This is a genomic window from Streptomyces sp. NPDC019937 (assembly GCF_040631655.1).
In the GTDB taxonomy this organism is placed as follows: domain Bacteria; phylum Actinomycetota; class Actinomycetes; order Streptomycetales; family Streptomycetaceae; genus Streptomyces.
Genome location: NZ_JBEYAL010000057.1, coordinates 1 through 42,869, shown reverse-complemented (window position 1 = coordinate 42,869; position 42,869 = coordinate 1). Strand labels below are relative to the sequence as shown.

The 42,869-nt window shown below is 72.6% G+C and carries 38 protein-coding genes, 1 tRNA gene and 1 pseudogene; 23 read left to right on the top strand and 17 right to left on the bottom strand.

Annotated features, from left to right (window positions below):
* Positions 1–165: 165 nt before the first annotated feature.
* Both ABZ562_RS37290 and ABZ562_RS37285 read left to right on the top strand, forming a co-directional pair.
* Positions 166–1,029, top strand: a pseudogene (locus ABZ562_RS37290) (class E sortase); the annotation flags it as partial.
* Between the two features lie 33 nt (positions 1,030–1,062).
* Positions 1,063–1,806 carry a class E sortase gene (locus ABZ562_RS37285; RefSeq protein ID WP_361488766.1) on the top strand — a complete coding sequence of 248 codons (744 nt, stop codon included), beginning with the start codon at positions 1,063–1,065 and terminating at the stop codon, positions 1,804–1,806.
* A gap of 100 nt (positions 1,807–1,906) precedes the next feature.
* Here the strand turns inward: ABZ562_RS37285 and pknB are convergent, their stop codons facing one another.
* The 6 genes from pknB to ABZ562_RS37255 all read right to left on the bottom strand — a co-directional run bounded on the left by pknB (position 1,907) and on the right by ABZ562_RS37255 (position 9,998).
* Positions 1,907–3,892 (bottom strand): Stk1 family PASTA domain-containing Ser/Thr kinase, encoded by a 1,986-nt coding sequence (gene pknB, locus ABZ562_RS37280; protein WP_361488763.1) that lies wholly within the window; start codon positions 3,890–3,892, stop codon positions 1,907–1,909.
* A gap of 171 nt (positions 3,893–4,063) precedes the next feature.
* Positions 4,064–5,536, bottom strand: a complete 1,473-nt coding sequence (locus ABZ562_RS37275) for a penicillin-binding protein 2 (RefSeq protein ID WP_361488760.1) — start codon at positions 5,534–5,536, stop codon at positions 4,064–4,066.
* Complete coding sequence (locus tag ABZ562_RS37270) at positions 5,533–6,960, bottom strand: FtsW/RodA/SpoVE family cell cycle protein (protein WP_361488757.1); 1,428 nt, start codon at positions 6,958–6,960, stop codon at positions 5,533–5,535. Before ABZ562_RS37270 ends, ABZ562_RS37275 begins: the two co-directional genes overlap by 4 nt.
* A 22-nt stretch (positions 6,961–6,982) precedes the next feature.
* Positions 6,983–8,560: a protein phosphatase 2C domain-containing protein gene (locus ABZ562_RS37265; protein WP_361488754.1), complete on the bottom strand. Its 1,578-nt coding sequence runs from the start codon at positions 8,558–8,560 to the stop codon at positions 6,983–6,985.
* A gap of 75 nt (positions 8,561–8,635) precedes the next feature.
* Positions 8,636–9,157, bottom strand: coding sequence for an FHA domain-containing protein (locus ABZ562_RS37260; protein WP_055545898.1), 522 nt, complete (start codon positions 9,155–9,157; stop codon positions 8,636–8,638).
* Between the two features lie 10 nt (positions 9,158–9,167).
* Positions 9,168–9,998 (bottom strand): DUF3662 and FHA domain-containing protein, encoded by an 831-nt coding sequence (locus tag ABZ562_RS37255; RefSeq protein WP_361488751.1) that lies wholly within the window; start codon positions 9,996–9,998, stop codon positions 9,168–9,170.
* A gap of 307 nt (positions 9,999–10,305) precedes the next feature.
* On the opposite strand from ABZ562_RS37255, the gene ABZ562_RS37250 reads away from it, so the two are divergent.
* Positions 10,306–10,392: transfer RNA gene (locus ABZ562_RS37250), tRNA-Leu, on the top strand.
* Positions 10,393–10,652: 260 nt separating this feature from the next.
* Here the strand turns inward: ABZ562_RS37250 and ABZ562_RS37245 are convergent.
* Positions 10,653–11,306 (bottom strand): NAD(P)H-dependent oxidoreductase, encoded by a 654-nt coding sequence (locus ABZ562_RS37245; protein WP_361488749.1) that lies wholly within the window; start codon positions 11,304–11,306, stop codon positions 10,653–10,655.
* Positions 11,307–11,425: 119 nt separating this feature from the next.
* On the opposite strand from ABZ562_RS37245, the gene ABZ562_RS37240 reads away from it, so the two are divergent.
* The 4 genes from ABZ562_RS37240 to ABZ562_RS37225 all read left to right on the top strand — a co-directional run bounded on the left by ABZ562_RS37240 (position 11,426) and on the right by ABZ562_RS37225 (position 14,841).
* On the top strand, positions 11,426–11,806 hold the full coding sequence (locus tag ABZ562_RS37240) for a helix-turn-helix domain-containing protein (RefSeq protein ID WP_361488747.1): 381 nt from the start codon (positions 11,426–11,428) through the stop codon (positions 11,804–11,806).
* Between the two features lie 172 nt (positions 11,807–11,978).
* Complete coding sequence (locus tag ABZ562_RS37235; RefSeq protein ID WP_361488745.1) at positions 11,979–13,424, top strand: DUF2252 domain-containing protein; 1,446 nt, start codon at positions 11,979–11,981, stop codon at positions 13,422–13,424.
* Positions 13,425–13,478: 54 nt separating this feature from the next.
* Complete coding sequence (locus tag ABZ562_RS37230) at positions 13,479–14,444, top strand: hypothetical protein (RefSeq protein ID WP_361488743.1); 966 nt, start codon at positions 13,479–13,481, stop codon at positions 14,442–14,444.
* 43 nt (positions 14,445–14,487) lie between these two features.
* Positions 14,488–14,841 (top strand): rhodanese-like domain-containing protein, encoded by a 354-nt coding sequence (locus ABZ562_RS37225; RefSeq protein WP_361488741.1) that lies wholly within the window; start codon positions 14,488–14,490, stop codon positions 14,839–14,841.
* A gap of 29 nt (positions 14,842–14,870) precedes the next feature.
* Here the strand turns inward: ABZ562_RS37225 and ABZ562_RS37220 are convergent, their stop codons facing one another.
* The 6 genes from ABZ562_RS37220 to paaA all read right to left on the bottom strand — a co-directional run bounded on the left by ABZ562_RS37220 (position 14,871) and on the right by paaA (position 19,774).
* The gene (locus tag ABZ562_RS37220; RefSeq protein WP_361488739.1) at positions 14,871–16,025 is read right to left on the bottom strand and encodes an acyl-CoA dehydrogenase family protein; all 1,155 of its coding nucleotides are present in this window, start codon (positions 16,023–16,025) and stop codon (positions 14,871–14,873) included.
* A gap of 183 nt (positions 16,026–16,208) precedes the next feature.
* A complete protein-coding gene (locus ABZ562_RS37215) occupies positions 16,209–17,318 on the bottom strand; it encodes a 2Fe-2S iron-sulfur cluster-binding protein (RefSeq protein WP_361488737.1) in 1,110 nt (369 codons plus the stop codon).
* Positions 17,318–17,833 carry a 1,2-phenylacetyl-CoA epoxidase subunit PaaD gene (gene paaD / locus ABZ562_RS37210; protein WP_361488734.1) on the bottom strand — a complete coding sequence of 172 codons (516 nt, stop codon included), beginning with the start codon at positions 17,831–17,833 and terminating at the stop codon, positions 17,318–17,320. Before paaD ends, ABZ562_RS37215 begins: the two co-directional genes overlap by 1 nt.
* Positions 17,827–18,528, bottom strand: a complete 702-nt coding sequence (paaC, locus tag ABZ562_RS37205) for a 1,2-phenylacetyl-CoA epoxidase subunit PaaC (protein ID WP_361488732.1) — start codon at positions 18,526–18,528, stop codon at positions 17,827–17,829. Before paaC ends, paaD begins: the two co-directional genes overlap by 7 nt.
* Positions 18,525–18,821 (bottom strand): 1,2-phenylacetyl-CoA epoxidase subunit PaaB, encoded by a 297-nt coding sequence (paaB, locus tag ABZ562_RS37200; protein WP_361488729.1) that lies wholly within the window; start codon positions 18,819–18,821, stop codon positions 18,525–18,527. Before paaB ends, paaC begins: the two co-directional genes overlap by 4 nt.
* The gene (gene paaA / locus ABZ562_RS37195) at positions 18,818–19,774 is read right to left on the bottom strand and encodes a 1,2-phenylacetyl-CoA epoxidase subunit PaaA (protein ID WP_361488726.1); all 957 of its coding nucleotides are present in this window, start codon (positions 19,772–19,774) and stop codon (positions 18,818–18,820) included. Before paaA ends, paaB begins: the two co-directional genes overlap by 4 nt.
* 277 nt (positions 19,775–20,051) lie before the next feature.
* Between paaA and ABZ562_RS37190 the strand changes: the two genes are divergently transcribed.
* From ABZ562_RS37190 to ABZ562_RS37180, 3 genes are read left to right on the top strand one after another with little or no spacing between them, the layout of a single operon-like run.
* Positions 20,052–20,723, top strand: coding sequence for a DUF5819 family protein (locus tag ABZ562_RS37190; RefSeq protein WP_361488723.1), 672 nt, complete (start codon positions 20,052–20,054; stop codon positions 20,721–20,723).
* A 2-nt stretch (positions 20,724–20,725) separates the two neighbouring features.
* Positions 20,726–22,051 carry an HTTM domain-containing protein gene (locus ABZ562_RS37185; protein ID WP_361488769.1) on the top strand — a complete coding sequence of 442 codons (1,326 nt, stop codon included), beginning with the start codon at positions 20,726–20,728 and terminating at the stop codon, positions 22,049–22,051.
* Positions 22,048–22,821: a TrmH family RNA methyltransferase gene (locus ABZ562_RS37180; protein ID WP_361488720.1), complete on the top strand. Its 774-nt coding sequence runs from the start codon at positions 22,048–22,050 to the stop codon at positions 22,819–22,821. Before ABZ562_RS37185 ends, ABZ562_RS37180 begins: the two co-directional genes overlap by 4 nt.
* A gap of 16 nt (positions 22,822–22,837) precedes the next feature.
* Here ABZ562_RS37180 and paaN read toward each other — a convergent pair whose 3' ends face one another.
* Positions 22,838–24,559 carry a phenylacetic acid degradation protein PaaN gene (gene paaN, locus ABZ562_RS37175; RefSeq protein WP_361488718.1) on the bottom strand — a complete coding sequence of 574 codons (1,722 nt, stop codon included), beginning with the start codon at positions 24,557–24,559 and terminating at the stop codon, positions 22,838–22,840.
* Between the two features lie 134 nt (positions 24,560–24,693).
* Here paaN and ABZ562_RS37170 point away from each other — a divergent pair, with 134 nt between their 5' ends.
* Positions 24,694–26,229: a 3-hydroxyacyl-CoA dehydrogenase gene (locus ABZ562_RS37170; protein ID WP_361488715.1), complete on the top strand. Its 1,536-nt coding sequence runs from the start codon at positions 24,694–24,696 to the stop codon at positions 26,227–26,229.
* A gap of 2 nt (positions 26,230–26,231) precedes the next feature.
* On the top strand, positions 26,232–26,831 hold the full coding sequence (locus ABZ562_RS37165; protein WP_361488713.1) for a TetR/AcrR family transcriptional regulator: 600 nt from the start codon (positions 26,232–26,234) through the stop codon (positions 26,829–26,831).
* 10 nt (positions 26,832–26,841) lie between these two features.
* Here ABZ562_RS37165 and ABZ562_RS37160 read toward each other — a convergent pair whose 3' ends face one another.
* Complete coding sequence (locus ABZ562_RS37160) at positions 26,842–27,330, bottom strand: Lrp/AsnC family transcriptional regulator (protein WP_361488711.1); 489 nt, start codon at positions 27,328–27,330, stop codon at positions 26,842–26,844.
* Positions 27,331–27,510: 180 nt separating this feature from the next.
* On the opposite strand from ABZ562_RS37160, the gene pdhA reads away from it, so the two are divergent.
* The 10 genes from pdhA (at position 27,511) to ABZ562_RS37110 (ending at position 37,957) form a co-directional block, all read left to right on the top strand.
* Entirely contained in the window at positions 27,511–28,638 is a 1,128-nt protein-coding gene (gene pdhA / locus ABZ562_RS37155) for a pyruvate dehydrogenase (acetyl-transferring) E1 component subunit alpha (protein WP_361488708.1), read from the top strand.
* Positions 28,635–29,675: an alpha-ketoacid dehydrogenase subunit beta gene (locus ABZ562_RS37150; protein WP_361488706.1), complete on the top strand. Its 1,041-nt coding sequence runs from the start codon at positions 28,635–28,637 to the stop codon at positions 29,673–29,675. Before pdhA ends, ABZ562_RS37150 begins: the two co-directional genes overlap by 4 nt.
* Complete coding sequence (locus ABZ562_RS37145; RefSeq protein WP_361488704.1) at positions 29,675–30,955, top strand: dihydrolipoamide acetyltransferase family protein; 1,281 nt, start codon at positions 29,675–29,677, stop codon at positions 30,953–30,955. The genes ABZ562_RS37150 and ABZ562_RS37145 overlap by 1 nt, the downstream gene beginning before the upstream one ends.
* Positions 30,956–31,023: 68 nt before the next feature.
* Positions 31,024–31,842 carry an NTP transferase domain-containing protein gene (locus ABZ562_RS37140; protein ID WP_361488702.1) on the top strand — a complete coding sequence of 273 codons (819 nt, stop codon included), beginning with the start codon at positions 31,024–31,026 and terminating at the stop codon, positions 31,840–31,842.
* Complete coding sequence (locus ABZ562_RS37135; protein ID WP_361488699.1) at positions 31,839–33,647, top strand: molybdopterin-binding protein; 1,809 nt, start codon at positions 31,839–31,841, stop codon at positions 33,645–33,647. Before ABZ562_RS37140 ends, ABZ562_RS37135 begins: the two co-directional genes overlap by 4 nt.
* Complete coding sequence (locus ABZ562_RS37130) at positions 33,644–34,702, top strand: potassium channel family protein (protein WP_361488696.1); 1,059 nt, start codon at positions 33,644–33,646, stop codon at positions 34,700–34,702. Before ABZ562_RS37135 ends, ABZ562_RS37130 begins: the two co-directional genes overlap by 4 nt.
* A 10-nt stretch (positions 34,703–34,712) precedes the next feature.
* Positions 34,713–35,690, top strand: coding sequence for an NAD(P)H-quinone oxidoreductase (locus ABZ562_RS37125; protein ID WP_361488694.1), 978 nt, complete (start codon positions 34,713–34,715; stop codon positions 35,688–35,690).
* A 109-nt stretch (positions 35,691–35,799) separates the two neighbouring features.
* Entirely contained in the window at positions 35,800–36,249 is a 450-nt protein-coding gene (locus ABZ562_RS37120) for a hypothetical protein (protein WP_361488692.1), read from the top strand.
* Between the two features lie 91 nt (positions 36,250–36,340).
* On the top strand, positions 36,341–36,904 hold the full coding sequence (locus ABZ562_RS37115; RefSeq protein WP_361488689.1) for a bacterial proteasome activator family protein: 564 nt from the start codon (positions 36,341–36,343) through the stop codon (positions 36,902–36,904).
* Positions 36,905–37,054: 150 nt separating this feature from the next.
* Entirely contained in the window at positions 37,055–37,957 is a 903-nt protein-coding gene (locus ABZ562_RS37110; protein ID WP_361488686.1) for an NAD(P)-dependent oxidoreductase, read from the top strand.
* A 15-nt stretch (positions 37,958–37,972) separates the two neighbouring features.
* Here the strand turns inward: ABZ562_RS37110 and ABZ562_RS37105 are convergent, their stop codons facing one another.
* Entirely contained in the window at positions 37,973–39,658 is a 1,686-nt protein-coding gene (locus tag ABZ562_RS37105; protein WP_361488683.1) for a protein kinase, read from the bottom strand.
* A gap of 312 nt (positions 39,659–39,970) precedes the next feature.
* Here ABZ562_RS37105 and ABZ562_RS37100 point away from each other — a divergent pair, with 312 nt between their 5' ends.
* Positions 39,971–41,569 carry a protein kinase gene (locus ABZ562_RS37100; RefSeq protein ID WP_361488680.1) on the top strand — a complete coding sequence of 533 codons (1,599 nt, stop codon included), beginning with the start codon at positions 39,971–39,973 and terminating at the stop codon, positions 41,567–41,569.
* A gap of 80 nt (positions 41,570–41,649) precedes the next feature.
* On the opposite strand, the gene ABZ562_RS37095 is transcribed toward ABZ562_RS37100, so the two are convergent.
* Positions 41,650–42,687, bottom strand: a complete 1,038-nt coding sequence (locus ABZ562_RS37095; RefSeq protein WP_361488677.1) for a phosphotransferase — start codon at positions 42,685–42,687, stop codon at positions 41,650–41,652.
* Positions 42,688–42,869 lie beyond the last annotated feature (182 nt).

Here is a 42,869-nt window from a genome sequence, read left to right as displayed (position 1 = left end):
GGCCCGGCGGCGGCCGCGGCGGCGGGGGGGCGCGGCCGGGGGGCCCGGGCGCCCGCCGCGGGGGATACCTGCGCCCCGGGGGGGGGGGGGGCCCCCCCCCCCGGCCCCCCCCCCCCCCACGACCGGACGATGCCGCTGCGTACGGTCGAGCCGGACCGTACGCCCGGCGGCCGTGCGGCCCGCCGCAGGGCGGCTCAGGAGGCCGCGAAGCGCGGCGGACGGCACGGAGCCCGGACGCGGGGCGGTACGGCCGTCACAGGGGCCACAGACGCCTCCGGAGAGGCGCGGCCGGACGCGGAGGCGCGGCCCCGAACCCGTATGGAGGCCAAGCGCGCCGCCCGTGCCCGCAAGGACAGCCCGGGCGTGGTGGCGAGCCGGGTGATCGGCGAGCTGTTCATCACCCTGGGGGTGGTGATGCTGCTCTTCGTGACGTACCAGCTGTGGTGGACCAACATCCTGGCCCACCAGCAGGCGGACGGCGCGGCAGGTGATCTGCAGAAGAAGTGGGACACCAAGGGCGCCGACCGCGATCCGGGCGTGTTCTCCCCCGGTCAGGGATTCGCGATCATCTACATCCCCAAGCTGGATGTGAAGGCCCCGATCGCCGAGGGGATCGACAAGCACAAGGTCCTCGACCGGGGCATGGTCGGCCACTACGGCAAGGGCAGGCTGAAGACCGCGATGCCGTGGGACAAGAAGGGCAACTTCGCGCTCGCCGGGCACCGCAACACCCATGGCGAGCCGTTCCGCTACATCAACCGCCTCAAGCCCGGCGACAAGATCGTCGTCGAGACGCAGAGCCGGTTCTACACGTACGACATGGCCACCATCCTGCCGCAGACGTCCCCTTCCAACACGGGCGTCATCGGCCCGGTGCCGCCCGGCTCCGGCTTCGGCAAGCCGGGCCGCTACATCACGCTGACGACCTGCACCCCCGAGTTCACCAGCACGTACCGGATGATCGTCTGGGGCAAGATGGTCGACGAGCGGCCGCGCAGCGAGGGGAAGCCGGACGCACTGGTCTCGTAGGACCGGGAAGATCCAGAAAAGGGGTACCACGCGGTGGCACGGACCGACCACGACCAGCGGCAGGGCCGGGACCCCGCCCCGTCCGAGACGCGAGCGGCCGGCCACCCCGGCCGCGGCCGGATCGCGGCGGCCATCGGAGTGCTGGGCGAGCTGCTGATCACCGCGGGGCTGATCCTGGCCCTCTTCGTGGCCTACTCGCTGTGGTGGACGAACGTCCTCGCCGACCGGGAGGCGAAGAAGCAGGGCGACCAGGTGCGCAAGCACTGGGCCGCCCAGGGGCCGGGCGAGCTCGACACCAAGGACGGCATCGGCTTCCTGCACGTGCCGGCCATGGGCGACGGCGAGGTGCTGGTCAAGAAGGGCACCTCGACCGAGATCCTCAACGACGGCGTCGCCGGGTACTACACGGAGCCCGTCAAGGCCGCGATGCCCTGGGCGAAGTCGGGTAACTTCGCGCTGGCCGCCCACCGGGACGGGCACGGCGCCAAGTTCCACGACATCGACAAGATCCACGACGGCGATCCCGTGGTCTTCGAGACCCGGGACACCTGGTACGTCTACAAGGTCTACGCGACGCTGCCCGAGACCTCGAAGTTCAACGTGGACGTGCTGAACGCGGTCCCGAAGGAGTCGGGCAAGAAGAAGGCGGGCCGCTACATCACCCTCTCGACCTGCACCCCGGTCTTCACCTCGCGGCACCGCTACATCGTCTGGGGCGAGCTGGAGCGTACCGAGAAGGTCGACGCGGACCGTACGCCCCCCAAGGAGCTGCGCTGAGGCAGCACCTGTTGACGCTTTACGCCAACGGGGAAGCCCCCGGCGCCCTCTCCCGGGCGCCGGGGGCTTCCCCGTGCGGTGGTGCCGTGTGCGAGGCGGGCTAGCCGCCGAGGCCGCCGAAGAAGCCTCCGCCGTTGTCGCCTCCGCCGTCGTTGCCCTTGACCGTGATGAGGTTCACGGACTGCCCCTTGGGCACCTGGGTGCCGGCGCCGGGGTTGCTGGCGACCACGGTCGCGTTGTCGTCCTGCGGGCCCTGGATGTTGCCCACGTTGAGCCCGAGGTCCTGGAGGGCCTTCTTGGCGTCCTTGAGCTTCTGGCCGCCCAGGTTGGGCACCGGGACCTGCTCCTGCTGGGCCGGAGCCTTGGCGATGGTCAGGTTGATGGTGGATCCGGGCGCGGCCGTACCGCCGCCCGCCGGGTCCTGCCTGATGACCGTGCCGGCCTCGGCGTCGCCGCTCTCCTCCTCCGTCGACTGGACCTTGAAGCCCTGCGCCTTGAGGGTGGCCTCGGCGTCCGCCTGCTTCTTGGTGGTCACGTCGGGGACGGGGACCTGCTGCTGCGGCGCGGCGACGGTCAGGGTGATCGTGGTGCCCCGCGCGACCTTCTTGCCCGCCTCCACGCTCTGGCGGATCACCTTGCCCGCGGTCTGGTCGGACTCCTCGGTCGTCTTGTCGACCTCGAAGCCCTTGTCCTTGAGCGACTGCTCGGCCGAGTCGAACTGGACGTTGAGGACGTCGGGGACCTCGATCTTCTCCGCCGGCTTCTTGCCCTTCGACATGGTCAGCTCGACCGTGCCGTACCGCTTGATCTCGCCGCCGCCCTTGGGATTCTGGTCACAGACCGTGTTCTTGGCCTGGTCGCAGAAGTCGGAGCCGACCTGCTTCACCTTGAAGTCGCCGTTCTCCCCCTGGGCGGCGGCCTCCTTGAACGTCTTCCCGGCCAGCGACGGCACCGGGACCTGCTCGTCGTTCTTACCGTTGCCGGTGAGCGCCTTCCCGATGAAGATCGCACCGACCAGCACCAGGATGCCGGCCACCACCAGCAGGATCGTCGAGAGGTTGCGCTTCTTCTCCGGGCCGCCCCGCCGCCGCTCCGGCCGCTCGTCGTAGCCGAAGCCGCCGTCGTCGTCCCGCATCGGGGGCAGCATCGAGGTCGCCGGACCGGTGTCCTGCGGCCGCAGCATCGTCGTCGGCTGGTCGTTCGAGCCGTAGCCGACCGCGCCCAGCGCGGCGGTCGCGGCGACCGGCTGGCCTTCGAGGGCCGCCTCGATGTCGGCCCGCATCTCGTCGGCCGACTGATAGCGGTAGTCGGGGTCCTTGACCAGGGCCCGCAGGACGATCGCGTCCATCTCCGGGGTGATCTCGGGGTCGTACGTGCTCGGCGGCTGCGGCTCTTCCCGTACGTGCTGGTAGGCCACGGCCACCGGGGAGTCCCCGACGAACGGCGGCCGCACCGTCAGCAGCTCGTAGAGCAGACAGCCGGTGGAGTAGAGGTCGCTGCGCGCGTCGACGGTCTCGCCCTTGGCCTGCTCGGGGGAGAGGTACTGCGCGGTGCCGATGACGGCCGCCGTCTGCGTCATGGTCATACCGGCGTCGCCCATGGCGCGAGCGATGCCGAAGTCCATCACCTTGACCTGGCCGCTGCGCGTGAGCATCACGTTCGCCGGCTTGATGTCCCGGTGGACGATGTTGTTCCGGTGGGAGTACTCCAGGGCTTGGAGGATCCCGACCGTCATCTCCATCGAGCGCTCGGGGAGCAGCTTTCTCCCGGAGTGGAGAAGCTCACGCAGGGTGGAGCCGTCGACGTACTCCATCACGATGTACGGGATCGAGACACCGTCGACGTAGTCCTCGCCGGTGTCGTAGACCGCGACGATCGCGGGATGGTTGAGCGAGGCGGCCGACTGGGCCTCTCGGCGGAACCGGGCCTGGAAGGACGGGTCGCGGGCGAGGTCCACCCGGAGCGTCTTCACGGCGACAGTGCGGCCGAGGCGGGTGTCGTGCGCGAGGTAGACCTCCGCCATGCCACCGCGGCCGAGCACCGAGCCCAGCTCGTACCGGCCGCCGAGGCGACGCGGCTCTTCCATAGCTACTCCAGCCCTCTTCCGTCATTCCCGGCCGCACCCTGTGTGGGGGACCGGCGAAGTGCTGCTCGCGCATACGGTACCCGGCACGTCTTACGGGACCCGGCCTCGGCCGATACTTGATACCGGACCGGTACGACGACGTGCGGGATTGGTATCAGGGCGTGACCGGCGTCACTTGTCGCGCTCGCTGTCGAGTACCGCCTTCATCACATTCTTGGCGATCGGCGCCGCCAGCTTGCCGCCCGCGATGTCGCTGCGCAGGGTGTCGGAACCCTCCACCACGACGGCCACCGCGACCGGGGAACCCTCGTCGGTCTTGGCGTACGAGATGAACCAGGCGTACGGGTTCTCGCTGTTCGCGACGCCGTGCTGAGCCGTACCGGTCTTGCCGCCGACCGTGGCGCCCGGGATCTGGGCGTTGGTGCCGGTGCCCTCCTTGACCACGGTCTCCATCATGTCCTGGAGCTTGCCCGCGTTCTCCGAGCTGAGCGGCTGGCTCATCTCCTCCGGGCTGGTCTGGTCGACCGTGTTCAGGTTGGGGGCGCGCAGCGAGTCGATCATGTACGGCTTCATCAGCTTGCCGTCGTTGGCGACCGCGGAGGCGACCATGGCCATCTGCAGCGGGGTGGCGCGGGTGTCGAACTGGCCGATGGAGGACAGGGCGTTGCCCGGCCGGTCCATCTTCTCGGGGTAGATGCTGGCGGCGGAGCGGACGGGCATGAAGACCTCTTCGTTGAACCCGAACTTCTTCGCCTCCTCCAGCATCTTGTCCTTGCCGAGGTCGTCACCGAGCTTGCCGAAGACGGTGTTGCAGGAGTAGCGCAGGGCCTGCCGCAGGGTCGCGTTCTCGCAGGGGATGTTCCCCTCGTTCGGCAGGTCCTGGGTGGACAGCGGCAGCCGCCACGGCACCGGCGAGTTGGTGGCCCCGTCGATGTCGGTGTACTTGCCGTTCTCCAGCGCCGCCGCGGCGGTGACGACCTTGAACGTGGAGCCGGGCGGGTACGTCTGCCGCAGCGCCCGGTTCAGCATCGGGTCGTCCTTGTCGTTCTTCGGCTGCAGCGCGTTCCAGGTCTCCTCGTCGCTCTTGCCGCTGCCCGCGAACTTCGACGGGTCGTAGCTCGGGGTGGAGGCGAGGGCGAGGATCTTGCCGGTGCGCGGGTCGAGCGCGGCGACGGCGCCCTTGTTCTTGCCGAGGCCCTTGTACGCGGCCTCCTGGGCCTTGGCGTTCAGGGTGGTGATGACGTCACCGCCCTTCTGGTTCTTGCCGGTGAACATGTCGACGGTCCGGTTGAAGAACAGCCGGTCGTCGTTGCCGGTGAGGATGCCGTCCTCGAGGTTCTCGATCTGGGTGGCGCCGAACGCCTGGGAGGCGTACCCGGTCACCGGTGCCCACATCGGACCGTTCTTGTACGTGCGCTTGTACTTGAAGTCCGTCCCGTCGGTCTCCACCGACCCGGTGATCGGGCGGCCGTCGACGATGATGTTGCCGCGCGGCTGGCTGTAACGGGCGATCAGGACCCGGCGGTTGTTCTTGTTGTTCTTCAGCCCGTCGGCCTGGACGTACTGGATCCAGTTGTCCCGCACCAGCAGGGCGAGGACCAGAAGGCCGCAGAAGATCGCGATTCGGCGCAGGGGCTTGTTCACGGTCGGACCACCTGAGTCATCTCGGCGTCAGTGGTGGGGGCGGGCGCGGGTGCCGGCCGGCGGGCGGTGTCGCTGATCCTGATGAGGATCGCGATCAGCGCCCAGTTGGCGAGCACCGACGAACCGCCGTACGCCACGAACGGCATCGTCATACCGGTCAGCGGGATGAGGCCCATCACGCCGCCCGCGACGACGAAGACCTGGATGCCGAACGCGGCGGACAGGCCGACCGCCAGCAGCTTGCCGAAGGGGTCCCGGGCGGCGAGGGCGGTGCGCATGCCGCGCTCCACGATGAGGCCGTACAGCAGCAGGAAGGCCATGGTGCCGGCCAGCCCCAGCTCCTCGCCGACGGTGGCGAGGATGAAGTCGGAGTTGGCCGCGAAGCCGATCAGGTCGGAGGCGCCCTGGCCCCAGCCGGTTCCCGAGACGCCGCCGGAGCCGAAGGACATCAGGGCCAGGGCGATCTGGTCGGTGGTGGCCCAGCTGGGCCGGGGGGTCTCGTAGACCGCGAAGGGGTGCAGCCACGCCATCACACGGACCTTGACGTGCGATTCGAACGAGGCGACTCCGACCGCGCCGACTGCGGACATCAGCAGACCGAAGACGATCCAGCTGGTGCGCTCGGTCGCCACGTACAGCATGACCACGAACAGGCCGAAGAACAGCAGCGAGGTACCGAGGTCGGTCTCGAAGACCAGGATCAGGATGCTCATCGCCCAGACGACGATGATCGGACCGAGGTCACGGCCGCGCGGCAGGTACAGCCCCATGAAGCGGCGGCTGGCCAGCGCGAGCGCGTCCCTCTTCACCATGAGGTAGCCGGAGAAGAAGACCGCGATGATGATCTTCGCGAACTCACCGGGCTGGATGGAGAAGGAGCCGATGGTGATCCAGATGCGCGCGCCGAACCGGGCCGGGAAGAACATCGGCAGGATCAGCAGGATCAGCGCACCGATCATGGAGATGTAGGTGTACCGCTGCAGGATCCGGTGATCCTTGAGGAAGATCAGGACGGCCACGAACAGGGCCACGCCCATCGCCGAGTACATCAGCTGGTTGGGCGCCGAGGGGGCGAAGGTCTGGCCGATCGCCTCCGCCCGGCCGGCCAGCCGCCTCGACTGGTCCAGCCGCCAGATGATGACGAGGCCGAGGCCGTTGAGGAGCGTGGCGATCGGCAGCAGCAGCGGATCGGCGTACGGCGCGAACTTGCGCACCACCAGGTGGCCGACGCCCGCGAGCAGGCCGAGCCCGATGCCGTAGCTGAGCATGCCGGAGGGCAGCTCGTCGCTGAGCGCCAGGCCCGCGTTGGCGTACGCGAAGACCGGAATGATCACCGCGAACACCAGCATGGCCAGCTCGGTGTTGCGGCGGCTCGGCGGACCGGCCGTACTGATCGTGGTCGTGTTGGTCGTACTACTGCTCATGGGTGGGCGGCCCTCTCACGGCTCACTGCTGGGTGCTGCTGCACTGCGGGACCAACTCCTTCTCCTGCTCCGACAGGGTGGGACCCGGCTTCGGAGTGGGAGAGGGCGACGCCGGGCTCTTCGGCGTCGGTGTGGCCTTGGCGGCGCGCAACCCCGTCGTCGCGCTCTGACTCCGCTGCGGCGTGCTGCTGCCGCTACCTGCCTTGCCTCCGGATCCGCCGCCGGCCTGCCCCTTGCCGCCGGTGAGGTCCTTCTGGCTCTCCTCGGCCCTGCGCTGTGCGTCAGCCTTTCTGCAGGCGCTGGCGAGAGTGGCGAGATCCTTCGTCTTGTCCTCGGCCTGGCCGAGCCCGCTGACCGCGATGGTGTCCTCCACGCGGCTGCGCTGGTCGGTCGGGAGGTACTTGAGTTCGATCTCGCGGTGGTCCTCATGGACCTTGTTGAGCTTGATCCACGCAAGGTCCTGGTTGATGCCCTGGTAGATCGCGACATGGTCTCCGTTGGAGCCCACGTAGTACTGCTTCTGCGTCCACTGGTAGCCGCTGTAGAGGCCGCCGCCGATCACGGCGAGGCCCAGCGCGATGATCAGCGACCGCTTGACCCAGGTCTTGCGGCCGCTCTTCTTCGTGTAGTCGCCGTCCGCGTAGGCCCCGTAACTGCCCTCGGGCGGTCCGCCGAGCCCCGGGTCGCCGCTGCCGGGCGGCCCGAAGCCACCCGGTGCGTCGCCCTGCTGCGGTACGGGACGGTTCCGGCCCAGCTCGGCGGCGCGGCCCGCCGGGGTGTTCCCGGCGCCGCCGTCCCCGAGGGGGACCTGGTTCTCGGCCACCGCGCCCACGATCACGGGGGTGTCGTTGAGCTGGCCGGCCAGGGTGTCGCCGCCGTCCACGTCGAGGACGTCGGCCACGATGCAGGTGATGTTGTCGGGGCCGCCGCCGCGCAGCGCGAGCTGGATCAGCTCCTGCACCGTCTCGTGCGGGCCCTGGTAGCTGGCGAGGGTGTCCTCGAGGGTCTGGTGGCTCACGACGCCGGACAGGCCGTCGGAGCAGATCAGATAGCGGTCGCCGGCCCGGACCTCACGGATGGACAGATCGGGCTCGACGTGGTCGCCGCTGCCCAGCGCGCGCATCAGCAGGGAGCGCTGCGGGTGGGTGCCCGCCTCCTCCTCGGTGATGCGGCCCTCGTCGACGAGCCGCTGCACCCAGGTGTGGTCCTGGGTGATCTGGGTGAGCGCCCCGTCGCGCAGCAGATACGCGCGCGAGTCGCCCACGTGCACCAGGCCGAGCCGCTGGCCGGTCCACAGCAGGGCGGTGAGCGTGGTGCCCATGCCCTCCAGCTGGGGGTCCTCCTCGACCATGACCCGCAGCTGGTCGTTGGCCCGCTGCACGGCGGTGCCCAGGGAGGTCAGGATGTCCGAGCCGGGGACGTCGTCGTCGAGCTGGACCAGGGTGGAGATCACCTCGGAGCTGGCGACCTCGCCGGCGGCCTGGCCACCCATGCCGTCGGCGATGGCGAGCAGCCGGGGGCCGGCATAGCCGGAGTCCTCGTTGCCCTCCCGGATCATGCCCTTGTGGGACCCGGCGGCGAAACGCAGTGACAGACTCATGCGCACCTCGCCCGTCGGCTCCGGGTACAGCCCCTTGCCAACCACGCTGCCCACCCTCCGGTCGTCATGGTCCTACTACTTCCGCAGCTCGATGACGGTCTTGCCGATGCGGATCGGTGCACCCAGCGGAATCGGTGTCGGTGTGGTGAGTCGGTTCCGGTCGAGATAGGTGCCGTTGGTGGAGCCGAGGTCCTCGACGATCCACTGGCCGTCACGGTCCGGGTAGATCCTGGCATGCCGGCTGGAGGCGTAGTCGTCGTCCAGCACGATTGTTGAATCGTGCGCACGACCGAGAGTGATGGTCTGCCCCTGGAGCGCGACCGTGGTGCCGGTCAGCGTCCCCTCGGACACCACCAGCTTGGTGGGAGCCCCGCGGCGGCCGCGGCCCGAGGGCTGCTGACGCTGCTGGGGCGGTGCGGCCTGCTGTTGCTGCCGCTGCTGCTGCGGCCGGTCGGGGGCGCCACGGCGCGCCGAACCGCGCTGGGTCACGCGAGTCCCGAACAGGTCGCTACGGATGACCTGAACGGCCACGATGACGAACAGCCACAGTACGGCGAGGAAACCCAACCGCATGACCGTGAGGGTCAGCTCTGACATTGCCCCCGCTTCACCCTTCGGCTTGCCGGTAAACGATGGTGGTGCTGCCCACGACGACGCGTGAGCCGTCGCGGAGCGTAGCGCGGGTGGTGTGCTGTCCGTCCACCACGATGCCGTTCGTCGACCCCAGATCCTGGATGGTCGGCGGTGTTCCGACCCGGATTTCGCAGTGCCTGCGGGAGACACCGGGATCGTCAATGCGCACGTCAGCGTCGGTGCTGCGGCCCAGCACCAGGGTGGGCCGGGAGATCTGGTGGCGAGTGCCATTGATCTCAATCCAGCGCCGGGTCTGCCCCTGCGGCTGCGGCACGGAGCCCGCGCCGCCGCTCCGGGCCCCGGGGCGGGCCCCGGGAGGGGCGCTGGGCATGGGCGGCGCGCCCGCGGGCTGGCCGCCGTAACCGCCGGGCCGCTGCTGCGGAGCCCCGCCGCGGGCCGGGGCCTGCTGGGCGGCCGCGCTCTGGGACTCGCTGGAGGCCAGCGTCCGGCTGCGCACCCGGTACAGGCCGGTGTCGAGGTCGTCGGCCTTCTCCAGGTGGACCTTGACGCCCCCCATGAAGGTGTACCGCTGCTGCTTGGCGTAGTCGCGGACCATGCCGGACAGCTCGTCGCCGAGCTGCCCGGAGTACGGCGCGAGCCGCTCGTAGTCGCCCGTGCTCAGCTCGACGATGAAGTCGTTGGGGACGACGGTCCGGTCCCGGTTCCAGATGGTCGCGTTGTTGTCGCACTCACGCTGGAGCGCGCCCGCGATCTCGACGGGCTGGACCTCCGACTTGAACACCTTGGCGAAGGTGCCGTTCACGAGACCCTCGAGACGCTGCTCGAAGCGCTTCAGTACTCCCACGGGGCACCTCCTTCCTCAGTCGTGCTCAGTGTCGTCCTGGTACTGCTTACTGATCGTATCCACGCGTCGGGAAATCGGGTGGTTCCCCTTCCTGGCCCTGTGGAGCAGTGTCACCTCTCACAGGATCGTAGAGGTGCCCTCTGGACAGTGTCCCGCAACCGCGGCGGAGCCCCTCCGGGCGGGGGCTCGACAACGAGTGTGAATCCACCCTGCCCAGCGTGCTAGTGTTCTCGATGTCGGAAGGCGCCGCGGCGAACCGGACCGAAAGGCCCGGGGGGACAGGCGGTGAGCGGAAGACAACACCCATGCGCGGGTGGCGGAATAGGCAGACGCGCTGGATTCAGGTTCCAGTGCCCGAAAGGGCGTGGGGGTTCAACTCCCCCCTCGCGCACCAGTCGGAGCGGGCCTCTCCGGAGTGACGAAAGTCGCTCGGGAGAGGCCCGCTTCGCTTTATATGGCGGGCCGGTCGGTCTCGCCTTGGGCCCGGCTCGACATCGGCTTGATCCACTGCCAGTTCGGCTTGATCCACATCAGTCGCCCCACGGCTCGGGCCGACGAACGGAAGCGGGGCCTCCCCGGAGGGGGCGGCCCCGCGGTTCCGCGGCCGACTGGGACTCGGACAGCGGCTCAGGCGGCTGAGGCAGCTGAGGCGGCTCAGGCGGCGAAGCGGGAAGCGAGCGCCTTGGCCTTCGTGGCGGCGTCCTCGTGGGCCTTCGCCTTGGAGGCGTCAGAGAGCTCGACCAGGTCGGCCATCGCCGGGTTGCTGCGGGCCAGGGTGAGCTCCGGCACAACGAACTCGACGTCGAGGTTGAGCCCGTCCTTCAGGGCCTTCTCCAGGTAGGTCGTGACGAACTCGAAGCTCTCCCGCGGCGTGCCCGGACCGTAGCCGCCGCCCCGGCTGGCGACGACGATCGTCGGGGTGCCCGAGGTGGTGGTCTGCTCGGCCCCGGAGGTGCGGCCCATGATGATCACGTGGTCCAGCCACGCCTTGAGGGTGGAGGGGATCGTGAAGTTGTACATCGGGGCGCCTATGAGGACCACGTCGGCCTGCTCCAGCTCACCGGCCAGGGTGTCGCGCAGCGCGAAGGCGGCCTGCTGCTCGGGGGTGTGGTTCTCGGTGGGCACGAATCCGGCCTGGGCGGCGAGGCCGTCCAGGTGCGGCAGCGGCTCGGCGGCAAGGTCGCGGTAGATGACCGTGCCGTTCGGGTGCTGGGCCTCCCACTCCTTGCGGAAGGTGGCGGTCACCGCGCGGGAGGCGGAGGCTTCGCCGGGGAAGACGGACGTGTCGATGTGAAGAAGCGTGGGCATGGGGGTGCCTCCGTGGACAAGGCGCTCGCGTAAGGAGCGGGTGTTTTCTACGTACCTACGATTGGCACAGTAGCTTACTTTTCTGCAGCACCAAACGAAACGCAGGTATCGTGTATTCCATGGCGGACGGAGGCGGGCCCGAGGTCCACGACGAGCACGTGTGCAAGCAGGTCGACGGCAAGATGACCCGGGTCTTCGAGCTGTTCGGGAAGCGGTGGACCGGGCTGATCGTGGCCGTACTGACCGAGCAGGGGGCGTACTTCGCCGAGTTGCGGCGGGCCATTCCGGGCATCAGCGAACGCATGCTGTCGGACCGCCTCACCGAACTCTCGGCGGCGGGGCTGGTGGTCCGCGAAGTGGACCACGGGCCTCCGTTGCGGGTGGCCTACCGGCTGACGGAAGCGGGGAAGGCGCTGGAGCCCGCGCTGAAGGAGCTCGGGCAGTGGGCCGAGGACCATCTGCCCGAGGGCGGCGGCTGCCCGGAGCAGTTCCGGCGCTGAGCATTTTCGGCGCTGAGCGGGTCCGGCCCTGAGCAGGACTTTCGCCGGGTTCACCGGAGTTTTCCACAGGCCCTGACGGGACGTGGGCGATCGGGGGTACGGTGCTGGTCGGTCGGGGGCGTGAGCGCTGTCGGCGGGGTCGGTGACGGGCGAGGATCGAAGCGGGGGCGTGATGGCTGACGGCACGGGTGGGGGCGGGGCGGCCCGGCGGCTGCCCCGGGTTCCGGGGTTCGCGGCCTGGCGCGGGAATGGCCCCTCTCCCCGACAGGAGGGGAAGGCGCTGCGGAAGCGGGTGCCGCGCTCGGCGCACGCCGTGCTGCCGTCGCCCGCTCCCGGGCGGCCGGACGCGGTGGAGGCGGTCGAGCGGTCGAACGCCGGGCGGCTGCCGGAGCTGACGCCGATACGGGTGGGGCGGATGATCGCGACCCCGTTCTCCTTCCTCCGCGGCTCGGCCGGGCTGATGGCCCACGACCTGGCGGCCACCCCGGTCACCGGCGTCGGCGCACAGCTCTGCGGTGATGCGCACGCCGCCAACTTCGGGCTCTACGGGGACGCGCGCGGCGGTCTGGTCATCGACCTGAACGACTTCGACGAGACCGTCCACGGTCCGTGGGAGTGGGATGTGAAGCGGCTCGCGGCCTCGCTGGTGCTGGCAGGGCGGGAGGCCGGTGCCGACGAGGACGCCTGCCGGTCGGCGGCCCGTGACGCGGCGGGTGCCTACCGGCGCACGGTGCGGCTGCTGGCCAAGCTGCCGGCCACCGACGCGTGGAACGCGATCGCGGACGAGGAGCTGGTCTCGCACACCGACGCCCGGGACCTGGCCGGCACGCTGGAGCGGGTCGCCGAGAAGGCCCGGCGGAACACGAGCGCGCGCTTCGCCGCCAAGGCCACGGAGGCGGTTCCGGGCGATGAGGGCTCCTCCGGGCGGCCCGTGGCCCGGCGCTTCGTGGACGCGCCGCCGGTGCTGCGGCGGGTGCCGGACGCCGAGGCGGTGGCGGTCGCGGAGGCGCTGGGCGACTATCTGGGGACGCTGCCCGAGGACCGGCTGCCGCTGCTCGCCCGGTACGAGGTGCACGACGTGGCGTTCCGGGTCGTGGGCACGGGCAGTGTGGGGACGCGGTCGTATGTGGTGCTGCTGCTCGATCACCGGGGCGAGCCGCTGGTGCTGCAGGTGAAGGAGGCCCGGCCGTCCGCGCTGCTGCCGCATCTGGGGCGGGCCGGTTTCGAGATACCCGAGGTCGTCCACGAGGGGCGGCGGGTGGTGCTCGGCCAGAAGCGGATGCAGGTCGTCAGCGACATCCTGCTGGGCTGGACGACGGTGCTCGGGCGGCCGTACCAGGTACGGCAGTTCCGTAATCGCAAGGGGAGCGTCGACCCGGCCGCGCTGGCCGCCGACCAGATGGACGACTACGGGCGGATGACGGGCGCGCTGCTGGCGCGGGCACACGCCCACAGCGCGGATCCGCGGGTGCTCGCCGGGTACTGCGGCAAGGGCGAGGAACTGGACGAGGCGATGGCCGGCTTCGCGGTGGCGTACGCGGACCGCACGGAGGCGGACCACGCGGAACTGCTGGCCGCGGTGCGCGCCGGGCGGATAGCGGCCGAGCCGGGGGTGTGAGGCGCGAGTCCCTGCAAGGGCACCCCCGGGGACTGCCCCACGTAGGCTGAGCGGGTGACGAACCGGGAAGCGCAGCAGCAGGCACAGCGGGCGGCGTCCGAGGCGGAGCCCCAGGAGGAATGTCAGGCACCGGCCGAGCCCCAGTCCGAGCAGGCCCAGCCGGAGCGGGCCCAGTCCGAGGAGGCGCGGTCCGAGGAGGCCCAGTCCGAGGAGGCGCGGTCCGAGGAGGCGCGGTCCGAGGAGGACGCGCGGGCCGCGGAGCGTCTTGAGCGGGCGGTGCGGGCGGCCGAGCAGGCGCTGATCGAGTTCGAGATCGCGGTGGAGACCTTCCGGGTCGAGGTGGAGAACTTCTCCCGGCTGCACCATCAGCGGCTCGGCCCGATGTACTCGCGCCTGGACGAGCTGGACGCGCTGATCGCCGAGGCGGTCGCGGCGCGCACCGGCGATCCGGAGGACCTCCGCAGAGCCCGCGAGGCGCGTGGGCTGGTGCAGCCGATGCCCGGCGTGGAGGAGTTGTTCCACGGCTGGATCGACTCCGAGGGCCTGTCGCCGGAGGCGTCCGCGATGCTCACCGAGCAGCCGGTGCAGCCGCCGCCGCGGGTGCGGCCGAGCGAGGAGGCCCGCCGGATCTACCGCGACCTGGCCCGCAAGGCCCATCCGGACCTGGCCGAGGAGGAGGCCGAGCGGGAGCGGCGCGGTGAGTTCATCGTGCGGGTCAACGCGGCGTACGCGGCCGGGGACGAGGTGGCGCTGCGGAAGCTGGCCGAGGAGTGGGAGGCCGGTCCGCCGCCGCCCGAGCGGAGGGCGAGCCGCAGCGAGGAGCTGTACGCCCGGCTGGAGTGGCTGGCCGAGCGCAAGGAGATGCTGGCCGAGGTCGCCTCCGAGCTGGAGTCGAGCGCGATCGGCGCGATGATCAAGATGGCGCCGGAGGATCCGGACCGGCTGCTGGACGAGATCGCCGAGCAGCTGCTCGCCCAGGTCTCCGAGAAGGAGGCCCGGCTCGCGGAGCTGGCGCGGTAGTAGGTTTCTCCGAGCTGACGATGTCGTGTGAGAGGTGTGTGTGATGCATTTTGCCCAGCTTCCCCAGGTGGAGGCCGCGGCGGTGCCGGCCGATGGCTTTCTCCTGGACGTCCGGGAGGACGACGAGTGGGCGGCCGGGCATGTCGAGGGCGCCCTTCACATTCCGATGGGTCAGGTCGTGGCCCGGTTCGGTGAACTGACCGAGTCGGTCGGCGGGGAGCGCCGGGTGCATGTGGTGTGCCGGGTCGGCGGGCGGTCCGCGCAGGTGACGCAGTATCTGGTCGCCCAGGGGCTGGACGCGGTGAACGTGGACGGCGGGATGCTCGCCTGGGAGGCGGCCGGCCGTCCGATGGTCGGTGGCCAGGACGGCACGGCCGAGGGCGCCTTCGTGCTGTAGTCCGGGCAGGCCCGGGCCCGCGGGTCGTCTCAGACGAGGGGGTGGGCGGCGAGGAGTTCGCCGAGTGCCTCCTCGTGGGCGGCGGCCGGGCCCAGGGACAGCTCCAGCTGCTTGGCCCAGGCGTGATAGCGGTGCAGCGGATAGTCGGTGACCGCCCCGAAGCCGCCGTGCAGATGCTGGGCGGTCTGGACGACCCGGCGTACGCCCTCGGCGGCCCATATCTTGGCGACCGCCACGTCTCCGGCGACCGGCAGCGCCCCGTTCGCCGTCGCCTCCGGGCCCTTCTCGTCCCGGGAGAGCCGCCAGGCGGCCTGCCAGAGCGTGGCCTCCATGGCCCGCAGATCGATGTACCGGTCGGCGGTCTGGACGGCGACCGCCTGGAATGTGGCGAGCGGGTGGCCGAACTGCTCGCGGGTGGAGGTGTACGAGCTGGTCAGGTCGAGCACCGCCGTGCCGACGCCCAGCGCCAGCGCACAGGTGCCGGTGGTGAGCAGCGCGCGCAGCCAGTCCCAGGCGCCGTCCGCGTCCAGCACCTCGTGACCGTCCGCCCGCACGCCGTCCAGCCGGACCTCGGCCAGCCGCTCGCCGCTGGTGGAGATCTGCTCGTCCAAGCCCATCCCCGCACGGTCGCGGGGGACCAGGGCGAGGAGCGCCCGGCCCGCGCCGGTGTGGGCGGGGATCAGCAGACGGTCGGCGCCGGCGGCCCAGGGGACCGCGGTCTGCACCCCGTCCAGCACCCAGCCGCCGCCGTCCCGGCGTGCCTGGACGGCGAGTTCGGCCGGGCCGTGGCCGGTGCGCCCGGCGGAGGCAACGGTGAGCACGAGGTCGCCGTCGGCGGTCCGGGGCAGCACGGCGGAGCACAGCTCGGGGGTGCCGTACCGCTGCACGGCGAGGGCGGCCGCGGCGGTCTCCAGCAGCGGCACCCGGGCCAGCACCTTCGCGGACTCGCGCAGCACCAGGCACAGGGCGAGCGGGTCGAGGCCGGAGCCGCCGTGGCGCGGTTCGAGGGTCAGCCCGAGCAGATCGGCGTCGGCGAGTCGGCGCCACAGCGCGCGGTCGATGTCGTCGGCGACGGCGCCGGGGGTGAGGGCGGGGCTGGGCACGCCGTCCGGGGTGGTGGAGGAGAAGACGGCCTTCGCCGCCTCCACGGCCGCCTGTTGCTCCTCGGTGAAGGTGAAGTCCACTGTCCGTCCTCCCGCGCCGTCGAGCTACATCTGACGGCCCGTCAAGATAGAACAGGTTCTACAAGAAGGGAACGCCCCGAACGCCCGCGTCGCACCGCCCGCGTCGCCCCACCCCGTCGTGCCGCCCCCTCGCATCGCTCCCCCGCATCGCTCCCTCACTTCGCTCGCCGGGGCAGCGGCCGGTCAGCGGTCGAAGTCCAGCTCCACCCGCTCGCCGACCGGATGGGACTGGCAGGACAGCACATAGCCCGCCTCCACCTCGTCCGGCTCGAGCGCGAAATTCCGGTCCATCCGCACCTCCCCGGAGACCAGGAACGCCCGGCAGGTCCCGCACACCCCGCCCTTGCAGGCGTACGGCGCGTCCGCGCGATTGCGCAGCACGGTCTCCAGCAGCGACTCCCCGTCCCGCACCGGCCAGCTCCCCGACCGGCCGTCCAGTGTCGCCGTCACCGTGCTGTGCGAGGGCGCGGCGGCCGGGCGCGGCGCGGGGGAGACGTCCTCGCCGGGAGCCGCCGCCACATGGAAGATCTCCTGGTGGACCCGGCCGCGGGGCACTCCGAGCCCGCGCAGCGCCCGCTCGGCGGCGCGCACCAGCCCGTACGGACCGCACAGGAACCAGCCGTCCACCGAATCCACCGGCAGCAGCGAGGGCAGCAGACCGGTCAGCCGCTCCTGATCCAGCCGCCCGGACACCAGCCCGGTCTGCTGTTCCTCCCGGGACAGGGCGCACACCAGCTGGAACCGGTCGGGCCAGCGGTCCTTGAGGTCGGCGACCTCCTCCAGGAACATCGTGGAGGAGGCGGTGCGGTCGCTGCGGACCAGGCAGAAGCGGGCCTCGGGCTGCCGCTCCAGCAGGGTGGCGGCGATGGACAGCACGGGCGTGATGCCGCTGCCGCCGACGACCGCGGCGAAGTGTCCGGGCCGGGGGTCGAGCACGAACCGGCCCGCCGGGGCCATCACCTCCACCACCTCCCCGACCGCCAGCTCCTTGAGGGCGTATGTGGAGAACGCGCCGCCCTCCACCAGCCGCACCCCGACGCGCAGCAGCTCGGGCCCCTCCGGACCCGGGGCGGGGGCGCAGATCGAGTACGTACGCCGGACCTCCGCGCCGTCTACGAACCGCCGCACCGCGATGTGCTGCCCGGGGACGAAGCGGAACGTCTCGCGCAGCGCGGGCGGCACCCGGAGGGTGACGGCGACCGCGTCAGCGGCGAGCGGGTCGACGGCCGCCACCCGCAGCGGATGGAACGCGCCGTGGTGGGGCGCGGCGACGGGCACCGCTTCCGCGGCCATCACAACTCCTTGAAGTGGTCGAACGGTTCGCGGCAGGTCTCGCAGCGGCGCAGCGCCTTGCACGCGGTGGAGGAGAAGCGGCTCAGCAGCGTGGTCTCGGTGGAGCCGCAGTGCGGACAGCGCACCGTCAGCTCGACGGGCACCGGCCCGCCCGCCGTGGTGCCCCGTGGCGCGGGCGGCGCTATGCCGGATTCGGCGAGCTTGCGACGGCCCTCGGCGCTGATCGCGTCCGTCGTCCAGGGCGGGGCGAGCACGGTGCGGACCTCGACCTCGGCCATGCCGTGGTCGTGAAGCACCCGCTCGATGTCGGCGGCCATCGACTCCAGCGCCGGGCAGCCGGTGTAGGTGGGGGTCAGCTCGACCTCGACCCGGCCCGGCGCCAGGATCCGCAGCCCCCGCAGCACGCCCAGCTCGGCCAGGGACACCATCGGCAGCTCCGGATCCGGCACGGATCCGGCCAGCCGCCGCAGCTCCTCTTCGAGCGCGGTGGGGGCGTGGGGCGCGGGCGTCACCATGCCGCCCCCGGGTGGCTGCGGTGCAGATGCTGCATCTGCGCGAGCATCGGTCCGAACGGCTCGGTGTGAATGCCCTGCCGTCCGGCGCCGGCCGCCCAGGCACCGCGCCGCGGCCCCTCGGGCACGCTCAGGGTGGCCCGGGTGAGAACGGCGGTGACGCGGTTCAGCCACGCGTCGTGCAGCGCGGACCAGTCGACCTCGCAGCCCTCGACCGGCTCGAACAGCTCGCCGGTGAACCGCCACAGCGCGTCCAGCCCGCGGCGCATGCGCTGGTGGCTCTCCTCGGTGCCGTCGCCGAGCCGCAGCGTCCAGTGCTCGGCGTGATCGCGGTGGTAGGCGACCTCCTTGACCGCCTTGGCGGCCAGCGGGGTGAAGGGGCCGTCGCCGCGCGCCAGCTCCTCGTACAACAGCTCCTGGTAGGTGGAGAAGTAGAGCTGGCGGGCGATGGTGTGGGCGAAGTCCCCGTTCGGCTGCTCGACCAGCTGGACGTTGCGGAACGCCCGCTCCTCGCGGAGATAGGCCAGCTCGTCCTCGTCGCCGGCGAGGGAGAGCAGCACCCGGGCCTGGCCGAGCAGGTCCAGGGCGATGTTGGCGAGCGCGACCTCCTCCTCCAGCACGGGGGCGTGGCCCGCCCACTCCCCCAGCCGGTGGGAGAGCACCAGCGCGTCGTCGCCCAGGGCGAGGGCAGCGGTCACAGGTGCCGCACCCCCTCCGGGATCTCGTAGAACGTGGGGTGCCGGTAGGGCTTGTCGGCGGCGGGCTCGAAGAAGGGGTCCTTCTCGTCCGGTGAGGTGGCGGTGACCGAGGCGGACGGCACCACCCAGATCGAGACGCCCTCCGAGCGGCGGGTGTACAGATCGCGGGCGTTGCGCAACGCCATCTCCGCGTCCGGGGCGTGCAGGGAGCCGGCGTGGGTGTGCGCGAGACCGCGCCTGCCGCGGACGAACACCTCCCACAGCGGCCATGTGCCGTCTCCGCCACCGCTCATGCCTGTGCCTCCCTGTGCTTGGCCGCGTACGCCGCGGCCGCCTCGCGCACCCAGGCGCCTTCCTCGTGGGCCCGGCGCCGCTGGGACAACCGCTGGGCGTTGCACGGCCCGTTTCCCCGCAGCACCTCGCCGAACTCGTCCCAGTCGATGGGGCCGAAGTCGTGGTGACCCCGCTCCTCGTTCCACTTCAGGTCGGGGTCGGGGAGGGTGAGGCCGAGGGATTCGGCCTGCGGGACGCAGATGTCGACGAAGCGCTGGCGCAGCTCGTCGTTGGAATGCCGCTTGATCTTCCAGGCCATCGACTGGGCGGAGTGCGCCGACGCGTCGTCCGGCGGGCCGAACATCATCAGCGAGGGCCACCACCAGCGGTCCACCGCGTCCTGGGCCATGGCGTGCTGGGCCTCGGTGCCCCGGCTCAGGGCCAGCAGCAGCTCATACCCCTGGCGCTGGTGGAAGGACTCCTCCTTGCAGATCCGGACCATCGCGCGGGCGTACGGCCCGTAGGAGCAGCGGCACAGCGGGACCTGGTTGGTGATCGCCGCGCCGTCCACCAGCCAGCCGATGGCGCCCACGTCGGCCCAGGTCAGCGTCGGGTAGTTGAAGATCGACGAGTACCTCTGGCGGCCCGAGTGGAGCTTGTCCAGCAGCTCGTCCCGGCTGGTGCCCAGGGTCTCCGCCGCGCTGTAGAGATACAGGCCGTGGCCCGCCTCGTCCTGGACCTTGGCCATGAGGATCGCCTTGCGCCGCAGCGAGGGGGCGCGGCTGATCCAGTTGGCCTCGGGCTGCATGCCGATGATCTCGGAGTGGGCGTGCTGCGCGATCTGCCGGACCAGGGAGGCCCGGTAGTCGTCGGGCATCCAGTCGCGCGGCTCGATGCGCTCGTCCGCCGCCAGGGCGGCGTCGAACACCGCCTCGTACGCCCCCGCCCCGGCATCCGCCGCCGTCGTCGTCATGCGAAGCCCCTTCGCCATCCGTCCCCGCCGTCCGTCCCCGCCGTCCGTCCCCGCCGTCCGTCCCGCCGACCGCCCGGCAAACCAACCGACCGATCGTTCGGTTCAATGGTGTGCCGAGGGAACGTAGGGTGTCAAGCCTGTGGATAACGCTGAGGATGCTGTGCCAGGCGGGCCGCATCGGTAGCGTGCGGGCGGAGAGGACACCCACCGGGGGCCGTGGGCGCGCAGCCGTCCGGGCCGGGTGCGAAGACCTGGACCATCGGGAGCGGGGCGGGGCATGGCGGTAACGGAGCCGGACGACGAGGCGGCGGAACGGCTCGCCGCGCTCTCACTGCCGTCACAGCTGATCGTCGCGGTGGCGGTCGCCGCCGTCGCGGTCGCCGTGGCCCTTCACCTCGGCATGGCGTTCCTGAGCGTCGCGCCGCCCAACACGATCAGCAAGCGGCACGGCGCCGTCATGGACGACTACACCTACCCGGAATTCGAGCGGAACTGGAAGCTCTTCGCGCCCAATCCGCTCCAGCAGGACATCGCCATACAGGCCCGGGCCGAGATCCGCACCCCCGAGGGCGGCCTCGCCACCACCGGCTGGACCAACCTCTCCGCCCAGGACGGCGCCGCCATCCACCACAACCCGCTGCCCAGCCACACTCAGCAGAACGAGCTGCGCCGCGCCTGGGAGTTCTACGCCGGCTCGCACGACGCGCGGGAACGGCCGAACGGCATCCGCGGCAGCCTCTCCGAGCAGTACATACGCCGGATCGTCCTGCTCCGTCTCGGCTCGAAGCCCGACGGCGGCACGGTGCGGCGCGTCCAGGTGCGGTCCGCGACCACGCCGCTGGCCGCACCGCCGTGGAGCGACGAGAAGGTCGACACCAAGCCGTTCTACCGGACCCTGCCCTGGTGGACGACGACCGCGGCCGACCTTCCCGAGGGGGCGCGCCGGTGACGATATCCGCTGCCCGGCCCGCCCTGGAGCGTGTCCGGTCCGCCGTGGCGCGCGGCCACGCCCGCGTCACCGGGTCCGCGCTCGGCCGCTACCAGACGGCCGTGGTGCGCATCGGCTTCTCCTTCACCTGGCTGCTCTTCCTGCTCCGCGAATGGCCCCACCGCCGGGAGCTGTACGGCCCCGACGGCCCCTGGAACTGGGACATGGCCCGGAAGCTGATCGACGGCAACCACGCCTTCACCGCGCTCATGTGGTCCGACAGCGGCCTGTGGTTCGAGGCCGTCTACGCCGTCGCCCTCGGCTCGGCCCTGCTGCTCCTGCTCGGCTGGCGCACCCGCACCACGTCCGTGCTGTTCATGCTCGGCGTGCTGTCGCTGCAGAACCGCTCCGTCTTCATCGGCGACGGCGGCGACAACCTCATCCACCTGATGTCGCTCTATCTGGTGCTCACCCGGTGCGGCCAGGTCTGGTCCCTCGACGCCCGCCGCGCCACCCGGCGGCCGGACGGGCAGGAGCCGCCGCGCGATACGACCGGAATCGTGCTGTGGACCGTCCTCGGACTCGCCCTGGCCTGCGTCCAGCTGGTCACCGACGCCGACCTGTCGCTGATCGCGGACGGCCCGCTCCCCGGGCTGGGCTGGGCGACGGTCCTGTGGGGGCTGTGGCTCGTCCAGGGCGGCTGGTGGCTCGCGCGCCGGTACGCGCCGGGGGAGCCGCGCACCGTCCTGGACATGCTCGCCAACCTGGCGCACAACGGCGCGCTGGTGGTGATCATGGGCGAGGTGTGTCTGCTCTACGCCTCCGCGGGCTGGTACAAGGTCCAGGGCTCGCGCTGGCAGGACGGCACCGCCCTGTACTACCCGCTGCACCTGGACTACTTCTCGCCCTGGCCGTCCCTGGCCGACGTGCTCGCGAGCAGCGGCACCCTGGTGATGCTGCTGACGTACGGCACGGTCATCGTCCAGGTCGCCTTCCCCTTCACGCTGCTGAACCGGCGGGCCAAGAACGTCATGCTGGTGCTGCTGATGCTGGAGCACATCGGCATCGCGGTCGCGCTCGGCCTGCCCTTCTTCTCGCTCGCCGCCATCTCCGCGGACGCGGTGTTCCTGCCGACCGCCTTCCTGCTCTGGACCGGCCGGAAGGCCACCCGGGCCCGCGACCGGCTGGCCGCGCGAGTCGCTGTCCGCCTGCCCCGGCAGGCGAGTGAGCCGAAGGGGCGCGCGGCGGAGGACGACGAGAACGGCTCGGGACGGCGGCCCGGGGCCGGAGCCGGGGCCGTCGGTGAAGGGCCTGGTCACGGCCCTGGCCCCCGTACGCTGAGGGGATGACTGAGGACCAGGCCACGCAGGCCGTGCGGCAGTGGCGCGAGACGGCTGCCGAGACCGTCCTGCTCGACGGCTTCCATGCGCTGAAGCATGCGCTCCGCTTCGGTGCCGAGGTGCGGGTCGGGGTCACCAGCGACAAGGCGGCCGCGATGGAGCTGGCGGCGGAACTGGCCGGTGATCTCACCGGGGTGATCACGGATCTCCTGGTGGAGGTGCCGGACCAGGACTTGCGCGGTCTCGTCCCCCGGGTGCACCCCACCCGCGTCGCCGCGCTGGCGGTCAGACGCGGGCGGCAGGGGAACCTGGACGCCCTGGCGCGGCTGCCGAGGCGCGCACCGGTCGTCGTCCTGGACAATCCGCGCAACCTCGGGAACGTCGGCGCCGTGGTCCGGCTCGCCGCCGGGTTCGGGGCCACGGGGGTGGTCACCACCGGGGACCTCGACCCCTGGCACCCGAACGCCGTGCGATCGGGGGCGGGCCTCCACTTCGCCACCGCGGTCGAACGGCTGCCGGACGACGCCCTGCCGCCGGGGCCGCTGTACGCCCTGGACGCGGAGGGGGAGGACATCCGGTCCCTGGCCGTCCCCGACGACGCGCTGCTGGCGTTCGGCTCCGAGCGGCACGGGCTGTCGCCGGAGCTGCGCAAGCGGGCCACCCGGCTGGTGGCCCTCCCCATGCGGCCGCAGGTGTCCAGCTACAACCTGGCCACCAGCGTGGCCATGGCCCTGTTCCACTGGGGAGGACCCGCCGCGCTCCCGCGGGACGCGGATTAGGCGGAAGACGCCCCCCCTACGCCGGGCGCCGCACCTCCACCATGCGGAAGCGGCTCGCCACGAACGCCGCGTCGCACAGCGCGGCGTTGGCCGACGGGTTGCCGCCCGTGCCGTGGAAGTCCGAGAAGGCCGCGGTCTGGTTCACATACACCCCGCCGGTCAGGTTCAGCGACAGCTGGGCGCACTCCTCCAGACACGCCTCCTCGATCAGCCGCTCCACCTCGGGCGACGTCGTGTACGCGCCGACCGTCATCGCGCCCTTGTCCCGGGTGGTGCGGCGCAGCAGGGCGACCGCGTCCGCCGCCGAGTCGACCGCGACGGCGAAGGACACCGGGCCGAAGCATTCGGAGAGATAGGGCGCGTCCGCGTCCGCCCCCTCCCAGAACTTGCGCGCCCCGTCGGCCTTCACCATCAGCGGCGTACGCACCGTGGCGTCGGGGAAGTCCGGGTGGGTCACCGCGCGGGAGGCGAGCGCGACCCCGCCGAGCCCGGGCGCGGCCTCCAGCCGCTCCCGCACCCGCGGGCCCACGATCGCGCCGAGCAGCGCGCTCGCCCGGGCGTCGTCGTCCAGCAGCCCGTCGACCGCCGCCGCCAGATCGGCCACCACCTCGTCGTACGACTTGGGGCCCGCGTCGGTGGTGATGCCCTCGCGGGGGATCAGCAGATTCTGCGGGGTGGTGCACATCTGGCCGCTGTAGAGGGACAGGGAGAACGCCAGATTGGCCAGCATGCCCTTGTAGTCGCCGGTGGAGTGGATGACGACCGTGTTGACCCCGGCCTTCTCCGTGAAGACCTGGGCCTGCCGGGCATGGGTCTCCAGCCAGTCGCCGAAGGCGGTCGAGCCCGTGTAGTCGATGATGCGGATCTCGGGGCGCACGGCGAGGACCTTGGCGATGCCCTCGCCCGGCCGCTCGGCCGCCAGCGCCACCAGATTGGGGTCGAAGCCCGCCTCCCGCAGCACCTCGCGCGCCACCCGCACCGTGAGCGCGAGCGGCAGGACCGCCTGCGGATGCGGCTTGACCAGCACCGGATTGCCGGTGGCCAGCGAGGCGAACAGGCCGGGGTACCCGTTCCACGTGGGGAAGGTACTGCAGCCGATCAGCAGCGCGATGCCCCGCGGCACCGCGGTGAAGGTCTTGCGCAGCTCCAGCGGATCGCGCTTGCCCTGCGGCTTGGACCAGTCGGCGGCGCTCGGCGTGCGCGTCTGCTCCGCGAACGCGTACGCCACGGCCTCCAGACCGCGGTCCTGGGCGTGCGGGCCGCCCGCCTGGAACGCCATCATGTACGCCTGTCCGCTGGTGTGCATGACCGCGTGCGCGAACTCATGGGAGCGGGCGCTGATCCGGGCCAGGATCTCCAGGCAGACCATGGCCCGCACCTCGGGTCCGGCGTCCCGCCATGCGGGCATCCCCGCCCGCATGGCGGGCAGCAGCACCTCGAGGTCCGGATGCGGATACTCCATGCCCATCTCGGCCCCGTACGGCGAGACCTCGGAGCCCGTCCAGCCGTCGGTGCCCGGCTGGTCCAGCTCCAGGCGCGTGCCGCGCAGCGCCTCGAAGGCGGCCTGGCCCTCGGGGACGCTCAGGCTCGGGCGCCCGCCCTGGCCCTCCCCGCCGTACGCCTTCGGGTGCTCGGGGTGCGGGGACCAATAGGCGCGGGTACGGATCGCCTCCAGGGCCTGGTCGAGGGTGGGGCGGTGCGTCTTCGTCAACTGGTCTGTGGTGCGTGCGGCGGTCACGGCTGACCAACTCCTCGTCGAGCTGGGATTGAGCTGGGCTGGAAGTGGCGACAGAGTTAGATTAACCGAACGATCGGTCGGGACAAGAGGGCCTGGCGGACCTGTGGACAACTTCGTCGAAAAGGATCAGCGGCATGACTGCGAGCGGCTTGACTGCGCACGACCGCGGGCTTCCGCGCACCAGCACCGTGGCCGTCGTCGGCACGGGCACGATGGGCCAGGGGATCGCCCAGGTGGCGCTGGCCGCCGGGCATCCGGTGCGGCTCTATGACGCCGCGCCGGGCCGCGCCGCCCAGGCCGCGGACGCGATCGCGGCCCGCCTCGGGCGGCTGGTCGCCAAGGGCGCCCTCGCCGCGGCCGACCGCGACGCCGCCCTCGGCCGGCTGGCCCCCGTCGACCGCCTCGCGGACCTGGCCGACACCGAGCTGGCCGTCGAGGCCATCCTGGAGGAGCTGGGCGCCAAGCAGCAGCTGTTCACCGCCCTGGAATCCGTCGTCTCCGACCGGTGTCTGCTCGCCACCAACACCTCCTCCCTCTCCGTCACGGCCGTCGCGGGCGCCCTGCGCCACCCCGGTCGCCTCGTCGGCCTCCACTTCTTCAACCCGGCTCCGGTGCTGCCGCTGGTCGAGGTGGTCCGCGGCTTCGCCACCGACCCGGCCGCCGCCGACCGCGCGTACGACACCGTCGCCGCATGGGGCAAGACCCCGGTGCGCTGCGCCGACACCCCCGGGTTCATCGTCAACCGGATCGCCCGCCCCTTCTACGCGGAGGCCTTCCGGGTGTACGAGGAGGGCGGCGCCGACCCCGCCACCATCGACGCCGTCCTGCGCGAGTCCGGCGGGTTCCGGATGGGGCCCTTCGAGCTGACCGACCTCATCGGCCAGGACGTGAACGAGGCCGTCACCCGATCCGTCTGGGAATCGCTGTTCCACGATCCGAAATTCACCCCGTCCCTCGCCCAGCGCCGCCTGGTCGAGGCCGGGCTGTACGGGCGCAAGACGGGCCGCGGCTGGTACGACCACGCCGAAGGCGCCCCGCGCCCCCGCCCGCACACCGCCGAGCCCTGCGACGCCCCCGCGAAGCTCGCCCTCCACGGGGACCCGGGCCCCGCCGCCGGGCTCGTCCCCCTCATCGAGGAGGCGGGCATCACCCTGACCCGCGAGCCCGGGCCCGGCGGCTTCTTCGAGCTGCCCGACGGCATCCGGCTGTCCCTCACCGACGGGTCCGCCGCCACCACGGACCCCCTCGAACCCGGCATCCGGTTCGACCTGGCGCTGGACTACCGCACCGCCACCCGCATCGCCCTCGCCCCCTCCGAGACCGCCGCCCCGGAGGCCGTCGCCGCCGCGACGGGGCTCTTCCAGGCGCTCGGGAAGCAGGTGAGTGTCGTGGGGGATCTCCCCGGCATGATCGTGGGCCGCACCGTCGCGATGCTCGTGGACTTCGCCACCGACGCCGTCGCCCGCGGGGTGGCGAGCGCCGACGACATCGACACCGCCATGCGCACCGGGGTCAACTACCCGCGCGGTCCCCTGCACTGGGGGAGCCGGCTCGGCGCCGGCTGGGTGCGCGATGTCCTGGAGAACCTCCACGAGGCCTGCCCCACCGGCCGCTACGCCCCCTCCCAGGCCCTGGTCCGGCGTGCTGCCACCGAAGGAAAGCTGCTCTAATCATGGCCATGGTCAAGCGCGACACCTATACGCCCGAATCGCTGCTCGCGGTCGCTGTGGAGGTGTTCAACGAGCGCGGGTACGACGGCACCTCCATGGAGCATCTCTCCCGTGCGGCGGGGATCTCCAAGTCGTCGATCTACCACCACGTCAAGGGCAAGGAGGAACTGCTCCGGCGGGCCATAAGCCGTGCGCTGGACGGGCTGTTCGGCATCCTCCGGGAGCCGGGCGCGCGCGACGGCCGGGCGGTCGAACGGCTGGAGTACGTGGCCCGGCGCACCGCCGAGGTGCTGATGGAGGAGCTGCCCTACGTCACGCTGCTGCTGCGGGTCCGCGGCAACACGGACACCGAGCGGTGGGCCATGGAGCGGCGGCGGGAGTTCGACCACCAGGTCGCCGACCTGCTCAAGCGGGCAGCCGCCGACGGTGATCTGCGCGCCGACGTGGACGCGCGGCTGGCGACCAGGCTGCTCTTCGGCATGATCAACTCCATCGTGGAGTGGTACCGGCCCGGCCGGGGCGGCGCCGCCGGTGCCGAGGAGGTGGCCGAGGCCGTGGTCCGTACGGCCTTCGCCGGTCTGCGCGTTCCGGGGACCTCGTAACGCCGTAAGACTAGACCTCGGGGTCCAGGTCCGTTTCCTCGAAGACCAGCAGGGTGCGGGTGCTCAGCACCTCCGGTATGGCCTGGATCCGGGTGAGGACCAGTTCGCGCAGCGAGCGGTTGTCCTCGGTGTGCACCAGCAGCAGCACGTCGAAATCCCCGCCGACCAGGGCGATGTGTGCCGCCCCTGGCAGCAGTCCGAGCTGTTCGCGCACGGTGCGCCAGGAGTTCTGCACGATCTTCAGCGTGATGTACGCGGACGCCCCCTGCCCGGCCCGCTCCTGGTCCACCCGGGCGCTGAAGCCCCGGATCACCCCGTCGTCCAGCAGCCGGTTGATCCGGGCGTAGGCGTTGGCGCGGGAGACGTGCACCTGCTCGGCCACGGAACGTATGGAGGCCCGGCCGTCCGTCCGGAGCAGCCGCAGGATGTCGCGGTCGATGGGGTCCAGGGGCCGCGCGGGAGGCTTGCCGTCCGGATTGGCCATCTGTTCGCCCCGCATACCGCCCCGCCTCCCCTTCATGGACGACCTGTCTTCATCTCACGTGGTGCAGAACCGTTTGTCCACAGGCTCGGGTCGCCTGTAGCCAAAATGCGTCAACGACCGAACAATCGGTAGGTGAGGGCACTGCCGCACGGCACGCCCGCCCTCCAGCAGTCTGCCCGCCCAGGAGGTCGTGTCATGACGGTCCTAGAGCAGCCCGGCGCCTACCGCCCCACTCCCCCGCCCGCCTGGCGGCCCCGCACCGATGCCGCCCCGCTGCTGCCCGACCCCGAGCCGTACCGCCTGCTGGGCACCTCCGCCGCCGACGACCTCGCCCCCGGCCTGCTGACCAGGCTCCACCGGGAGCTGGTGCACGGCCGCCGTTACAACGCGCAGGCCACCGCCCTCACCCGGCAGGGCCGGCTGGCCGTCTACCCCTCCTCGACCGGGCAGGAGGCCTGCCAGGTGGCCGCCGGTCTGGTGCTGGAGGAGCGCGACTGGCTCTTCCCCAGCTACCGGGACACCCTGGCCGCCGTCGTCCGCGGGCTCGACCCCGTCCAGGCCCTCACCCTGCTGCGCGGCGACTGGCACTCGGGTTACGACCCCCGGGAGCACCGGGTCGCCCCGCTGAGCACCCCGCTGGCCACCCAGCTGCCGCACGCGGTCGGCCTGGCCCACGCCGCGCGCCTCAAGGGCGACGACGTCGTGGCGCTCGCCCTGGTCGGCGACGGCGGCACCAGCGAGGGCGACTTCCACGAGGCGCTCAACTTCGCGGCGGTCTGGCAGGCCCCCGTCGTCTTCCTCGTCCAGAACAACGGCTTCGCGATCTCCGTCCCGCTCGCCAAGCAGACCGCCGCCCCCTCCCTGGCCCACAAGGCGGTCGGCTACGGGATGCCCGGCAGGCTCGTCGACGGCAACGACGCGGCCGCCGTCCACCATGTCCTCGGCGAGGCCGTCCGCCGGGCCCGGGGCGGTGGCGGACCCACCCTGGTCGAGGCCGTCACCTACCGGGTCGACGCCCACACCAACGCCGACGACGCCACCCGCTACCGCTCCGACGCCGAGGTCGAGGCGTGGCGCGAACATGACCCGATCGCGCTCCTGGAGGCGGCCATGCGGGACCGCGGGCTGCTCGACGACGACGGCGTCCGGGCCGTGCGCGAGTCCGCCGAGCGGCTCGCCGCCGATCTGCGGACCCGTATGCACCAGGAACCGGTCCTCGACCCGCTGGAGCTGTTCGAGCACGTCTACGCCGAGAAGACCGGTCAGCTGCGGGAGCAGGCGGCGCAGCTGCGGGCCGAGCTGGACGCCGAGGGGGAGCGATGACCACCGCCACCGAGCGCAAGCCCGCCACCATGGCCCAGGCCCTCGGCCGGGCGCTGCGGGACGCCATGGCCGCAGACCCGGCCGTCCATGTCCTCGGTGAGGACGTCGGCACCCTGGGCGGCGTCTTCCGGATCACCAGCGGGCTCGCCGACGAGTTCGGCGACGACCGCTGTACGGACACGCCGCTGGCGGAGGCGGGCATCCTGGGCACCGCCGTCGGCATGGCCATGTACGGGCTGCGGCCCGTCGTGGAGATGCAGTTCGACGCCTTCGCCTACCCGTCCTTCGAGCAGCTCGTCAGCCATGTCTCCCGCATGCGCAACCGCACCAGGGGCGCGGTGCCGCTGCCGATCACCGTGCGCGTGCCGTACGGGGGCGGCATCGGCGGCGTCGAGCACCACAGCGACTCCTCCGAGGCGTACTACATGGCCACCCCCGGCCTCCATGTCGTCGCCCCGGCGACCGTCGCCGACGCGTACGGGCTGCTGCGGGCCGCCATCGCCTCCGACGACCCGGTGGTCTTCCTCGAACCCAAGCGGCTGTACTGGTCCAAGGCCGACTGGGACGCCGAGCGCCCGGACGAGGTCCCGCCGATCGGGCGGGCGGTGGTCCACCCCGGGACCGGCCCGGGCGGAGGCCGGAGCGCCACGCTGATCTCGTACGGGCCCTCCGTCCCGGTGTGTCTGGAGGCCGCCGAGGCGGCCCGGGCCGAGGGCTGGCGCCTGGAGGTCGTCGACCTGCGCTCGCTCGTCCCCTTCGACGACGACACCGTGTGCGCCTCCGTGCGCCGCACCGGGCGGGCGGTCGTCGTCCATGAGGCGGCCGGTTTCGGGGGCCCCGGCGGCGAGATCGCCGCCCGTGTCACCGAGCGGTGCTTCCACCACCTGGAGGCGCCGGTGCTGCGGGTCGCCGGATTCGACATCCCGTATCCGCCGCCGATGCTCGAACGGCACCATCTGCCCGGCGTGGACCGGGTGCTGGACGCCGTCGCCCGGCTGCAGTGGGAGTCCGAGTGGACCGAGGGGAGCGCGGTCTGATGGCTGTCGTGCGGGAGTTCACGCTGCCCGATCTGGGGGAGGGGCTGACCGGGGCGGAGATCGTGCGCTGGCTGGTCCAGGTCGGCGATGTCGTCGCGGTCGACCAGCCGGTCGTGGAGGTCGAGACCGCGAAGGCCATGGTGGACGTGCCGTGCCCGTATGCCGGGGTGGTGACGGCGCGCTTCGGGGAGGAGGGCACCGAGCTGCCGGTGGGCGCGCCACTGCTGACGGTGGCGGATTCCGGTGCGTCCGGTGAGCCGGACGCGGTGGGCGGCCGCGTCGAGGCCGAGGCCGAGGGTTCCGGCAATGTGCTCGTCGGCTACGGCACGGCCGCCCCCGCCGAGCGGCGGCGCCGGGTGCGTCCCGCCAACGGAGAGGTGACGGCCAAGACCGCGGAGGGTCCCGTTCCGGTGATCTCTCCGCTGGTCCGGCGGCTTGCCCGGCAGCACGGCATCGACCTGCGGCAGCTGGTGGGTTCCGGCCCCGAGGGCCTGATTCTGCGCGCCGATGTCGAGCGGGCGGCCGTTCCCCGCACGCCGGCGGAGGCGCCGGTGGCGGAGGTGCCGACGGCGGAGACGCCCGGCGGGCGGGGCGGGGAGCGCGTCCCGCTGCGCGGGGTGCGGGGCGCCGTGGCGGACAAGCTCGCGCGCAGCCGCCGCGAGATCCCCGACGCGACCTGCTGGGTGGACGCCGACGCGACCGAACTGCTCGCCGCCCGCACCGCCATGAACGCCACCGGGGGCCCCAAGATCTCCGTGCTCGCCCTGCTGGCCCGCATCTGCACGGCGGCCCTCGCGCGCTTCCCGGACCTGAACGCCACGGTCGACATGGAGCGCCGTGAGGTGGTCCGGCTCGGCGAGGTGCACCTGGGGTTCGCTGCGCAGACGGACCGCGGCCTCGTCGTCCCCGTCGTGCGCGACGCCCACACGCGCAGCGTCGAGGGGCTGGCCGCCGAGATGGCGCGCCTGACCGAGGCCGCGCGTGCGGGCACGCTGTCCCCCGCCGATCTCACCGGTGGCACGTTCACGCTGAACAACTACGGAGTGTTCGGGGTCGACGGCTCCACCCCGATCATCAACCACCCCGAGGCGGCCATGCTCGGCGTCGGCCGGATCGCCGCCAAGCCGTGGGTGCACGACGGGGAGCTGGCGGTCCGCCAGGTCGTGCAGCTGTCGTTCACGTTCGACCACCGGGTGTGCGACGGCGGGACGGCGGGCGGGTTCCTGCGGTACGTGGCGGACTGCGTCGAGCAGCCCTCGGTGCTGTTGCGGGCGCTGTAGGGGAGCCTTGCCGATCAGGGGGAGCCGGGCGTGGTCGGCAGGACACCCCCTACCGGCATACTCGGGGGGTGACGTATGACGCGGTGATCCTGGCCGGGGGCGCCGCCCGGCGGCTCGGCGGCGTGGACAAGCCCGCGCTGCGCGTGGGCGGGCGGGCCCTGCTGGACCGGGTGCTGGGGGCGTGCCGGGGAGCCGGGCGGACCGTGGTCGTCGGGCCGCGCCGGCCCACCGAGCGGCCCGTGCGGTGGGCGCGGGAGGAGCCGCCCGGGGGCGGGCCGGTCGCGGCCGTGGACGCGGGCGTGCGGGGGACCACCGCGCCCGTCGTGCTCCTGCTCTCCGCCGATCTGCCGTTCCTCACCGGGGAGACCGTGCAGGCCCTGCTCGGCGGGCTCGGGCAGGCCGACGGTGCCGTGCTCGTCGATCCCGACGGGCGCCAGCAGCCCCTCGTCGCCGCCTACCGCGCCGAACCGCTGCGGCGCGAGATCGCCCTGCTCGCCACCGAGCACGGCGGCCTCGGCGGGCTGCCGCTCCGGCTGCTCACCAGTGAGCTGAGCCTTCACCACATCCCGCACGCCACCGCGTCCTTCGACTGCGACACCTGGGAGGACATCACGACAGCCCGTGCGCGGATCAGGGAGCATGGACGGGTGCTGGAAGAATGGATTGCCGCAGTCAAAGCGGAACTGGGTCTCGACCTCGATGTCGACACCGCCGCCCTCCTCGACCTGGCCCGGGACGCCGCGCACGGTGTCGCCCGGCCCGCCGCCCCGCTGACCACGTTCCTCGTCGGCTATGCCGCCGCGCAGCAGGGCGGCGGCCCCGAGGCCCTGGCCGCCGCCAGCCGCAAGGCGGCGGCCCTGGCGGCGCGTTGGGCTGACGAGGAATGACACGACGGGACCCCCGTCCCGGGGACGCCGACAAGCTCGACCGGCAGGTCGACGAGGCCCTGGCCCTGGCCAACGAGAAGGCCACCGCCGCACGGGCCCCGCGACCGCCGGACGAACCGGACCCCGAGCTGGGCTGGCCCCCGCCCAGCGTGGTGCGCACGATCCGCCACGGCGTCCCCGAGCCCCAGGCGGCGCCGGAGGACGAGCCGGACGAGGCGCTGGGCTGGCCGCCCCCGAGCCTCCGGCCGGTGCCACCGGCCGGAGACCACGCACCCGCGCCCGCCCCCACCCCCGCGCCCGACGCGCACCCGGACGGCCCCGAGCCCGGCAGCAAGGCCGCGCCCGGAGAGCCCGCCCCCGGAGAGCCCGCCCCCGGAGAGCCCGCGTCCGGGAAGCGCGCCGCCGGGAAGCCCGCGTCCGGGAAGCCCGCCGCCGGAAAGCGCGCCCCCGGGAAGGGCGCCGCCGCGGAACCCGCCCCCCGGAAGCTGGCACCCGAGGAGACCGCACCACCCGAGACCCCCCCGACCCCCTGGCCCGACGCCCGCCGCATCGCCGCCCGCGCCCCCGCCAGGGCCGTCGCCAAGGCGGCGCCGGTCCCGCGGGCGCTGGACGACGCGCTCGGCCACGTCCTCGCCGAACCCCTCACCGCGCTGACCGATCTGCCGCCGTTCGACACGTCCGCCATGGACGGCTGGGCCCTCGCCGGGCCCGGACCGTGGCAGCTCACGGGGGGCCGTACGGGGCGCGGGATCCTGGCGGGCACCGGTGCGGTGGAGCCGTTGTCCGACGGGCACGCCGTGCGGATCGCCACCGGCGCCCGGATCCCGCCCGGCGCCACCGCCGTGCTGCGGACGGAGTACGGCGCGGACACCGGGGACGGCCGGCTGTACGCGGCGAAGGCCCCCCGGCCGGTCGGCTTCGGGCAGGACATCCGGCCGCGCGGCCAGGAGTGCCGCAGCGGCGATCAGCTGCTGCCCGCGGGCACCCGCGTCACGCCCGCCGTGCTGGGGCTCGCGGCCGCCGCCGGATACGACGAGGTGGCGACCGTCCGCAGGCCGCGGGTGGAGGTGCTGGTCCTCGGGGACGAGCTGCTGCAGCGGGGGCCGCCCCGCGAGGGCGGTATCCGGGACGCGCTGGGGCCCATGCTGGGGCCGTGGCTGCGGGCGCTGGGCGCGGAGGTGTCCGGCACCCGCCGGGTGTCCGACGAGGCGGACGCGCTGTACGAGGCGCTCGACGGCTGTTGCGCGGACCTGGTGGTCACGACGGGCGGCACGGCGGCGGGCCCGGTGGACCATGTGCACCCCACGCTGCACCGGCTGGGGGCCGAGCTGCTGGTCGACGGGGTGGAGGTGCGGCCGGGCCATCCGATGCTGCTGGCCCGGCTCGGCCCCGAACGACACCTGGTCGGCCTGCCGGGCAATCCGCTGGCCGCCGTATCGGGGCTGCTGACGCTCGCGGAGCCGCTGCTGCGGACGCTGACGGGCCGCCCCGCGCCCGAGCGCCACCCGGCCTCGCTGGCCGAGGCGGTGAGCGGGCATCCGCACGACACCCGGCTGGTGCCGGTGGCGTTCCGGTACGACGAGGCGCGGCCCCTGCGCTTCAGCGGCCCGGCGATGCTGCGCGGCGTCGCGGTCGCGGACGGTCTCGCGGTGATCCCGCCGGGCGGGGCCGGGCGCGGCGCGCAGGTCGAGGTGCTGGAACTGCCCTGGTCGAGCAGGACCGGCGAGCACGGTGAGCCCCACCGGACCGGCGGTGGGAGCCAGGAGGACGACGATGGCATACGCACCCAGGAGGGCCACGCGTGAAGCTGCCCAGTCATGACGCGGCGGCCCGTACGCCACCGGAGGACACCGGCCACCGCGTACAGCTGCCGCGCTATCCGGACGGCCCGCTGCGCCAGGTGGGCCGCCGGCTGCTGCTGGCGCTGCTCGTCCTGGTGCTGACGGTCCTGATCGTCTACCTGGACCGGTCCGGCTACCACGACAACGCCGACGACAACGTCGACTTCCTCGACTCCGTCTACTACTCCACCGTGACGCTGTCGACGACCGGCTACGGCGACATCGTCCCGCACAGCGACAGCGCCCGGCTCACCAACATCCTGCTGGTCACCCCGCTGCGCGTGCTGTTCCTGATCATCCTGGTCGGCACCACGCTCGAAGTCCTCGCCGAGCGCACCCGCGAGCAATACCGCCTGAACCGCTGGAGGTCCGCCTTGCGCGATCACACCATCGTCGTCGGCTTCGGCACCAAGGGCCGGTCCGCCGTCCAGACGCTCTGCGCGGGCGGGCTGCCCAAGGGCCGGGTCGTGGTGGTCGACCCGAACCACAAGGTGATCGAGTCCGCGACCTCGGAGGGGTTCGCGGGCGTGGTGGGGGACGCGACCCGCAGCGACGTGCTGCTGCGGGCGGAGGCGCACCGGGCCCGTCAGTTCGTGATCGCGACCCAGCGGGACGATACGGCGGTGCTGGTCACGCTGACCGCGCGGCAGCTCAACAAGAGCGCCAACATCGTGGCGGCGGTCCGTGAGGAGGAGAACGCGCCGCTGCTGCGCCAGTCCGGCGCGGACGCCGTGATCACGAGCGCGAGCGCGGCGGGACGGCTGCTGGGGCTGAGCGTGCAGTCGCCGACCGCGGGCGCGGTGATCGAGGACCTGATCCAGCAGGGCAGCGGCCTGGACCTGGTGGAGCGCACGGTGGTGAAGTCCGAGGTGGGCAGGTCGGTGCGGGACACGGACGACCTCGTGGTGTCCGTACGGCGCGGGCACCGGCTGCTGGCGTACGACGACGCCGACGCGAGCCCGCTGCAGGCCGCCGACCGGCTGATCACCATCGTTCGCGCGCCGCTGCCCCAGGAGTAGCCTCGCGGCCATGCATGCGATCACCATTCCTGAACCCGGCGGCCCCGACGCACTGCAGTGGACGGAGGTGCCCGATCCCGTGCCCGGCGAGGGGGAGGTCCTCGTCGAGGTCGTGGCCAGTGGCGTCAACCGCGCCGATCTGATGCAGCGGCAGGGCCACTATCCGCCGCCGCCCGGCGCCCCCGAATACCCCGGCCTGGAGTGCTCGGGCCGGATCGTGGAGCTGGGCCCCGGCGTCAGCGGCTGGACGGTGGGCGACGAGGTGTGCGCGCTGCTGGCGGGCGGCGGGTACGCCGGGAAGGTGGCGGTCCCCGCGGGGCAGCTGCTGCCGGTCCCGGAGGGCGTCGACCTGGTCACCGCCGCCGGACTGCCCGAAGTGACCGCGACCGTATGGTCGAACGTCTTCATGATCGCCCATCTCCGGCCGGGCGAGACGCTGTTGGTGCACGGCGGTTCGAGCGGCATCGGCACCATGGCCATCCAGCTCGCGAAGGCGGCCGGGGCGCGGGTGGCGGTCACGGCCGGGTCGGCGGAGAAGCTGGCGGCCTGCCGGGAGCTGGGGGCCGATGTGCTGATCAACTACCGGGAGCAGGACTTCGTCGAGGAGGTCCGCGCGGCCACCGACGGCGCCGGGGCGGACGTCATCCTGGACATCGTCGGGGCAAAGTACCTGGACCGGAACGTGGACGCGCTGGCCGTCAACGGACGGCTGGCGATCATCGGTCTGCAGGGCGGGGCGAAGGCCGAGCTGAACCTGGTCAAGCTGTTGGGCAAGAGCGGCGCGGTGACGGCCACCGGGCTGCGGGGGCGTTCGCTCGCCCAGAAGGCGGCGATCGTCGCGGCCGTACGGGAGCATGTCTGGCCGCTGATCGGCAGCGGCCGGGTCCGCGCGATCGTGGACCGTACGCTCCCGATGCGGGAGGCCGCGGAGGCCCACCGGTGGATCGAGTCCAGCGGGCATGTCGGCAAGGTGCTGCTGACGGTCTGAGCGCGGGCGGTTCCCGGGCGCGGCCTGTGGCGACGGCCGACGTGGCCTGTTCGGCCGCGCCCGGAATGCCCGCACCGTCCCGCTGTGTGACCCTCATCCCGTGAGGCCGGTGAACCCCGCACTCCGTACCCTGCCCGCGACGGCCCTGCTGGCGGGCGCCGCCCTGCTCGCCGCCCCGCAGCCGGTGGCGCGCGCCGACGACGGCGGTCTGGCGGGGACCCACGCCGGGGAGGGCCGGGCCCACCCCGGCCGGAGCGCGGCGCCCGCCACCTCCCCCGACCCCACGCCCACGCAGACGGGCCCGAGCGGACGGGACCAGGCGGATCCGGGCTTGCCGCCGGTCCCGGACTGGACGCCCACCTCGCTTCGGCTCCCGCACGAGCGGGAGCGGCGCGGGGCGCGGGAGGTGCCCCAGGATGATCGTCCGTACGCCACCGGACGGACCGCCGCCGAGCCCGGGGACCGGATCATGCGGGTGCTGCCGCTGGGCACCGGGCTGGCGCTGGCCGGTCTGGGGCTCGGGCTGGCCTTCCTCGGCCTGCGGCTACGGCGTCGCTGAGGACCGTCGCCGAGGACGCGGAGGGCCCGGTTCCCGGGGCCCGGGGCACCCGCGGCCTCCCCCGGAGGTGCCGGTGCGGAACAATGGGGGTATGAACCAGCCGATGAACGAACGATCGCAGGAGAGCCCGCACGTCCTGGTCGTCGGTCCGGACGGCATGGCGCTCGGCGGTGTCACTCCTGGCGATGGCAGTGGTGACGACGAGTCGCGCGAGGTTCCCGTGACGGACATGGTCGAACAGCCCGCGAAGGTCATGCGGATCGGAAGCATGATCAAGCAGCTGCTGGAGGAGGTCCGCGCGGCACCTCTGGACGAGGCGAGCCGCGCGCGTCTGAAGGAGATCCACGCCAGTTCGGTCAAGGAGCTGGAGGACGGTCTCGCTCCCGAGCTGATCGGGGAGCTGGAGCGGCTGTCGCTGCCCTTCACGGAGGAGACGATTCCGACCGAGGCGGAACTGCGCATCGCCCAGGCGCAGTTGGTCGGCTGGCTGGAGGGGCTGTTCCACGGCATCCAGACGACGCTGTTCGCCCAGCAGATGGCCGCCCGCGCGCAGCTGGAGCAGATGCGCAGGGCGCTGCCCCCGGGCGTCGGCGGCGAGGAGGCCCCGGGGATGGGGCCGGAGCACGGCGGCGCCCGCTCGGGCCCGTACCTGTAGCGGAGGCGCACACACCCCAGGCGGGCCGCCCCGGGACCGGAAGGTCCGGGGCGGCCCGCCGTTCGCGCGGGCAGGCTCGGCGAAGTGGCCCACGCCCCCGCCCCCGCATTGGCCCCTGACAGTGGTCCGACACCCCCTAAGGTCGACCGCATGCGCATCTTCCTCGCCGGGGCGACCGGCGCCGTCGGCCGCCTCCTGGTCCCCCTGCTCGTCGCGGACGGGCACCAGGTCACCGGAACCGCCCGCACCGCCGGGGGCGCCGAGCGGCTGCGTGCCCGGGGCGCGACGGCCGTGCCGCTGGACGTCCTCGACGCCGCGAGCGTGGAGCGGGCGGTCGCGGACGCCGCCCCGGACGCGGTGATCCACCAGCTGACCGCCCTCGCGGGCGGCAGCCGCGCCGAGAACGGGCGGATCCGCCGGGAGGGCACCCGGCACCTGGTGGACGCGGCGCTGCGCGCCGGGGTGCGGCGCATCGTCGCCCAGTCCATCTCGTGGGCGTACGAACCGGGCGCGACCCCGGCCGTCGAGTCCACCCCGCTCGACCTGGCCGCCCCGCCGCCGCGCGCCGCCATGGTGGGCAGCCTGCGGGCGCTGGAGGAAGCGGTGGCCGAGATCGAGACGCATGTGGTGCTGCGCTACGGCACGTTCTACGGCCCGGGCACCTGGTACGCGCCCGGCGGGGCGCTGGACGCCGTACTGCGGGGCGCGCCCCTGGAGGGGCCCGGTGCGCGGCCGGGGGCTGCGATGGTGGGGCAGGTGGTGGCGGACGACGCGATCAGCTCGTTCGTGCACGTGGCGGACGCCGCCCGGGCCGCGGTCGCGGCGCTGGGCTGGCCGAGCGGCGCGGTGAACGTGGTGGACGACGAACCGGCGCCCGCCCGCGACTGGCTGCCCGCGCTCGCCACCGCCCTCGGCACCCCGGCCCCGCCGCCCGCCGGGCCCGGCCGGGAGGGCTGGGCGCGCGGCGCCGACAACACCCTGGCCCACCGCCTGGGCTGGCGCCCCCTCCACCCGACCTGGCGCACCGGATTCCACGACCAGCAGGAGCAGTAAGAAGGGAGTGCTGCCTCAGCCCGGATTACCGGTGGAGACCGTCAGCTCGATGGTGTCGGTGTCCGGGTTGTACGGCTCGTAGTTGCGGTACGTGTAGTTGAGGACCGTGCCCTTGCCCCACAGGTTCTCGTCCTGGGTCGTGACGCGGTACTTCCAGCCCGCGGACCGGATGCACTTCTTCACCGAGTCGACGTAGAGGTTCTGGAAGTCGGGCACGCTGTAGGTGCCCTTCTCGTCGCTGTTCTCGTACGCGTCCTTGCACTTGGCCGGGTCGATCGTCTTCGTCTTGTCGCCCATGCGGAAGCCCGCGGCGGCCGTCGACGGGGGCGCGGAGGTCTTCTTGTCGCCGCCGCCCTTGCTCTCGTCCTTCTTGCCGCCGTCGCCCGGACCGTTGAGGGCGACGACCACGATGACGCCGAGGACCGCGAGCGCGGCCACCACGGCGGAGCCTATGATCACGCGCTTGTTGCTGTTGCCACCGCCCGCGGAGCCCGGCGACCCCGGCGAGTGGGCCGGGGCGGGCGCGATGTTGTACGGCGGCGGGGTGTGCGGGCCGTGGCCGCCCTGGTACGGGGACGCGGGGGTGCCGTAGGGCTGCTGACCCACCGGCTGTCCCACCGGCTGGCTCGGCGGCGGCGGGGTGGACGGGCCGAAGGCGCCGTACTGCCCCGCTCCGGCCTGCGGCTGGTACGGCGTCTGGACGCTGCCGGGGCCGGGGGCGGGGGTCTGCTGGCCGACGGGCGGGAAGACCGCGGCGCCGACGCCGGAGCCGCTGGTGGCGGGCGGGCCGCCGGTGATGATGATCGGGGCCGCGCCGGTCTGGCCGGTGCGGGAGACGCGGGCGCACTCGTCGCGCATGGCCTCGGCGGTCGGGAAGCGCTCGTTCGGGTTCTTCTTCAGGGCGCGGGCGACCAGCGCGTCCACCGCGGGCGGGATGGACTGGTTGATCGAGGAGGGCGCGACCGGCTCCTCCTGCACGTGCGCGTACGCGATGGCGAGCGGCGAGTCGGCGTCGAAGGGGAGCCGGCCGGTCAGCAGCTCGAAGAGCATGATGCCGACCGAGTACAGGTCGCTGCGGGCGTCCACGCCACGGCCCAGCGCCTGCTCGGGCGAGAGGTACTGCGGGGTGCCGACGACCATGCCGGTCTGGGTCATGGAGGTGACCCCGGACTGCATGGCGCGGGCGATGCCGAAGTCCATGACTTTGACCACATTACGCTTGGTCATCATCACGTTACCGGGCTTGATGTCGCGGTGAACCAGCCCCATTTCGTGGCTGATCTCCAGCGCCGCCAGAACATCACCGGTGATTTTCAGCGCCTTTTCGGTCGGCATCGCGCCGTGTTGCCGGACATCGGCGTCGAGAACCGAACGCAGCGGATGCCCCTCGACGTACTCCATGACGATGTACGGCATGAGCGTGCCGTCGACCGAATCCTCGCCGGTGTCGAAGACCGAGACGATATTGGTGTGCGTGAGCTTCGCCACGGCCTGGGCCTCGCGGCGGAAGCGCTCGCGGAAGGACTGCTCACGGCCCAGCTCGGTGTGCAGCGTCTTGATCGCGACCTGGCGGTCCAGCACGGAGTCGTACGCGAGGTGCACCGACGCCATGCCGCCCTCGCCGAGCAGGTCCCGCAATTGGTAACGGCCGCCGGCCAGGGAACTGCCCTGGTAGCGACCAGGTGCGCCGTGCTGGCTCATGGTGTACTTCCCCCTCGGCGCACTCACCGTTCAGACCCGCACGTTTCGACGCCATGATCTTCGTGTTCCGGATATCGTGGCCAAGTCTGCCCCAGGCCACGGACACGTCAAGCCACGTGCCCGTTCCGTGACCGGATGCTCAAGAACCCGTCACGCGATTTGCAACACTTCACCGTCAACAGGTTTGATGGCCGGTCCATCACGAACCGATGCGCGGCGCGAAGGCTGTAGCGTGCCTAGGCAGGAACCGTACCGCCCGCGGGCGGGGCGATCTCGACCAGACCCCCACCTAGACCGAGACGGCGAGGACCGATGGCACAGACCCAGAGCGCTCAGGGGCCTTCAGAACCTGAGGCCACCGGGTCCGGAATGTCCGATGTGCCCGAGGCGTGGGGAAACGGTGGGCTGGTGGGCGATGGCCGCTACCGCCTCACCGGTCGCCTGGGCCGAGGCGGCATGGCGGAGGTTTTCGCCGCCGAGGACATCCGGCTCGGCCGAACGGTCGCGGTGAAGCTGCTCCGTGCCGACCTGGCCGAGGACCCGGTGTCCAAGGCCCGCTTCACCCGCGAGGCACAGTCCGTCGCGGGGCTGAACCACCACGCGGTCGTCGCGGTGTACGACTCCGGCGAGGACGTCGTCGGCCAGAGCACCGTGCCCTACATCGTGATGGAGCTGGTCGAGGGGCACACCATCCGCGACCTGCTGCTGAACGCCGAGGCGCCGCCGCCGGACCAGGCGCTGATCATCGTCTCGGGGGTGCTGGAGGCGCTGGCCTACAGCCATCAGCACGGCATCGTGCACCGTGACATCAAGCCCGCGAACGTGATCATCACCAACAGCGGCGCGGTCAAGGTGATGGACTTCGGCATCGCCCGCGCCCTGCACGGCGCGCAGTCCACCATGACCCAGACCGGCATGGTCATGGGCACCCCGCAGTACCTCTCGCCCGAGCAGGCGCTCGGCAAGGCCGTGGACCACCGCTCCGACCTGTACGCGACCGGGTGTCTGCTGTACGAACTCCTCGCGCTGCGCCCGCCGTTCACCGGTGAGACTCCTCTTTCGGTCGTTTATCAGCATGTTCAGGACACTCCGGTACCACCGTCCGAAATTTCGGGCGGCACGGTTCCGCCGGAGCTGGACGGCCTGGTGATGCGCTCGCTCGCGAAGGACCCGGACGACCGGTTCCAGAGCGCCGAGGAGATGCGCGGACTGGTCCAGTACGCGCTGCAGATGCTCCAGGAGGCCGGTGGCCACACCGGGGTCTGGAACACCGGGCCGGTCACCCAGCACCTCGGCGGCTCCACGGGCGCGATGGGCATGGCGGGGACGACCGCGATGCCGCATCCCGGGCACGGTGACACCTCCCAGCAGCCGATGGCCGTGCCCGGCGTGGGCGACGGCGGCGGCTACGACGGCGGTTACGACGGGGGCTCCGGCCGGGGCCGCCGGGGTGGCCGCGGCAAGCTGTGGCTGATCGCGGCGCTCGCCGTGATCGCCGTGGCGGTCGGGGTCGCGTTCGCGCTCAACTACGGCGGCAACGACGACAAGGGCAAGCAGCCCAGCAAGAACCCGTCGTCGACCGCGCAGAAGGAGACCAAGGAGCCGAGCAAGGAGCCCACGGAGGAGACGACGACGCCGCCGGCGAGCGACGACTCCACCGGCGGTACGGGCGACTACACCCCGTCCCAGGACCCGACCGGCCCCTCGTACACCGGGCAGCCCAGCAATCCCGGGGTGCCGAACGAGCCGACCAGCGGCCCGACCGGCCTCCCGACGGACACCGAGACCACGCCGGACGACGGCAACAGCCCGACCACGCCGCCCGACGACGGCGGGGCGACGCCGCCCGACGAAGGTGGCAGCGGCGAGCCGACCGGCGGCGGGCTCCCGAGCGGCGAGGGCCTCGGCTGACCTCGTCCCATGACCATGACTGCCCCGGCCCCGCGCGAGCGGTGCCGGGGCAGACGCATGAGCACGGCACAGCGCGCGCCTCAGCCGCAGAAGGCGTCGCGGACCGCCTCGTACTCCCGCGTCCACCACACCACCAGCGCGGCCGCGGCCGGGAACTGCGGATCGGCGCGGTGGTCGCCGCGCTGGTAGTGCCAGCGCAGCATCCAGAAGTCGTTGAGCCGCTCCCACCACACCCGGTGCACGGCCGCGGCCATCTCGGCGGCCCCGGCGCCCGCCATGCGGCGGTAGGCCCGGGCGTAGGACCGGACCTTGGTCAGCTCCAGGGTGCCGCCGGGGCGTACGAAGAAGATCGCGGCGGCGCGTACGGCCTCCTCGGCGCGCGGCTGCACGCCCAGCCGGTCCCAGTCGACGATCGCGGCCGGTTCGGTGTCCCGGTAGAGCAGGTTCAGCGGGTGGAAGTCGCCGTGCACCCATCCCGTGGCCGGGATCGCGTCCGCCTCCGGGCGGCGGTGGGCGTGCCGCTCCAGCAGCGCGCGGCGCTCGGTCAGCCGGTGCTCGGCCAGTTCATCGAAGGTGTCGCGCGGCCGGTGGCCGCGGACCAGGGCCAGCAGCTCGCCTATGACGGCGAAGGTGTCCTCGGGGTCGGCCGCGGGCTCCGGCGGCTCGCGGTCGCAGGCCCGGGCCCGCATGACCTGCTCCAGGCAGGTGTGGGCGAACCCCAGCAGCCCGCCAAGACCCCAGCACTGGGGCGTGGTCAGCGCGGCGCCGTCGCGGTGCCGCCCGTCGACCCAGGGGTGGAGGGCGTAGCAGCGGCCGCCGATGACGGCGACGGTGCGGCCGTGGGCGTCCGGGACCGGCGGGGCGACCGGCAGGCCGAGCGCGCCCAGCCGCTGGGTGGCCCGGTGCTGGCGGGCGATGGCGGTGCGGTCGCCGTCGAGGTGGTGCTTGAGGAAGAACCGGCCGCGGGTGGTGGCGAGCCGGTAGCCGCGGTTGAGCAGGCCCTCGGTGAGGGGGTCGCAGGACACCGGCTCACCGGCCCGGTCGTAGCGGCGGAGCAGGGCGCTCAGGGTTTCCCCGTCGGGAGCGGCCTCGGCGAGGTGTACATGTGAGCGCGGCACTTGCCAGATGTTAGATCACCTGGCGTCACGGACCGTGCGTGAGTTGACGCGGCAGGCCGAATGGTGCTTGGGGGCGATCGGCCCGGAGCTAGGGGGTGTCGTGTGGATCATGCCGGGCTCCCGACGCCGCTGTGACATCAGCCGCTGCCGCGGCGGGCGGCACCTCGCGGCCCCGCGCTCGT

Coding starts and splice junctions, on each gene's coding strand:
- pknB (WP_361488763.1), bottom strand. CDS start 3,892: ATGGAAGAGCCGCGTCGCCTCGGCGGCCGGTACGAGCTGGGCTCGGTG.
- ABZ562_RS37270 (WP_361488757.1), bottom strand. CDS start 6,960: ATGAGCAGTAGTACGACCAACACGACCACGATCAGTACGGCCGGTCCG.
- ABZ562_RS37265 (WP_361488754.1), bottom strand. CDS start 8,560: ATGAGTCTGTCACTGCGTTTCGCCGCCGGGTCCCACAAGGGCATGATC.
- ABZ562_RS37260 (WP_055545898.1), bottom strand. CDS start 9,157: ATGTCAGAGCTGACCCTCACGGTCATGCGGTTGGGTTTCCTCGCCGTA.
- ABZ562_RS37245 (WP_361488749.1), bottom strand. CDS start 11,306: ATGCCCACGCTTCTTCACATCGACACGTCCGTCTTCCCCGGCGAAGCC.
- ABZ562_RS37240 (WP_361488747.1), top strand. CDS start 11,426: ATGGCGGACGGAGGCGGGCCCGAGGTCCACGACGAGCACGTGTGCAAG.
- ABZ562_RS37235 (WP_361488745.1), top strand. CDS start 11,979: ATGGCTGACGGCACGGGTGGGGGCGGGGCGGCCCGGCGGCTGCCCCGG.
- ABZ562_RS37225 (WP_361488741.1), top strand. CDS start 14,488: ATGCATTTTGCCCAGCTTCCCCAGGTGGAGGCCGCGGCGGTGCCGGCC.
- ABZ562_RS37215 (WP_361488737.1), bottom strand. CDS start 17,318: ATGGCCGCGGAAGCGGTGCCCGTCGCCGCGCCCCACCACGGCGCGTTC.
- paaD (WP_361488734.1), bottom strand. CDS start 17,833: ATGGTGACGCCCGCGCCCCACGCCCCCACCGCGCTCGAAGAGGAGCTG.
- paaB (WP_361488729.1), bottom strand. CDS start 18,821: ATGAGCGGTGGCGGAGACGGCACATGGCCGCTGTGGGAGGTGTTCGTC.
- paaA (WP_361488726.1), bottom strand. CDS start 19,774: ATGACGACGACGGCGGCGGATGCCGGGGCGGGGGCGTACGAGGCGGTG.
- ABZ562_RS37190 (WP_361488723.1), top strand. CDS start 20,052: ATGGCGGTAACGGAGCCGGACGACGAGGCGGCGGAACGGCTCGCCGCG.
- ABZ562_RS37180 (WP_361488720.1), top strand. CDS start 22,048: ATGACTGAGGACCAGGCCACGCAGGCCGTGCGGCAGTGGCGCGAGACG.
- ABZ562_RS37170 (WP_361488715.1), top strand. CDS start 24,694: ATGACTGCGAGCGGCTTGACTGCGCACGACCGCGGGCTTCCGCGCACC.
- ABZ562_RS37165 (WP_361488713.1), top strand. CDS start 26,232: ATGGCCATGGTCAAGCGCGACACCTATACGCCCGAATCGCTGCTCGCG.
- ABZ562_RS37160 (WP_361488711.1), bottom strand. CDS start 27,330: ATGCGGGGCGAACAGATGGCCAATCCGGACGGCAAGCCTCCCGCGCGG.
- pdhA (WP_361488708.1), top strand. CDS start 27,511: ATGACGGTCCTAGAGCAGCCCGGCGCCTACCGCCCCACTCCCCCGCCC.
- ABZ562_RS37150 (WP_361488706.1), top strand. CDS start 28,635: ATGACCACCGCCACCGAGCGCAAGCCCGCCACCATGGCCCAGGCCCTC.
- ABZ562_RS37145 (WP_361488704.1), top strand. CDS start 29,675: ATGGCTGTCGTGCGGGAGTTCACGCTGCCCGATCTGGGGGAGGGGCTG.
- ABZ562_RS37135 (WP_361488699.1), top strand. CDS start 31,839: ATGACACGACGGGACCCCCGTCCCGGGGACGCCGACAAGCTCGACCGG.
- ABZ562_RS37125 (WP_361488694.1), top strand. CDS start 34,713: ATGCATGCGATCACCATTCCTGAACCCGGCGGCCCCGACGCACTGCAG.
- ABZ562_RS37115 (WP_361488689.1), top strand. CDS start 36,341: ATGAACCAGCCGATGAACGAACGATCGCAGGAGAGCCCGCACGTCCTG.
- ABZ562_RS37110 (WP_361488686.1), top strand. CDS start 37,055: ATGCGCATCTTCCTCGCCGGGGCGACCGGCGCCGTCGGCCGCCTCCTG.
- ABZ562_RS37105 (WP_361488683.1), bottom strand. CDS start 39,658: ATGAGCCAGCACGGCGCACCTGGTCGCTACCAGGGCAGTTCCCTGGCC.
- ABZ562_RS37100 (WP_361488680.1), top strand. CDS start 39,971: ATGGCACAGACCCAGAGCGCTCAGGGGCCTTCAGAACCTGAGGCCACC.